Annotated in this window: 52 protein-coding genes, 2 tRNA genes, 6 pseudogenes and 1 riboswitch (1 of these 61 only partly in view); of the genes and pseudogenes, 39 read left to right on the top strand and 21 right to left on the bottom strand. The window is 50.1% G+C overall.

The window, feature by feature from the left end:
* Nucleotides 1-170: 170 nt before the first annotated feature.
* Together KP22_RS02025 and KP22_RS02030 are read left to right on the top strand one after the other, a co-directional pair.
* Entirely contained in the window at nt 171-944 is a 774-nt protein-coding gene (locus tag KP22_RS02025; protein WP_039307529.1) for a VOC family protein, read from the top strand.
* Between the two features lie 45 nt (nt 945-989).
* Nucleotides 990-1,790: a pyrroline-5-carboxylate reductase family protein gene (locus KP22_RS02030; protein WP_039307531.1), complete on the top strand. Its 801-nt coding sequence runs from the start codon at nt 990-992 to the stop codon at nt 1,788-1,790.
* A gap of 188 nt (nt 1,791-1,978) precedes the next feature.
* Here KP22_RS02030 and KP22_RS02035 read toward each other — a convergent pair whose 3' ends face one another.
* Nucleotides 1,979-2,716 (bottom strand): helix-turn-helix transcriptional regulator, encoded by a 738-nt coding sequence (locus KP22_RS02035; protein ID WP_039322116.1) that lies wholly within the window; start codon nt 2,714-2,716, stop codon nt 1,979-1,981.
* A 1,029-nt stretch (nt 2,717-3,745) separates the two neighbouring features.
* Between KP22_RS02035 and KP22_RS02040 the strand changes: the two genes are divergently transcribed.
* Nucleotides 3,746-4,711 carry a chemotaxis protein gene (locus KP22_RS02040; RefSeq protein ID WP_039307536.1) on the top strand — a complete coding sequence of 322 codons (966 nt, stop codon included), beginning with the start codon at nt 3,746-3,748 and terminating at the stop codon, nt 4,709-4,711.
* Nucleotides 4,712-4,820: 109 nt separating this feature from the next.
* Here the strand turns inward: KP22_RS02040 and yghU are convergent, their stop codons facing one another.
* Complete coding sequence (gene yghU, locus KP22_RS02045; RefSeq protein ID WP_039307540.1) at nt 4,821-5,660, bottom strand: glutathione-dependent disulfide-bond oxidoreductase; 840 nt, start codon at nt 5,658-5,660, stop codon at nt 4,821-4,823.
* A 396-nt stretch (nt 5,661-6,056) separates the two neighbouring features.
* Between yghU and KP22_RS02050 the strand changes: the two genes are divergently transcribed.
* Together KP22_RS02050 and KP22_RS02055 are read left to right on the top strand one after the other, a co-directional pair.
* Nucleotides 6,057-6,395: a type II toxin-antitoxin system RelE/ParE family toxin gene (locus KP22_RS02050; RefSeq protein ID WP_039307542.1), complete on the top strand. Its 339-nt coding sequence runs from the start codon at nt 6,057-6,059 to the stop codon at nt 6,393-6,395.
* A gap of 17 nt (nt 6,396-6,412) precedes the next feature.
* Entirely contained in the window at nt 6,413-6,715 is a 303-nt protein-coding gene (locus KP22_RS02055; RefSeq protein ID WP_039307544.1) for a helix-turn-helix domain-containing protein, read from the top strand.
* A 41-nt stretch (nt 6,716-6,756) separates the two neighbouring features.
* On the opposite strand, the pseudogene KP22_RS22660 reads toward KP22_RS02055, so the two are convergent.
* Nucleotides 6,757-6,975, bottom strand: a pseudogene (locus KP22_RS22660) (threonine ammonia-lyase); the annotation flags it as partial.
* A 28-nt stretch (nt 6,976-7,003) separates the two neighbouring features.
* Between KP22_RS22660 and KP22_RS02060 the strand changes: the two are divergent.
* Nucleotides 7,004-7,978 (top strand): annotated as a pseudogene (locus tag KP22_RS02060) (IS5 family transposase).
* Nucleotides 7,979-8,045: 67 nt separating this feature from the next.
* On the opposite strand, the gene KP22_RS02065 reads toward KP22_RS02060, so the two are convergent.
* On the bottom strand, nt 8,046-8,882 hold the full coding sequence (locus KP22_RS02065; protein WP_039311806.1) for a MipA/OmpV family protein: 837 nt from the start codon (nt 8,880-8,882) through the stop codon (nt 8,046-8,048).
* Between the two features lie 205 nt (nt 8,883-9,087).
* On the opposite strand from KP22_RS02065, the gene KP22_RS02070 reads away from it, so the two are divergent.
* From KP22_RS02070 to KP22_RS22920, 3 genes are read left to right on the top strand one after another with little or no spacing between them, the layout of a single operon-like run.
* The gene (locus KP22_RS02070; protein WP_039311804.1) at nt 9,088-9,765 is read left to right on the top strand and encodes a response regulator; all 678 of its coding nucleotides are present in this window, start codon (nt 9,088-9,090) and stop codon (nt 9,763-9,765) included.
* Nucleotides 9,765-11,153 (top strand): sensor histidine kinase, encoded by a 1,389-nt coding sequence (locus KP22_RS02075; protein WP_039311802.1) that lies wholly within the window; start codon nt 9,765-9,767, stop codon nt 11,151-11,153. Before KP22_RS02070 ends, KP22_RS02075 begins: the two co-directional genes overlap by 1 nt.
* A gap of 49 nt (nt 11,154-11,202) precedes the next feature.
* A complete protein-coding gene (locus KP22_RS22920; protein ID WP_048257195.1) occupies nt 11,203-11,640 on the top strand; it encodes a hypothetical protein in 438 nt (145 codons plus the stop codon).
* A 116-nt stretch (nt 11,641-11,756) separates the two neighbouring features.
* On the opposite strand, the pseudogene KP22_RS22665 reads toward KP22_RS22920, so the two are convergent.
* The 4 genes and pseudogenes from KP22_RS22665 to mtfA form a co-directional block, all read right to left on the bottom strand.
* Nucleotides 11,757-12,034: pseudogene (locus tag KP22_RS22665) on the bottom strand (IS66 family transposase); the annotation flags it as partial.
* 197 nt (nt 12,035-12,231) lie between these two features.
* Nucleotides 12,232-13,485, bottom strand: coding sequence for a tyrosine-type recombinase/integrase (locus KP22_RS02085; RefSeq protein WP_039322119.1), 1,254 nt, complete (start codon nt 13,483-13,485; stop codon nt 12,232-12,234).
* 161 nt (nt 13,486-13,646) lie between these two features.
* Nucleotides 13,647-13,722: transfer RNA gene (locus KP22_RS02090), tRNA-Asn, on the bottom strand.
* A gap of 110 nt (nt 13,723-13,832) precedes the next feature.
* Nucleotides 13,833-14,630 (bottom strand): DgsA anti-repressor MtfA, encoded by a 798-nt coding sequence (gene mtfA, locus KP22_RS02095; RefSeq protein ID WP_039322121.1) that lies wholly within the window; start codon nt 14,628-14,630, stop codon nt 13,833-13,835.
* Between the two features lie 93 nt (nt 14,631-14,723).
* On the opposite strand from mtfA, the gene KP22_RS02100 reads away from it, so the two are divergent.
* Together KP22_RS02100 and KP22_RS21420 are read left to right on the top strand one after the other, a co-directional pair.
* A tRNA-Ser gene (locus KP22_RS02100) sits at nt 14,724-14,812 on the top strand.
* 223 nt (nt 14,813-15,035) lie between these two features.
* Nucleotides 15,036-15,203, top strand: a complete 168-nt coding sequence (locus KP22_RS21420) for a YqaE/Pmp3 family membrane protein (protein ID WP_010280855.1) — start codon at nt 15,036-15,038, stop codon at nt 15,201-15,203.
* A gap of 80 nt (nt 15,204-15,283) precedes the next feature.
* Here KP22_RS21420 and KP22_RS22925 read toward each other — a convergent pair.
* Nucleotides 15,284-15,516 (bottom strand): annotated as a pseudogene (locus tag KP22_RS22925) (anion permease); the annotation flags it as partial.
* A complete protein-coding gene (locus tag KP22_RS02110) occupies nt 15,507-16,979 on the bottom strand; it encodes a sensor domain-containing diguanylate cyclase (protein WP_039302540.1) in 1,473 nt (490 codons plus the stop codon). The pseudogene KP22_RS22925 and the gene KP22_RS02110, both read right to left, overlap by 10 nt.
* A 275-nt stretch (nt 16,980-17,254) precedes the next feature.
* On the opposite strand from KP22_RS02110, the gene KP22_RS02115 reads away from it, so the two are divergent.
* Complete coding sequence (locus tag KP22_RS02115; RefSeq protein WP_039322124.1) at nt 17,255-18,169, top strand: lipid kinase; 915 nt, start codon at nt 17,255-17,257, stop codon at nt 18,167-18,169.
* Nucleotides 18,170-18,241: 72 nt separating this feature from the next.
* On the opposite strand, the gene KP22_RS02120 is transcribed toward KP22_RS02115, so the two are convergent.
* The 3 genes from KP22_RS02120 to moeA form a co-directional block, all read right to left on the bottom strand.
* Nucleotides 18,242-18,841 (bottom strand): nitroreductase family protein, encoded by a 600-nt coding sequence (locus tag KP22_RS02120; protein ID WP_039302546.1) that lies wholly within the window; start codon nt 18,839-18,841, stop codon nt 18,242-18,244.
* 106 nt (nt 18,842-18,947) lie between these two features.
* A complete protein-coding gene (moeB, locus tag KP22_RS02125) occupies nt 18,948-19,700 on the bottom strand; it encodes a molybdopterin-synthase adenylyltransferase MoeB (RefSeq protein ID WP_039302548.1) in 753 nt (250 codons plus the stop codon).
* A 2-nt stretch (nt 19,701-19,702) separates the two neighbouring features.
* Nucleotides 19,703-20,938, bottom strand: coding sequence for a molybdopterin molybdotransferase MoeA (moeA, locus tag KP22_RS02130; protein WP_039322127.1), 1,236 nt, complete (start codon nt 20,936-20,938; stop codon nt 19,703-19,705).
* 473 nt (nt 20,939-21,411) lie between these two features.
* On the opposite strand from moeA, the gene KP22_RS02135 reads away from it, so the two are divergent.
* The 4 genes from KP22_RS02135 to gsiD all read left to right on the top strand — a co-directional run bounded on the left by KP22_RS02135 (nt 21,412) and on the right by gsiD (nt 26,828).
* Nucleotides 21,412-23,313, top strand: coding sequence for a dipeptide ABC transporter ATP-binding protein (locus KP22_RS02135; RefSeq protein WP_039302554.1), 1,902 nt, complete (start codon nt 21,412-21,414; stop codon nt 23,311-23,313).
* Nucleotides 23,314-23,338: 25 nt separating this feature from the next.
* Nucleotides 23,339-24,883: a glutathione ABC transporter substrate-binding protein GsiB gene (gene gsiB / locus KP22_RS02140; protein ID WP_209428686.1), complete on the top strand. Its 1,545-nt coding sequence runs from the start codon at nt 23,339-23,341 to the stop codon at nt 24,881-24,883.
* Between the two features lie 109 nt (nt 24,884-24,992).
* Entirely contained in the window at nt 24,993-25,913 is a 921-nt protein-coding gene (gene gsiC / locus KP22_RS02145) for a glutathione ABC transporter permease GsiC (protein WP_039302557.1), read from the top strand.
* Between the two features lie 9 nt (nt 25,914-25,922).
* Nucleotides 25,923-26,828, top strand: a complete 906-nt coding sequence (gsiD, locus tag KP22_RS02150) for a glutathione ABC transporter permease GsiD (protein ID WP_039302560.1) — start codon at nt 25,923-25,925, stop codon at nt 26,826-26,828.
* A gap of 54 nt (nt 26,829-26,882) precedes the next feature.
* Here gsiD and KP22_RS02155 read toward each other — a convergent pair whose 3' ends face one another.
* From KP22_RS02155 to KP22_RS02175, 5 genes are all read right to left on the bottom strand, one after another.
* Complete coding sequence (locus KP22_RS02155) at nt 26,883-28,580, bottom strand: NAD-dependent malic enzyme (RefSeq protein ID WP_039302563.1); 1,698 nt, start codon at nt 28,578-28,580, stop codon at nt 26,883-26,885.
* 209 nt (nt 28,581-28,789) lie between these two features.
* Nucleotides 28,790-29,680: a cytidine deaminase gene (gene cdd / locus KP22_RS02160; protein WP_039322130.1), complete on the bottom strand. Its 891-nt coding sequence runs from the start codon at nt 29,678-29,680 to the stop codon at nt 28,790-28,792.
* Between the two features lie 171 nt (nt 29,681-29,851).
* Nucleotides 29,852-30,547, bottom strand: coding sequence for a CidB/LrgB family autolysis modulator (locus KP22_RS02165; RefSeq protein ID WP_039302570.1), 696 nt, complete (start codon nt 30,545-30,547; stop codon nt 29,852-29,854).
* Nucleotides 30,547-30,954 carry a CidA/LrgA family protein gene (locus tag KP22_RS02170; RefSeq protein ID WP_039302573.1) on the bottom strand — a complete coding sequence of 136 codons (408 nt, stop codon included), beginning with the start codon at nt 30,952-30,954 and terminating at the stop codon, nt 30,547-30,549. Before KP22_RS02170 ends, KP22_RS02165 begins: the two co-directional genes overlap by 1 nt.
* A 205-nt stretch (nt 30,955-31,159) precedes the next feature.
* Nucleotides 31,160-31,954 (bottom strand): GH12 family glycosyl hydrolase domain-containing protein, encoded by a 795-nt coding sequence (locus KP22_RS02175; RefSeq protein ID WP_039302576.1) that lies wholly within the window; start codon nt 31,952-31,954, stop codon nt 31,160-31,162.
* A gap of 159 nt (nt 31,955-32,113) precedes the next feature.
* Here KP22_RS02175 and KP22_RS22315 point away from each other — a divergent pair, with 159 nt between their 5' ends.
* From KP22_RS22315 to KP22_RS02195, 5 genes are all read left to right on the top strand, one after another.
* Nucleotides 32,114-32,431, top strand: a complete 318-nt coding sequence (locus tag KP22_RS22315) for a hypothetical protein (RefSeq protein WP_156103726.1) — start codon at nt 32,114-32,116, stop codon at nt 32,429-32,431.
* A gap of 439 nt (nt 32,432-32,870) precedes the next feature.
* The gene (speD, locus tag KP22_RS02180) at nt 32,871-33,269 is read left to right on the top strand and encodes an adenosylmethionine decarboxylase (RefSeq protein WP_039302579.1); all 399 of its coding nucleotides are present in this window, start codon (nt 32,871-32,873) and stop codon (nt 33,267-33,269) included.
* A gap of 9 nt (nt 33,270-33,278) precedes the next feature.
* Complete coding sequence (locus KP22_RS02185; protein ID WP_039302581.1) at nt 33,279-34,670, top strand: coproporphyrinogen-III oxidase family protein; 1,392 nt, start codon at nt 33,279-33,281, stop codon at nt 34,668-34,670.
* Nucleotides 34,663-35,763 carry a cytochrome P450 gene (locus KP22_RS22670; RefSeq protein ID WP_052012453.1) on the top strand — a complete coding sequence of 367 codons (1,101 nt, stop codon included), beginning with the start codon at nt 34,663-34,665 and terminating at the stop codon, nt 35,761-35,763. Before KP22_RS02185 ends, KP22_RS22670 begins: the two co-directional genes overlap by 8 nt.
* Nucleotides 35,744-36,946, top strand: coding sequence for an MFS transporter (locus KP22_RS02195; RefSeq protein ID WP_039302583.1), 1,203 nt, complete (start codon nt 35,744-35,746; stop codon nt 36,944-36,946). Before KP22_RS22670 ends, KP22_RS02195 begins: the two co-directional genes overlap by 20 nt.
* A gap of 142 nt (nt 36,947-37,088) precedes the next feature.
* Here KP22_RS02195 and KP22_RS21435 read toward each other — a convergent pair.
* Nucleotides 37,089-37,346 (bottom strand): annotated as a pseudogene (locus KP22_RS21435) (IS5/IS1182 family transposase); the annotation flags it as partial.
* Nucleotides 37,347-37,557: 211 nt separating this feature from the next.
* Nucleotides 37,558-38,862 (bottom strand): adenosylmethionine--8-amino-7-oxononanoate transaminase, encoded by a 1,305-nt coding sequence (gene bioA, locus KP22_RS02205; RefSeq protein ID WP_039322133.1) that lies wholly within the window; start codon nt 38,860-38,862, stop codon nt 37,558-37,560.
* Nucleotides 38,863-38,957: 95 nt separating this feature from the next.
* On the opposite strand from bioA, the gene bioB reads away from it, so the two are divergent.
* The 6 genes from bioB (at nt 38,958) to KP22_RS02235 (ending at nt 46,059) form a co-directional block, all read left to right on the top strand.
* Entirely contained in the window at nt 38,958-39,995 is a 1,038-nt protein-coding gene (gene bioB, locus KP22_RS02210) for a biotin synthase BioB (protein ID WP_039302589.1), read from the top strand.
* Nucleotides 39,996-40,034: 39 nt separating this feature from the next.
* Nucleotides 40,035-41,192, top strand: a complete 1,158-nt coding sequence (gene bioF, locus KP22_RS02215; protein ID WP_039322135.1) for an 8-amino-7-oxononanoate synthase — start codon at nt 40,035-40,037, stop codon at nt 41,190-41,192.
* Nucleotides 41,173-41,934: a malonyl-ACP O-methyltransferase BioC gene (bioC, locus tag KP22_RS02220; RefSeq protein ID WP_039322137.1), complete on the top strand. Its 762-nt coding sequence runs from the start codon at nt 41,173-41,175 to the stop codon at nt 41,932-41,934. The genes bioF and bioC overlap by 20 nt, the downstream gene beginning before the upstream one ends.
* Entirely contained in the window at nt 41,927-42,607 is a 681-nt protein-coding gene (gene bioD, locus KP22_RS02225) for a dethiobiotin synthase (RefSeq protein WP_039302598.1), read from the top strand. Before bioC ends, bioD begins: the two co-directional genes overlap by 8 nt.
* Before the next feature lie 979 nt (nt 42,608-43,586).
* Nucleotides 43,587-45,599, top strand: coding sequence for an excinuclease ABC subunit UvrB (uvrB, locus tag KP22_RS02230; protein ID WP_039302602.1), 2,013 nt, complete (start codon nt 43,587-43,589; stop codon nt 45,597-45,599).
* Nucleotides 45,600-45,627: 28 nt separating this feature from the next.
* On the top strand, nt 45,628-46,059 hold the full coding sequence (locus tag KP22_RS02235; protein WP_039302605.1) for a VOC family protein: 432 nt from the start codon (nt 45,628-45,630) through the stop codon (nt 46,057-46,059).
* Here KP22_RS02235 and yvcK read toward each other — a convergent pair.
* Entirely contained in the window at nt 46,035-46,967 is a 933-nt protein-coding gene (gene yvcK / locus KP22_RS02240; RefSeq protein ID WP_039322139.1) for a uridine diphosphate-N-acetylglucosamine-binding protein YvcK, read from the bottom strand. The genes KP22_RS02235 and yvcK overlap by 25 nt on opposite strands.
* A 473-nt stretch (nt 46,968-47,440) precedes the next feature.
* Nucleotides 47,441-47,589, top strand: a riboswitch (molybdenum cofactor riboswitch).
* On the opposite strand from yvcK, the gene moaA reads away from it, so the two are divergent.
* The 12 genes and pseudogenes from moaA to KP22_RS02300 form a co-directional block, all read left to right on the top strand.
* On the top strand, nt 47,577-48,566 hold the full coding sequence (moaA, locus tag KP22_RS02245) for a GTP 3',8-cyclase MoaA (RefSeq protein WP_039302611.1): 990 nt from the start codon (nt 47,577-47,579) through the stop codon (nt 48,564-48,566). It overlaps the preceding riboswitch by 13 nt.
* Nucleotides 48,567-48,600: 34 nt before the next feature.
* Nucleotides 48,601-49,119, top strand: coding sequence for a molybdenum cofactor biosynthesis protein B (gene moaB, locus KP22_RS02250; RefSeq protein ID WP_039302614.1), 519 nt, complete (start codon nt 48,601-48,603; stop codon nt 49,117-49,119).
* 18 nt (nt 49,120-49,137) lie between these two features.
* Nucleotides 49,138-49,632, top strand: a complete 495-nt coding sequence (gene moaC, locus KP22_RS02255; RefSeq protein ID WP_039302618.1) for a cyclic pyranopterin monophosphate synthase MoaC — start codon at nt 49,138-49,140, stop codon at nt 49,630-49,632.
* Nucleotides 49,629-49,874 (top strand): molybdopterin synthase sulfur carrier subunit, encoded by a 246-nt coding sequence (moaD, locus tag KP22_RS02260; RefSeq protein ID WP_039302621.1) that lies wholly within the window; start codon nt 49,629-49,631, stop codon nt 49,872-49,874. Before moaC ends, moaD begins: the two co-directional genes overlap by 4 nt.
* Nucleotides 49,875-49,876: 2 nt before the next feature.
* Nucleotides 49,877-50,329, top strand: a complete 453-nt coding sequence (gene moaE / locus KP22_RS02265; protein WP_039322142.1) for a molybdopterin synthase catalytic subunit MoaE — start codon at nt 49,877-49,879, stop codon at nt 50,327-50,329.
* 112 nt (nt 50,330-50,441) lie between these two features.
* A complete protein-coding gene (locus tag KP22_RS02270; RefSeq protein WP_010280929.1) occupies nt 50,442-51,149 on the top strand; it encodes a Bax inhibitor-1/YccA family protein in 708 nt (235 codons plus the stop codon).
* 421 nt (nt 51,150-51,570) lie between these two features.
* Nucleotides 51,571-53,676, top strand: a pseudogene (locus KP22_RS02275) (TonB-dependent receptor).
* Nucleotides 53,677-53,693: 17 nt separating this feature from the next.
* Nucleotides 53,694-54,701, top strand: a complete 1,008-nt coding sequence (locus KP22_RS02280) for an ABC transporter substrate-binding protein (RefSeq protein WP_039322145.1) — start codon at nt 53,694-53,696, stop codon at nt 54,699-54,701.
* The gene (locus KP22_RS02285) at nt 54,698-55,687 is read left to right on the top strand and encodes a FecCD family ABC transporter permease (RefSeq protein WP_039322148.1); all 990 of its coding nucleotides are present in this window, start codon (nt 54,698-54,700) and stop codon (nt 55,685-55,687) included. Before KP22_RS02280 ends, KP22_RS02285 begins: the two co-directional genes overlap by 4 nt.
* Nucleotides 55,680-56,711, top strand: coding sequence for a FecCD family ABC transporter permease (locus tag KP22_RS02290; protein WP_039322151.1), 1,032 nt, complete (start codon nt 55,680-55,682; stop codon nt 56,709-56,711). Before KP22_RS02285 ends, KP22_RS02290 begins: the two co-directional genes overlap by 8 nt.
* 12 nt (nt 56,712-56,723) lie before the next feature.
* A complete protein-coding gene (locus KP22_RS02295) occupies nt 56,724-57,572 on the top strand; it encodes an ABC transporter ATP-binding protein (RefSeq protein WP_156107255.1) in 849 nt (282 codons plus the stop codon).
* Nucleotides 57,562-57,671, top strand: partial view of an IucA/IucC family C-terminal-domain containing protein gene (locus KP22_RS02300; protein WP_039302639.1) — the 5' portion only. It continues 709 nt past the right edge of the window; 110 of the gene's 819 nt are visible here — the first part of the coding sequence; its start codon is at nt 57,562-57,564; its stop codon lies off the right edge, out of view. The genes KP22_RS02295 and KP22_RS02300 overlap by 11 nt, the downstream gene beginning before the upstream one ends.

Consider the following 57,671-nt stretch of genomic DNA (forward strand, 5'->3'; position numbering starts at 1 on the left):
TTTTCGGAAAACTAAATCCAAATAAGTTATTAGCAAATGGGGGTGATTGGTTTCTAATAGTTCTTCGTTTTTCTTCACGCATGGCCGTTTAGCGGTGCATCAAGTCGTCCTGCCTGTCAGTAACTGAGAGCAGGCTAACCCGACAGCGGTAGAGATTATTTGAGAATGTTATGGCCACACTATTATTGGATCACGTTGTTCACTATGTGAATAACCTACAAGACGCGGTTAAGGTACTGACTACTCATCGCCTGCACGCCTTTCCCGGTGGATCACATCCCGGCTGGGGAACCCATAATGCGTTGAGTTACTTTGGGCTGACCTATGTCGAGTTTTTAAGTATTCGCGACGCGGATGAACTGGAGGCGGCGCGGGACAGCTTTCTGCTTTCCAGAGAGATTCAAACGTTTCTTCCTGAACGACAGGTATTACATCGTGTTGCGTTGCGTAGTGATGATATTGAAGCCCACTATGCCGATCTCCAGTCGCAAGGGCTGACGCTATCACCGCTGATCGCGGGTCAACGTCATGATAAACAGGGAAACCTGATTGAATGGCGGATGTTTACCATCGATGGGGATTTTCAAGGGGTCGCTTACCCTTTCATTATCCAATGGGGGGAACCTGATAATGAACGGCTGCACCTGTTACGGGAGCGTGGTGTCGATCGGCCGCATCCCGCAGGTGATGTTACCCTCCAATCATTGATTTTCAAGGTACGGCAACCTGAGGAAGTCGCTGCACATTGGCAAAAAGTTTTTCATTTTTCTCTGGCCGATTTATCTGCAAATGAATTACGTGTAGGCGATAGACGTTTTATTTTTCAGCGGGGCGAAGAAAACGCATTAACTGCGGTGCGGCTGGAAACAAACAGTCCGGAATTAATCAATAAGAGCCTGTTTGTTGGAGACGGTGAATATCAATTTGTCGCGATAGATAACTAGTCGCAGAAAGAATGAATAGAGTGAGTAAAATTGAAGCGAGGATCTATGGCAAAGGTTCATTTTATTGGCGCAGGGCAGATGGCCGAGGCGATTATTCGTGCTTCTCTGGCGAGAAATACGTTTAACGCGGCACAAATCAGCGTGGAAGATATTGATGGCAGCCGTGTGAAGACGCTAACCGAGGCGTTTCATCTGGCGTCTTATCATGCAGACGATGCACTGGCACAGGCGGATCTGATCGTAATTGGCGTACGGCCCCAAGATGATATTGAGGGGGTCGCCAGACGAATCCACACCTTTGCATCAAGACAAAGCACGGTGGTGTCGATTGTGGCGGGAGTTACGTTGGCGCAACTGACCGCGCTGTTGGGTGAAAAGCAGGCGATTGCGCGGGTGATCCCCAATACCTTGACGGATACCGGCTATGGCTACAGCGGTGTTACGTTGAATACATTGGCGCAACCGGAACATATCGAGACGTTTCTGTCGGGTTTTGGTAAAACGCTGTATCTGGAAGAGCGCCTGATTGACATTTTCACCGGATTTGCCGTGGCGGGGCCAAACTATATCTACTATTTTGTTGAGTCACTGACCGATGCTGGGGTATTGGCTGGATTACCGCGTGCTCAGGCAACGCAGGTTGTATTGGAAAATCTGGTTGGTGCGGCGGAAATGTTGCGCCTTAGCCAGAAACATCCACGTCAATTGCTGGATATCAATAATTCTCCAGCCGGGGTCGGGATGCATGGACTCTATGAACTCAACAACAGTGATTTTGCCGCGGGGTTGCAGCGTAGCGTATTAGCGGCAGTAAAAAGAACCACAGAACTTGCCGATGCTCGTTAGTATTGCATTGTCGAAGTCGTGCGGCCTCATCACGTTGAAAGCCAGATGAGGCAGTAACGCGCCGAACGAGGTATCAATCAAGCCGTTCAGGCTGATGCCAGCACTGTAGCGCGGTACGAAGATAGCGTGTTTATCCTGATAACTCTCACTGTTGCCAACGTACATAGGCAAAATAGACGTGATGACAATTATAGGGGCTCAGGCTTGATGAGTTGTAATTCCACGCCCAGCCTAATGGCATGTTTGGCATTCAGCACGCCGAGTTTTTTTACCACATTACCAATATGGAATTTCACGGTGCTGATTTTGATATCCAGAATCAGCGCAATTTCCGGGTAGGTTTTTCCCATGCTGGCCCAGTAAAGAATTTCGTTTTCGCGCTGGGAGAAAATTTCTTTGTCGCCTTGCTTCCTGCTCTGCGGGCTTTGTGTCATCTCTTTGTAAAGCGTGGTGATTTTCTCATGAGTGGCAATGAGCAGCATTTGTAGTTTGTCTTTGTTTTCCTCAACAATACTTTCCATATCCGTTGGAGCATATTCTTCAAACATAATCGATAGCGCCGCCAGGTTATTATTGTTGTCATGCAAGACAAAGGTGTAGCCATTAACAATATCGTACTCTTTTGACAGATTAAAAATCTTGGAGAACTTCAGCTTAGAGTTAATAACGATGTTGTCTTCCCAGGAGAAAGGCGAAACTTTATTTATTGCCGTTAAAATAACGGGGTCAATATGCTGATAGTTATTTTCTTTATAGGTATTAACCCATTCCTGCGGGTAATTTGAGATGATCACAACCTGAGACGGGTTCTTCTTATTCATGATCATATAGGCGTATTTCAGGTCGCCATATTGTTTTAACTTTCGGCCGAGATAGCTTTTTATCGTGTTATTGATAATTTCATTATCAGAGCAAAATACAGACATGTAACGGCCTCAATAAAAAGCGAGAATGTACTTATGATATAGATCACGTCATAAAAGTATAGTACTGACCTATACCTAAGTCTAAGTACTGTTACCTCATGATATCACTTATAATTTTTTCATGAACAGGGCAATTTACAAAAAAATTTAAGAAAGTAAATTTTAAAAAAATTGTTACAAATTGATTTGCCAACCCAGGGAATTATCCATAATTTTGTTCCTGTTCTGTCGACTGAATTTAGGGTGTGTGGTGCTAAACCATGCGCCCTAAAAGCAGTTTTACCGTCACTTCACATTGCTTATATGCGGCCTTTCCCGCAACGAACGGCTAGAATTCCACGTCATTCGGAGCTGGATAGTAAATAATCCGTTTTCCCTCATCAACTCCCATCGCCTTTTGGCTTCATTGCTGTATTTTTCCCGTTTTTACAGCCTGTGAGGCAGCTTGGTGTAAAGAGGCGGCGGCGATAGTGCAGTTGACGCTTAAGTTGGGGGATTCACGGAGGTGAGCATTGCAGTTTCTGACGCTGCTGACGGCAGAGATTGATGCCCGCATATTCTACCGCCAACCGTTTATGTGCCATAACACCGTGACTATCGCTATGCGTAAACCTTGGCATGAGTACCTTTAGTTAAACTGAACCGAGCGTTATGTTTTTAACGTTCTGGTTGCGATGTCAGCAGAGGTGGCGGTTTTCTTCGCAGGCAACATTTCTGTCACGATTTAGGATAAGGAGTTGGCAAATCCTGCCGATAGTAATGATTCAGGGAATGTTATCGATACCTTAAAGGATGTGAGCCGACCGTTACACTGAGAGGGTTGATATCCGTCTACTGGTCCGATGATTGCCGTCGTTGGATGATGAAGTTGACACAACGAATAAATATTTTACGTTTGACGCTGGATAAGATTGAAGAACACGACTATCACGTACAGTGGAGCGGTCAGATGTTAGTTCATGTTACTCACATCTCGAATGTTGCCTGATTACGCTATACCTATAAATAATGACTCGCACTGAGGAAAGCATGGATAATTTTCAAAAAGAGATTGATGAGAGAACAAACCTCACCTCTGCTAATAAATTCGAACTCTTATTATTCCAACTGGGCAAATCACCTGAAGGTGGCAAATCTGAGCTGTTTGGCATTAACGTATTTAAACTGCGCGAAATTGTGCCAATGCCTACGTTGACTAAAGCGGCTGGCATGAAATCGCCGATGCTGGGCATGGTCAACATTCGTGGGCAAATCATTCCCGTTATCGATCTTCCTGCCGTGGTTGGCAGTGCACCGGATACGGGTCTAAACATTCTCCTGATCACTGAGTATGCGCGTAGTACGCAGGCATTCGCAGTGGAATCGGTAGACGATATCGTTCGTCTGGAATGGAGCCAGGTTCTGACTGCGGAAGCGGGCGTGAGTAGCTCCTATATCACCAGTATCGCGCGCCTTGATACCGACAAAGACAGCAATCGTCTGGCGCTGGTGCTGGATGTTGAACAGATTCTGTTTGATATTATTCCTGGCGATCGTGAAACCAGGCTCAAGAACGCAGAAGATAAGACCTATCCCTACACGCCTGGCGCGATTGCGATTGTGGCGGAAGATTCCAAAGTTGCCCGTTCGCTGCTTGAGCAGGGGCTAACTCAGATGGGTATTCCGTTTAGTATGCATATCACTGGACAGGATGCCTGGAACAAGATTCGGAAAATTGCGCAAGAAGCGCAGTCGGAAGGGCGACCCATCTCGGATAAAATCTCACTTGTCCTAACCGATTTGGAAATGCCGGAAATGGATGGCTTTACGCTGACCAGAAATATCAAGCGTGAAGAATTCCTGAAGAATATCCCCGTGGTGATTCACTCTTCACTGTCTGGTAGCGCCAACGAAGATCACGTCCGTAATGTTGGTGCAGATGCTTACGTCGCGAAATTCGAGATCAACGAACTGTCGACGGCGATTCAAACCGTACTGAATAAAGCGCGTCGTTAATTATTCTGGCAGTCAGAACATTCGGCCTTTGCCTCCTCCTTTACGGGAGAGGGCAGAGGCCGATTTTTTCGTCTCTGAATGCGGTCAGTATTGATCTGGCGGCAGAGGATTAATCCAGATCGGACGCCTGATGGCGTTCGGCGACTTGTTCAGACTCTTCGCCCCAGGTGCGATTGACTTTCCTACCGCGAATCACAGCTGGACGAGTGGCAATCTCGTCGGCCCAACGAATCACATGCGTGTACTCGTGTACGGACAGGAACTCCCCAGCGGAGTAGATCGCATTCTGTACCAGCCCGCCGTACCACGGCCAGACGGCAATATCAGCAACCGTGTAGCTATCACCAGCCAGATAACGGCTCTCTGCCAGTCGATGGTTGAGCACATCCAACTGGCGCTTGGTTTCCATAGCAAAGCGGTTGATTGGATATTCAAATTTTTCCGGCGCGTAGGCGTAGAAGTGCCCGAATCCACCACCAACGTAAGGGGCGGAACCCATCTGCCAGAAGAGCCAGTTTAGGGTTTCAGTGCGCGTGGCGAGGTCGCTTGGCAGTAGTGCACCAAATTTCTCGGCCAGATACACTAGAATGGAGCCGGACTCGAATACGCGAATCGGCTTGTCGCCGCTTTGGTCAAGCAACGCGGGGATCTTGGAGTTCGGGTTGATGTCGACAAACCCGCTGGAGAACTGATCCCCATCGCCTATCTTAATCAGCCAGGCATCGTACTCGGCACCCGAATGGCCCAGCGCCAGCAACTCTTCTAGCATGATGGTTACTTTCACGCCATTTGGCGTCGCCAGCGAGTAAAGCTGAAGCGGATGCTTGCCAACGGGCAGGGCTTTTTCGTGCGTCGGACCGGCTATCGGGCGGTTAATATTGGCGAAAGCGCCGCCGGAAGGTACGGGCTGCCAGACTTTTGGTGGCACATAGGTTGGAGACGTAGCCATTCAAAAACTCCTTATGCATGAAAAAAGAGCGAGCTAAGCCAACACCATAACAAACTCATACAGCTCGCTTATACCATTCTGTTCTATCTCTACCTCATATTGATATAGCGCGAGAGCCGCACATTACTGAAGGAAAGTGGTTAATGTGCGGATCGTCGTCAGGGCTTAATAACCGACGGTAAAGCGCTGGCAAGAGTGTGCCGGGTTTTCAACTTCATCAACCAGTGCGACCTTGCTCGCACGATGATCGTCATTTCATTTTATCTCCACAGAAGTATTGGAATACCGTTTCCGGTTTCGTTCACTGGCCTGTGCATATCGTCTGCTGTCACTTCATCATCCAAGTTATAGCTTTACTGCTATATAGATTTTGATCTATATTTGTAAGGGGGATTTGTGTGGAGAATTGAAACGACGGACGCGTTTGATCGCTGGTTAAGCGCATTAAACGACATGGATCGAGCTTGTGTGCTTGCAGCACTTATCGTGCTACGAGAAAAGGGGCCCATGTTACCTCGACCTTATGCTGATACGGTCAAAGGTTCCCGCTATAGCAACATGAAAGAGCTGCGTATTCAGAGCCGGGGGATGCCGATACGGGCATTTTTTGCCTTCGACCCACATCGTAGAGGGATCCTGCTCTGTGCGGGTAATAAGTCTGGCAATGAAAAGCGCTTTTACGATGAGATGATCCCGTTTGCCGATCGAGAATTCACCAATTATCTGAAAAAATAGAGAAAAGGAGTAATGCCATGGGCAGAACGCTGGAACAGCTTCTTGCGGATGAAAAACCAGAGGTTGTCATTGATGCTCACGTTATAGCAGCAGACATGTTGTTAAACATTCATCTCGCTGAACTGCGTGAGAGAGTGCAAAAAACGCAAGTAGAAATGGCGCAGATGCTTGGATTAAAGCAGCCGACCGTGGCGGTAATGGAGAGGCCTGGTCGCGATCTGAAACTTTCCACACTCAAACGCTATGTTGAGGCGACCGGCAGTAAGCTACGTCTTGACGTCGAGCTGCCTGACGGCTCTCATTACGAATTTATGCTGTAATGCCCAACGCATTTTGACCGTGAAGAGGGCACTTGAACATCCTACTTATCCACACTGGGTGCAGCCTCATTGAGTAGCGTGAGATAACGTGAGCTCGAAATGTTCCTACCGGTGACAACGCAGACGGTTTTACGTCCCCCAATCTCCTTCGCGTAGCGAATGGCTCCTGCAACGGCTGGTACTCCTGAAGGCTCGACAACATGACGGTGAAGTTCGAGCATTGACAGCATCGCAGCTTTGATTTCAGCTTCTGATAGGCTTTGTTGAATAAATCGAACGTTTGCTGAGTTGAAGGATCAGATCACGCATTCCCTGACAACGCAGGCAGTCCCGTGGCAAAGCAGAAGTTCAGAATCACCAACTGGCACACCTATAACAAAGCGCTTATCAACCGTGGCTCCATGACTTTCTGGCTGGACGACGAAACAATTAAGGCGTGGTATGACACCGCCCCGCCTTCAGCACGCGGAAGACCTCAGCGCTATTCTGACATTGCCATCACTACCGTTCTGGTTATTAAACGCGTATTCCGGCTGACCCTGCGGGCTGCACAGGGCTTCATTGATTCCATTTTTACCCTGATGGGCGTTCCGCTGCGCTGTCCGGATTACACCTGTGTCAGCAAGCGGGCAAAGTCGGTCAATGTCAGTTTTAAAACGGTCACCCGGGGTAAAATCGCGCATCTGGTGATTGATTCCACCGGGCTGAAGGTCTTCGGTGAAGGCGAATGGAAAGTCAAAAAACACGGCAAAGAACGCCGCCGTATCTGGCGAAAGCTGCATCTGGCCGTTGACAGCAAAACACATGAAATCATCTGTGCTGACCTGTCGCTTAACAACGTTACAGACTCAGAGGCCTTCCCCAGGTTAATCCGGCAGACCCACCGGAAAATCAGGTCAGTCGCCGCCGATGGCGCTTACGACACCCGGTTATGTCACGATGAACTGCGCCGTAAGAAAATCAGCGCCCTCATTCCACCCCGAAAGGGAGCGGTTACTGGCCAGATGAGTATGCGGACCGCAACCGTGCCGTTGCTAATCAGCGGCTGAGCGGCTGAGCGGAAGCAATGCACGGTGGAAATGGACAACGGAATATCACCGTCGCACTATAGCGGAAACGGCCATGTATCGGTTAAAACAGCTGTTCGGAGGTTCACTGACACTACGTGACTACGATGGTCAGGTTGCAGAGGCTCTGGCCATGGTACGTGCACTGAACAAAATGACGAAGGCAGGTATGCCAGAAAGCGTGCGTGTTGCCTGATAATCCGACCCGCTACAGGGACGTTCGCACGGAATCTTATTTATTCAACAAAGCCGTCGGACACCGATCAGAAGCTATATGTCACCTTCAGGCTGCCCGTTGGCGATGTTTTTCGTTGAACAATTGGACTATTTCGTGCATCACCAGCCAACTGCGTAAAACCTGCTGCGGCAACTACGCTCCAGTCTTGATTAAGCTTGTGCGTCCAGTCCATATTCAGTGAGTAGGCATAAATACCAGACTTGGCATCATATCGAGTAAACCCCGATGCGGCCGACTGTGATGCACTTACTCCGTAGTAAGTCTGCATGTACTTACTGGTTCCCCAACTACTGGTCAGCGCCAGCGTCACAGAGTTTTTCGATGACATATAAAGCGGGCTGACAATGCTGAAATGCAGAGCCTCACCATTGCTTCGCTGAGAAACCGGTACCTCAGCCTGCAATTGAAAATTAAGCCAGTCGGTCACCTCGTATCCTAGGCCAAGCATACCGATAGCTGAGCCCTTAACGTCACCCATACCGCGCAGGTAGTCGCTACCGTAGCTGAGTGAGTCGCTGTCCACGTCACGATCCTTTCGGCCTGCGCGATAACTTAGCGCAGCGCTGTAATCAAATTTGCCGATGTTGTTACCATAACCGATACCACGCGTGGAGCTGATGAAGAAACCATTTACCATCGAGTAATCAATCACTAGGGCCGTCGTGACTCGGTTTTCATCCGAACCAGAATAACGTGGCGCAACCTCCACTCCTCCTCCTAGGGTCAACTCGTTGCCCTGTTTCTGTTCTGCTGCCAGTATTGGGGTTGCCAGTAATGCTAGGACAAATCCTGACAACAATTTTCCCAGGGTACGCCCCGAGAGTGAATGGAGGAACTTATGACTCAGTTCGATCGTTCTCATTAAGGAAATCCTTGTGGGTTCAACTGACTACGATACAAGCGGTTTTAAACGCCAGAACGCTCAGTTTGAATGCTTACCCTGAAGTTCTCATGAGCCCAAAATGAAGAAAGACTGAAGTAAGTTCCAGTTCTGCAAACCTGATAGATTTACTGATACCGCTTTTTTCTTCAGACGTTCTTCATTCACTGTTGATAAAGTAACTATTGTGAAAATTCTCCTAATCGAAGACGACATCGATCTCGGCAATGGTGTACGTATTGCCCTCACAGACCAGGGATTAGATGTCATATGGGTTCGCCGTAAAGTGGATGCTCTGCATCAACTCGATGTATGCGTGCCAGAACTTGTATTGCTCGACCTCGGCCTGCCCGATGGTGATGGCATGAGCCTGATGGCGCGTCTGCGTCAGCAGTTCAAGGGGATCCCCGTCATCATCCTGACTGCTCGAGGCACGCTGCAAGATCGCTTGACTGGGCTGGATGCTGGTGCAGACGACTATCTCGTCAAACCTTTTGTTCTCGCCGAGTTATTGGCTAGGGTGAGAGCACTTGTGCGGCGCAGTTATGGGTTTCAGAATGAGGTGATAGAGATTCGAGGGCTATCTCTCCATGTGCCGACTCGTCGCGTGACCGTGAGCGAAAGGCATGTTGATTTGACGGCAAGTGAATACGCGCTGCTTGAAACGTTAATGTTGCGTGCTGACCGTGTTATGACACGTAGTTTTCTGGAAGAAAGAATCTTCGGTGCAAAAGAAAATATGAGTAATGCGCTCGATGTACATATGGGAAATTTGCGTCGCAAAATCGGTGACGGCTATGTGCGAACGGTGAGAGGTGTTGGGTTTGTCATTGATACCGTACCCATTCAGAGGGGGGGAGGTTGATGCGTAATTTTTGGCACTATCTGAGAATCCCAACGCTAGTACGGCGAATTATGATCGCCCAGATGCTATTACTCACGCTGATTTGGTGTATTTTTCTGACCTACATTTTATGGGATAACTTACGTAGCCCTCCAATGCTATCAGGAAGCAAAACCTATGAAACCATTCTGACAGTGGTGGATCGTATGGGGGATCGCCCGCACGATCTAACCGATGTGCTGGAAAAATTCAGCAAGGCATTGCGGGAAGGCTATGGCGGAGGCGAAGACCCAAAAATGTCAATCAGCCTAATCGTTCGGAAGAATAAAGAGATAATTTATTCATCTGATGGCGCTCCGGTAGGAGTGGCAAACACCGGTTATGGGATGATTCAAAATATTAAGAGTAACGGTCGCACTTGGACTAGCCGTACTCTGAAGTCTAGGAGCTCCGACACAGAGGTGACACTGCTCACTCCTGCTGGAGGCTGGAACTTCTTCATATACCTGAACTCGCGCGGATATTACATATTACCGCTGCTGGTATGCATTCCCTTTCTTTTGTTTCCTGCGTGGCTGTCAATCCGCATAGCAATGCGTCCTTGGAACAAGGTGGCAAATGAAGTTTCCTTACGAACACCAGAAGATATTTCTCCCTTAAAAGCAGTGCCAAAGCATAAGGAGCTTCGCCAAATAGTGGATGCGATTAATATATTCCTTGCTAGGGTGCGAGAAAGCACTGAAAGGGAACGGACTTTCATTGCAGATGCCGCTCACGAGTTGCGTACTCCGTTGGCTGCAATGCGAGTCAATGTTGAGGCTTTGCAGTCAGATGTAAGCAACTATAGTCAACAGGAATTGCTTGCAGGGATTATCCGTAGCAATAGCCGTGCGGCTCGTCTCGTCAATCAGTTGCTGCTGCTGATGCACAGTGAAGCGCGCATTGACACTGTTATGGAGCCTGTGCCGCTGACGACGCTCATACAAGAGCGAATGGCTGAGTTGGCACCGCTAGCTGCTGAGAGCAGAATTGAGCTTGAGTTCTACTCTCATGATGAAGTCTGGATTACAGGTGTCAGGGAACGCCTGATGTCGCTGATCGACAACTTAATTGAAAATGCTGTGAAGTACAGTCCTGACGGCGGGCGGGTTGAGGTAGAGGTACGATCATTAGATAAATCCACTCAATTGCGTATCTCAGATGCAGGGCCTGGAATCAGGGTTGAATTGAGGAAGAGGGTGTTCGACAGATTTTTTCGTGATCCCAGTCAGATACAAAGCGGGAGCGGATTGGGGCTTGCAATAGTCAAAGCGGTTGCGCAGCAACACAACAGCAGTGTTTTCCTAAGTACGTCTGCAGAAGGTGGGCTCATGGTTACTGTTGACTTCCCAAATCAAAAATCCGTCTGAAAGAAAACGCAATTTTGATCCTAACCTGAGAAGGACATTTACCAGAATAATGGAGCATAAATTGAAATATTTGGCCCTAGCTACAATATTATTTTCTATATCACTCAGCGGATGCGCCATAACCGTAAGTGATTTAAAAAACAGCAAATCATCTTTAGACGGCAGTTTCATTAGCAAGACGGGATCTTCCGATACTTATCGAACCCTAAGGCACATGGCAAGGCAATGTCTGGAATATCAGTCATATTCAGGAAATCCGGTCGTCGTATTAAGCGAGTTCGACAGTGAGCGAAAAATAGGTGAGATAAATCAAAAGCTTCTTTCAGAGGGGTTGTTTATCAACAACACGCTAATTGAGATAGAAAACCACGGTGGTGACAAAGCTAAAATTAGTCTATACACAACTAAGAATATCTTGAGTACCGGCATCAGGTCGCCAAATATAAGTGATATCAAGCGATGGACTGACGGCGATAGAGCCTGCTAGCATGATACTTGGTGATACGATCAGGCATCCCAGCCTGAAAATTAGCAATTACCCTGAAATTGAATTTTTTCTAGGCTTAACTTGGTTACTTTAAGTGTACAGCAGCGTTGAAAAGGTTATTCCGTAGACAGCTTTACCTGCCATGGCCACTGTTCGTTGACACAGATCACCAGCCAGTCGGCGATGTCATTCAGCATGTGGCGCAGGTATTGCTCCGAATCTATACCCGCCCAGTCGACAACTACCTATCAGTCTGTACAACATCGATCTTCTCTCACCTCCGAGATCGGAGCCGTAGAACAGCTAGTTTTTTGCCCCAGACTCACCAGCCGCAGAGCATTTCCCGCGACGTTGTTATCCAATTCCGCCAGCCATTTTCTGAATAGTACGTAAGGACCAGTCACTGGTTTAGTTCTGCCAATTATGAGTGCGCGACAGCGTTTTAACTTTCCCGCAACTAACCTTCCTACGCCTTCAGGAGCGGTTTCGCCATCTATTGGCGTTGTTAGCTGAACAGGTAAAAGTACACAATCCTCAATGAGGCCGGATGGAATGATACGGCCTCATATCCAAGATTATGCCGTCTTAATGTTATCCCCTTGATCCCCAGATATACGGTGGCACATAGGCTTCCCTGCACGTATCCAGATAATCCGACCACCATTGCATCATCGCTTTACGTGCATCGAGATATTCTGCTTTGTGGATGTAAGCTGCTCGAACGCTGTTGCGTTCCTGATGGCTCATTTGACGCTCAACGGCATCCTGTGACCATAGACCCGATTCCATCAGGGCACTACAGGCCATTGCGCGGAATCCGTGGCCGCAGATTTCATCTTTCGTGTCATAACCCATCAAGCGCAGCGCTTTGTTGACCGTGTTTTCGCACATGGGTTTATACGGATTATGGTCACCGGGGAATATCAGTCCCTGATGCCCGGATATATCCCGTATCTGTTTCAGAATAGCGATGGACTGACTGGAGAGGGGTACGATATGTGGAGTGCGCATTTTCGCGCCACGTCCTGAATAGCGGACATCGGGTATGGCTTCACGGGTAGCCGGAATCGTCCAGATTTTGTTTCTGAAATCGACCTCAGACCAACGGGCAAAGCGCAACTCGCTGGAACGGATGAACAGGTGCAGGGTGAGTGAGACTGCCAAGCGGGTTAATTCACGTCCTTGCTTGTAGTCCTCAATGCTAGCCAACAACTCCGGCAGTCGCTCCAGCGGAAGAGCAGGGTAGTGACGTTTAACGGGAGGGGCGATGATACCGTCCAGATTGGCCGCCGGGTTGTGCTCTATCAATTCCTGATGTACGGCATGGCGCATGATGTTGCACATATGCTGTCGGGTTCGTGCCGCCACTTCCAGCAAACCTTTTTTCTCGATACCTTTCAGCAGGTCAATGAAGTGACGGGTTTTCAGTTCTGTAACAGGCAGGTGTCCAATTATCGGGAAGATATGGTTGTTCATGCTGGCAAGCAGACGGGCGGCATGGTTCTCTGACCATGATCGGTTGCTTTTATGCCACTCCAATGCCACATGCTTGAAGGTTTTTTCTGGTGAGGAAGTGGTTCTTTCAGCAGAGCGCTGTTGTGCTGGATTGATATTCTTCGCCAGCAATTTACGGATACCGTCACGTTGCTGACGAGCATCGGCCAAAGATACACCAGGATAGGCACCCAATCCGAGGCGAGATTCTTTTCTATTGATACGATATTTGAGATACCAGAGACGTGAACCGCCCGGATTGACCAAAAGGTATAGACCGTGGGAGTCGGAGACTTTGAAGGGTTTTTCGGATGGTTTTAAGTTTCGGATTTTTGAGTCGTTAAGAGACATTTGGGGGTCACTCCGTCATCGAACCAACTTGACCCCAAATCTGACCACCAAATTCTCCCGATGCAGAGGGAAAACTGAAAATGCATCGGGAAGACTTTTCACGCTAACTCATTGAATCGAAATCATATAAGGATTCACAGAGCGGCATGAAAACAAGAATTTGGCTCCTCTGACTGGACTCGAACCAGTGACATACGGATTAACAGTCCGCCGTTCTACCGACTGAACTACAGAGGAATCGTGTGAACGGGGCGCATGATATCCGGCACCCGCAGTACTGTCAACGGCAAAATCAGCTTTCTCGTCTGACTGTTTAGGCTATGTACAATTTGCTGTTTTTTTATGAGTTAATCAATGGATGGCGCACGGTAGTTGATGCTGGTTTGCCAATTTTTTAGTCGGGCGAGTGGATCTTGCCGATAGAATTTTTGGAAGCAGCGGTACAAGTCTGGGAAGCGCTCTTCGAGCAGTTCGGGTGCGCTGAAGAAGTATTCCGATAACACCGCAAAACACTCTGCCGGATCGTGAACGGCGTAGGGATCCATACTGGCGGTATATTCTCCCACCAGATCGATCTCTTCCTGTAAGGCATCCATTGCACCGTGCAGGTGTTGTTCCCAGGCAGCAATATCGCGGAGTGGGATCAGGGGGACGCCTGTTGCTTCACCGCTACTGCGGATATCCAGCTTGTGTGCGACTTCATGGATGATGAGGTTAAAACCGGAGAGATCGAACGAATCCTGAACTTCCTGCCAATTGAGGACAATTGGCCCCTGATCCCAGCTTTGCCCTGATTGCACCATTTTGCCCGTGTGAACGAGTCCGATGTCGTCCTGCCATTCATCCTCAACAATAAACGGACCGGGATAAACCAGAACTTCATGAAAGCCATCCAGTGCATCGATACCCAACGACAGTACCGGTAAGGAAAATAGCAGGGCGATGCGCTGCTGCATGATGTCCGTTAACAACAGCCCCTGAAGCGGAACCAGGCACTTTTGTTTCAGAAATTGATCGGCAAGGGCGGCCAACCGCTGTTGTTCTTCATCGCTTAAAGGAGCAAGAAGCGGGATCGAAATTGCAGCTTGCCAGTGTTCAAGCGTCTGCACCTGAGGTTGAGTGTTTTTCCACGGCCATTTAATCATTGTTATTGCTCGTTAAGTCGTCACTTGAATTTAAAGGCGAGGACGGGTGCTGTTAAAATGCCGTAAAAGTGGGCATCATGGCAACTGCTAAACGGAGAGATGCCGGAGCGGCTGAACGGACCAGTTTCGAAAACTGGAGTAGGGCAACTCTACCGGGGGTTCAAATCCCCCTCTCTCCGCCACTATTCAAACACTTACCATCCACTTAGTCTGTGACGCTTTCCACACTTGGCATCGGCTTAAAGCGGGCAGTACACTTCCTTTTATTCACAACGTAGTACATGCTCTGTGGGATAGGTACTTTCATTTTATCTGCGAAGATTAATCTCAATTATTTCAACGAATGCTGACAAATCCCGAGTGCTGAACTATTTTCATAAGTAATTATCACATACGGAGGTTGATATGGGATTTTGGCGCATTGTACTGACTATTCTTCTGCCACCGTTGGGCGTGTTATTGGGGAAAGGGATTGGCGGGGCGTTCATTCTGAATATTATTCTGACGCTGTTAGGCTATTTTCCCGGCTTGGTGCATGCGTTTTGGGTGCAGACAAAAGACGATGGAATTTAATGGCTGAAAAAGCTGAATGACGAATTACGGGGAGGCATGATGCCTTCCCGTTGTATTTTGCGGACATGCATGACAGGCGATTAATAGTAGCCAATCAGTTTCCACCATACTAATCCGATGATAAAAATCAGGGCGACGTTAAACGTGACGATGCAGAAATTGATTTTATAGAAGCGGTGCCGTTCAAGTAACCTTGAGCAAAGTAGATTAGGCTGGGGTCTCCACCGTATTCGGTATTTCCCCACATCAGGTTGCTAAAAATCCCAAAACAGATGGCGGCCATCATGGGCGGTGCGCCTGTTGCTATTGCGCTCTCACCACTCGATTGCGTCCTTGCTGTTTGGCTTGATAAAGCGCGATATCGGCGCGGTTTATCAGTGTACTCAATGTTTCGTTTGGCTGCCGTTCGGCTATACCACAGCTTATTGTGACCTGGATCATCTCTTCCCGATAAGGAATTCTTGTTGTTTCAACGCTATGGCGTAACGCTTCCGCACGCTGTTGTGCGGCGTTGATATCACAGTCATCTAGCAAAATCACAAACTCTTCGCCTCCCCAGCGGCACGACTGATCGCTGTCGCGCGTGTTGGTGGATAATACGGAGGAGATTTCCTGTAACACGAGATCGCCCACGCTGTGTCCATAGCGATCGTTAATTTGTTTAAAGTGGTCGATATCAATCAGCAGGATGGAAACAAATTTGGACTGTGTGGCGCTTTTCGTATTCCATTTACGGAACAAATAATCAAACGCCTGACGGTTCATCAACCCTGTGAGTTTATCCGTGGTGGCCATTTGTTCAAGACGACGCTGGTAGCCTCCAATGGTTATCCATAACAGGAATAAAACCAGCACGCTGACGACAATACTGACGCCTAAATTCTTCATCAGAGTGGTAAATAGACGCTTCTCGGCGGGATGGTTGCTCTGCTCTACCATTAAGTACCAGCCGAACTCTGGAATCAGACGCGTATTGAGGAACACTTTTTTACTGTCTGATTGATATTCATAAGCCCCGCCGGGAACGGTCAGGATCGCGGTGGCAATGTTGTCCAACCCTTGCTGCTGCTGGATCTTGAGCGGTCGCTTATAGTTTTCACTGTGTAAGGTGATATTGCCTTCTTTATCAATGAAATAGATTGTTCTGTTATAACGCTGCTCATATTTCTCAATGAGATGCTTAACGCGTTCAACCGGAATGCCTACGCCAGTGATGCCGATGAAATTACCTTCGTAATCCACCACTTTGTGATTGATGAAAATATCAAGGCGTGTGTGGTTCTCAGGATCGAACAGGATGTCGATAGCATAGGGCATCTCATCGGACAGCGTTCGATGTTGAAAGTACCACTGGTCGTCTGGGGAGTCTTCAGAGACGGTTTTCAGAATGCGCAGAGGATCGTAGTAGTGTTTGGTTTTATCTGAAATGAAAAACGAAAATACGGTATCGAAGCGGCGATCGATTTCCCTCAGGTAGCGGAACATGGCCTGCGGATCGCTTTCGCCTTTCAGTACCCAATCGCGTAAAAACGTATCGTGTGCCATTAGCGACGAAATAAAAATTGGCTTTAACAAATCCTGCTGGATTTCAGAGTAGACGTTGTCACTGGTTAGTGGCAGGGTATTTTCTTCGATTTCCTCTTCCAATGATTCTTTCGCCACTTCATAGCTGGTCCAGCTAATCACCAGAAATGCAGCGAGCAGCATGGAACCAAATATCACAATTGCACGTGTCTTGCCCAGCCAGTGTGAGGTGCTTATGAATCCAGTTTGCAAAATAATCTCCCCAAAGAATCATTGATGAGATAGGTGAATAAGCCTCTGTTTTCACCTAAAAATGGTGGTGCAACATTTTACTGGACTGACTGTGTAGCGCTGTTGGGTGAATGAATCGCAGATTCGTAGGATTCAGTATAGTAGTTACACTGTGGAAGTATTAGAGCAGCTTGTCGGAACGTAATGTTTTGTATTGTATTGTGGGCTTGTTAAAGCTCTCTTGTCGGTTTGATTATCCCTATGGTTAGATTCAATCAAACAATAATGTTGGGTGGATGACGATGAGCCATTATTCAGCAGCGAAAGAATCAGGCCCAACAGCGCTTTTATTGATTAATAAGCATGCGCGGAATGGTGATTCCTCTGCTCGCGATGTGAAACAGCTATTACAGCAAAACCAGATTACCCTCGTCGAGCCAGATGAAAAAGACGCGGGCTCATACAGCGATATTATACGTGCCTATGCGGGGCGGGTTGATTTCGTCATTATCGGCGGTGGCGACGGCACGTTAAATTCAGCGGCTCCCGGCCTGGTCGATACCGGATTGCCGTTGGGCGTGCTGCCATTAGGAACGGCAAATGACTTTGCGCGTACGGTGGGCATCCCTCGGGAGATTCGTCAGGCCATCCAGATTATTGCCAACGGCCAACGGCGTGCCGTCGATTTGGGGGAGGTTAACGGGCACTTGTTCTTTAACGTCTCCAGCATTGGGTTTTCTGCGGCACTGGCACGTGGGCTGTCAGCCAAGTCCAAAAAGCGCTGGGGAACGCTGGGTTATGCACTGGCGGCCTTTAAACTGCTGAAACAAAGTCGTCCTTTCCGCGTTGAGATTGAGCATGATGGCATCAAAGAGCGGGTTAGAACCGTGCAAGTGTCGGTGGGGAACGGGCGTTTCTACGGTGGTGGTATGGCGGTAGCACAGAGTGCGGCGCCCGATGATGGTCGACTGGATGTATATAGCCTGGAGGTTTCCCACTGGTGGGAAATGGTGGCACTTATCCCTTTTATTCGGCGGGGGACGCACGGACGCTGGCGCAAAGTTCGCGCCTTTTCTGCCAGACAGCTGACGTTGAGTACCTCAAGGCCGCACGATATTAATGCGGATGGCGAGCTGATTGGCAAAACGCCTGCGGTATTCGGAATCAGAGAAAAAGCGATTCAGGTTTTTGCCCCTCCGGTGTCCGGTTAACATGGATAGACCGTAAACAAACAGGGACACCATGCGGCGTCCCTGTTTGTTTAAAAAGGATGAGTCAGCGGATTATTTAAATACGCGGAAACGTTCTTCAAAGGGAATATAGGTTTTCTCACCGGCGGGTTGCTCAACGGAACCGAATGGCATTTGAGCACGCAGTTTCCAACTGGCAGGCAGACTCCACTGTGCTTTGACATCATTATCGATAAGCGGGTTGTAGTGCTGGAGTGAGGCACCAATTTTTTCCTGCGCCAGCGTCGACCACACGGCGAACTGCGCGATACCGGTTGAGTGTTCTGACCAAACTGGGAAGTTATCGGCATAAAGCGCGAATTTTTCCTGTAGCGCTTCAATTACGCTGGTGTCTTCAAAGAACAGGACGGTTCCGGCACCGGCGGCAAAAGAAGCGAGCTTGCCTTCTGTCGAGGCAAAGGCGTCCGCAGGCACAATTTTCTTCAGTTGCTGTTTAACAATATCCCACAGCTTGTGGTGCTGCTCGCCGAACAGAATGACAACGCGGGAACTTTGTGAATTAAAAGAGGAGGGGCTTTCATTAACGGCTTCGGTAATGAGCGCGGTAACCTGATCTTCTGATATCGGTAGTTTATTACCGATGGCATAGATTGAACGACGGGCCTTGATTGACTGCAAAAAAGCATTACTCATGGTGTGTTCCTCAGTTTACATGATGACTTACCTTGATACTGTGTCACCGATTTTTGCCGTATTCAATGGCTTATCGTGCCGGATGCCAATCTTCCTGCTTTTTGTTTTACCCGCCGCAGACGTCGCATCGTGGGTTTTTCGGCAGCGTGATTTCGCGAAATTGCAGCGTCATTGCATCGAACATCAGCAACCGACCCGTAGCGAGTTTGCCATAGCCCGTTAGCAGCTTAATGGCTTCCATTGCCTGTAAACTCCCGATCGTTCCCACCAGCGGCGACATCACGCCCGCTTCTACGCAGGTCAGTACATTGGCTCCGAACAGGCGGCTGAGGCAATGGTAGCAAGGTTCATCGGGCTGATAGGTAAAGACGCTGATTTGACCTTCCATCCGAATTGCCGCACCGGAGATCAGCGGCTTTTTGAACTGGAAGCCAATACGGTTCAGGCGATTACGGATGGTGACGTTGTCGGTACAATCCAATACTGCATCGTGCTGGCTGACCAGCTCGCTCAACGCATCGTCATCGAGATCGCCATTAACGGTATCAAGCGAAAGATGCGGGTTCATGTCGGCCAGCGTCAGACGCGCCGACTCGACTTTTGCCATCCCGATGCGGGCATCGCGGTGCAGAACCTGACGTTGCAGGTTAGATAGAGAAACGGTATCAAAATCCAGCAGCGTCAAGTGTCCTACGCCCGCTGCGGCCAGATATTGCGCGGCAGCACAGCCGAGTCCGCCGAGCCCGACAATCAGCAGGCGTGATGCTTTGAGCTTTTCCTGCCCGTCAAAATCAAAGCCGCGCAGTACAATCTGTCGATTGTAGCGCAGCATTTCTTCATCGCTCAGTTCCGGTAACATACTTAGTGTCCCAGCAGGGCGTTGAAAGGCTCGATTTCTACCCATTCACCGGCGGCGACGTGTCCGCGATCCTGTTCAAGCACGATAAAACAGTTACCGAGGCTGAACGAGCTGAAAACGTGTGAGCCCTGATGCCCAGTGGTTCTCACCTCCAGTTCACCCTGCGCGTTGCGGCTGAAAATGCCGCGCTGAAAATCGGTGCGCCCCGGCGTCTTTTTCAGTGCGCTGGTGGTTTTGACGCGAACACGCGGCGGCTGGTGCCATTGTGTATAGCCAGACAGGCGAGCCAGCAGCGGCTGAACCAGTTGATAGAACGTCAGTGCAGCGGAAACCGGATTCCCCGGCAGACCGCAGAACCAGGCGTGGTGTAATTTGCCGAAAGCGAAGGGTTTACCGGGTTTGATCGCCAGTTTCCAGAAATGGATGTCACCCAGTTCATCCAGCATTTGCTTGGTGTAATCGGCTTCGCCAACGGAAACGCCACCGCTACTGATCACCAGATCGGCAAGCTGGTCAGCTTCATGGAATGCCGCACGTAGCGCGGCGGGATCGTCGCGGATGATGCCCAGATCGTGCACCTCGCAACCCAACTGTTCCAGCATCAAACGCACGGCGAAACGGTTGGTGTCATAAATCTGGCCCACTTCCAGCGGTTTACCGACGGGTTGCAGCTCATCACCAGTTGAAAACACCGCGACTTTCAGACGGCGTATCACGTCAATCTGCGCAATCCCCAGCGAAGCCAGCAGCGGCAGTTCCGCCACGCCCAGTTTGCAACCCGCGGGCAGCACGCTGGCACCTGCCTGAATATCTTCTCCCGCCAGACGAATATTCTGGCCGGGTTTTACTTCATGTGGGAAACGGATGCCGTCCTCGCTGACGTCAGCCTGTTCCTGCATGATCACCGCATCGGCGCCTGCGGGAATCGGTGCACCGGTCATGATACGAATGCAGGTTCCGGCAGGCCATTCGCCCGTGAAGGGCGCGCCAGCGAAGGCTTTACCCGCCAGCGGTAGCGGTGCGGCCGCGGATAAATCAGCGTAGCGTACGGCATAGCCATCCATCGCGGAATTGGCAAAAGGCGGGACGTGAATCGGAGAGGCGATAGCATGGGCGGCGATCCGTCCTGCGGCGTCGAACAGGGATACGCGCTCTGTCTCGGTAAGGGAAGGAACCTGAGAAAACATATTTTCCAGAGCTTGTTCCAGAGTCAGTAAACCTGAGTTAACGCTTTCCATCTTCACTCCACCGTTTTTCATCAATACAGTTTTTTATCAATACGACTGATTACATCAATAAGAATCGTGTTTCGCCGACGTGTTGTTTACGGGCGAAAATCGGTTTCCTATGCCAGTATTAATTATGTCAGAGTTCGTAACGTGGGTGAATGTATGCAGGTCAAGGAATGCGGCTTTTGACGTGTGGCCCTCGGTTAGGTGTTAAGCAATAGGCGAATGGTTAAAAACAGTCGCCTTTGCCCACAACGTGAACTATTTCGTATAAAAGTGTGTGCATCGACGTGAGAGTCCACGCCTCATGGTGCGGCTGTCTTGTGGTTAACTATATGTTATGAAAAGAATTTTTTACTGCATTGATTTCAGTTTCTGCTTTACATCATACCTTGCGCTAAATATAGTCGGAAATCGCTGATAATTTGTCCCCAATCGCGCTGTGCTGATTCCAGCCGCATTTATATGGAGATTCGCCGTTCATGTTGCCCACACAGGATCATTATGCCTCATTGTCTTCCCCTGTTCCGGGGCTGATTTTGCCTGAAAAACGGGTGGTAGAGGTGCGCAACCTGAGTGTCTATTTCGAGCAGCAGGGACAACGAACGGATGCGGTACGTAATCTGACGTTCTCTGTCGATCGGGGCGAGACGCTGGCTATCGTCGGGGAGTCGGGATCGGGCAAGTCGGTCACGTCGCTGGCGCTGATGCGTCTGGTCGAGCATGCAGGCGGGGTGATTCATCAGGGTGACATGCTATTCCGTCGCCGTGATGGGCAGGTGCTGGATCTCCGTGGGACACGCCAGCGCGTGATGCGAACGTTACGAGGGGCGGATCTGGCGATGATCTTCCAGGAGCCGATGACGTCGCTGAACCCAGTTTTCCCCGTCGGTGAACAGATAGCAGAGTCGATTCGTTTACATCAGGGGATGGATAGACGCACTGCGCGTTTGGAGACGTTGCGTATGTTGGATCTGGTCAGAATACCGGAGGCGCGCAACGTGCTGGATCGTTATCCCCACCAGCTTTCTGGCGGAATGCGCCAGCGGGTTATGATTGCGATGGCGCTTTCCTGCAAGCCGTCACTGCTGATTGCCGATGAACCGACAACCGCGTTGGATGTCACCATTCAAGCGCAAATTCTGCAACTTATCCGTGTGTTACAGCGTGAAATGAACATGGCCGTGATTTTCATCACTCATGATATGGGCGTAGTGGCAGAAGTGGCTGAGCATGTATTGGTGATGCGCGGTGGGGAAAGTGTCGAAGCGGCAAGTGTGGGGCAGATCTTTACTGCGCCGCAGCACTCGTATACCCAAGCGCTTTTGGCGGCGGTACCGGCATTAGGATCGATGCGTGGACAACCGTTTCCGGCAAAATTTCCGCTGCTGGATCAAAACACGGCATGCATTGCGGACAACGTGCCGCAGGATACCGTTCCCGTGGATGCCACGCCGATCTTACAAGTGAATAATCTGGTGACGCGCTTTCCGATTCGCAGTGGATTACTGAACCGCGTGACCCGGCAGGTGCATGCGGTAGAAAAAGTCAGCTTCGACCTCTGGCCGGGCGAAACGCTCTCGCTGGTGGGGGAATCTGGGTGTGGTAAGTCAACTACGGGTCGTGCGTTGCTCCAACTGGTTGAAAGTCAGCAGGGTGAAATTACCTTTAATGGTCAGCGTATCCATCAGTTGAAAGGTGCGGCGTTACAGCATCTGCGGCGTGATATTCAGCTAATCTTCCAGGATCCGTATGCATCATTGGATCCCCGTTTGACGGTTGGATTTTCAATTATGGAACCACTGTTGGTTCACAATATTTGTCGCCGACAGGAAGCGGAGAAACGTGTGGAATGGCTGTTGTCACGCGTAGGGTTGGAGCCTGAACATGCCCGACGCTATCCGCATGAGTTCTCCGGCGGACAGCGACAGCGCGTTTGCATCGCCAGAGCGCTGGCGCTGAACCCCAAGGTCGTGATTGCGGATGAAGCGGTATCCGCGCTGGACGTGTCGATTCAGGCGCAAATCATCAATCTGATGCTAGAACTACAACGTGAGTTCGGCATCGCATTTTTGTTTATTTCACATGATATGGCGGTGGTCGAACGCATCAGTCATCGCGTGGCAGTGATGTATATGGGGCAGATTGTCGAGATCGGCCCGCGTCAAGACGTATTCGAGCGACCCCGGCACCCCTATACCCGCAAGCTAATATCGGCCGTGCCGGTTGCTGACCCCTCACGCCGCCAGCGTGAGCAGGTATTGCTGGTTGATGAAATACCTAGCCCGATCCGGGCGATTGGCGATGAGCCGACCACGGCGCCTCTGATTCAGGTTGGCGAGCGACACTTTGTGGCGCACCACCCGATTGCAGGTGCTTATTGACAGGGATTCATAAGGAGAACGTAGCATGAGCGTAATGACGATACAGCGGCGCTGGTTAGTGGCCGCAGGGGTAACCGCAGCAATGGTGGCATCACCCGTTTGGGCTGCTAAAGATGCGGTTATTGCCGTGGGTTCCACGTTTACCAGCCTGGATCCCTATGATGCCAACGACTCGCTATCGCAAACGGTGGCGAAATCATTCTATCAGGGGCTATTTGGCTTCGATAAAGACATGAAGCTGGTGAACGTCTTGGCGGACAGCTATGACGTCAGCCCCGATGGCCTGGCGTACACCGTCAAATTGCATCCCAGCGTTAAATTTCACGATGGATCGGCGTTTAACGCTGCTGCCGTCAAAGTGAATCTGGATCGCGCCAGTAATCCAGACAATCGTCTGAAGCGGTATAACCTGTTCAAGATGATCGACAAAACCGAGGCGGTGGACGATCTGACGGTGAAAATTACGCTAAAGACGCCGTTCTCGGCTTTTATTAACAATCTGGCGCATCCGGCAGCGGTGATGATCTCTCCGGCTGCATTGACGCAGTACGGCAAAGAGATCGGTTTCCATCCGGTAGGCACCGGCCCGTATCGCTTTGTGGCCTGGAATCAGACCGATTTTGTCAAAGTTGAGAAATTCAGCGGCTACTGGAAGACGGGGCTGCCTAAACTGGACAGCATTACCTGGCGTCCGGTGGTGGATAACAATACGCGTGCGGCACTGCTGCAAACGGGGGAGGCGCAGTTTGCTTATCCGATACCGTTCGAGCAGGCCAAGGTGTTAGAGAAGAATGACAAGCTGGCGCTGGTGGCGTCACCGTCGATTTTGCATCGCTACATCAGTATGAATGTCACTCAGAAACCGTTTGATAACCCGAAAGTTCGACAGGCGCTGAACTACGCGATTAACAAAGACGCGCTGATCAAAGTGGCGTTCTCCGGCTATGCGACGCCAGCCGCAGGGCCACTGCCGGGCAGTATCGATTATTCGGTAAAATATCATCCATGGCCTTACGATCCGGCCAAAGCGCGCGAGTTGCTGAAAGAAGCGGGCTATCCGGACGGTTTTACCACTACGCTCTGGTCGTCACATAACCACAGCACGGCGCAAAAAGTCTTGCAGTTCACGCAGCAACAGCTGGCACAGGTTGGGGTGAAAGTGCAGGTGACGGCGATGGATGCGGGGCAACGCGCTGCTGAAGTGGAAGGTAAAGGCGTTAAAGAAACGGGTGTCCGCCTGTTCTACACCGGCTGGTCGGCATCGACGGGTGAGGCAGATTGGGCGCTGTCGCCGCTGTTTGCCACGGCCTCCTGGCCACCGGCACAGTTCAACACGGCGTTTTACAGCAACCCGCAGGTTGATGCGGACTTGGCTAATGCGCTGAAAACGACGGATCGAGCGGAAAAGCAGAAACTGTACAAGGATGCGCAGGATAAAATTTGGGCCGATGCGCCGTGGATTTTCCTGGCGACAGAGCGGTTGGTCTCGGCTAACAGTAAGAAACTGACCGGGTTCTACGTCATGCCAGATACCTTGTTCAGTTTTGAGGATGCCGATCTGACGGAATAACTCACTGCAAAAGAATGATCAGGAAGTCGGGTGGCCGTTAGGCTACCCGCTGTGGTTAACACGCGTCTGCTTATAGGAGAGCCTGACACATGTATGTGGAAAACCGTTCATGCTGAATTATTTTATTAAACGGTTACTGGGGCTGATACCCACGCTCCTGATTGTTATGGTGCTGGTGTTCCTGTTCGTTCATCTGCTACCCGGCGACCCGGCGCGTCTGGCGGCCGGACGGGAAGCGGATGCTGCGGTGATCGAAATGGTACGGCAGGATTTGGGCTTGGATAAACCGCTGCCGCACCAGTTCTGGCATTTCTTGACCAATATTCTGCAAGGGGATTTGGGAACGTCGATGGTGTCGAAGCGACCCGTCACGCAAGAGATCGCGATGCGCTTTATGCCAACGTTTTGGCTGACAGTTTGCAGCATGGCGTGGGCGGTGATTTTTGGCATGGCGATCGGCATCGTGTCAGCCGTGTGGCGTAACGGCTGGCCGGACAGAATCGGGATGACGCTGGCGGTATCCGGCCTCTCTTTCCCTGCGTTTGCACTCGGCATGCTGTTAATGCAGATTTTTTCCGTCGAGTTAGGCTGGCTGCCGACGGTAGGCGCGGATACCTGGCTGCACTATATTTTGCCTTCGCTAACGCTGGGGGCCGCGGTAGCCGCGGTGATGGCGCGTTTCACCCGTGCGTCGTTTGTTGATGTCTTGCAGGAAGATTATATGCGTACGGCGCGGGCAAAAGGCGTGCGCGAATCGCTGGTTGTGCTGAAGCACGGGCTGCGTAATGCGCTGATTCCGGTGGTCACCATGATGGGTTTGCAATTTGGCTTTTTACTCGGTGGTTCCATTGTCGTTGAGAAGGTTTTCAACTGGCCGGGGTTGGGGCGGTTACTGGTTGATGCGGTAGAGATGCGTGACTATCCGGTGATTCAGGCGGAAGTGTTGCTGTTTTCGCTGGAGTTTATTCTGATTAATTTGCTGGTCGACATGCTGTACGCCGCGATTAATCCAGCCATTCGTTATAAATAAGGAAAGGGAATGAGACACTGGCGACGTAAAGCTATGCTGGCGACGCTCCCTGTCATTAGGGATAAATCCGTTCGTACGCCGTGGCGTGAATTCTGGCGGCGCTTTCTTCGGCAGCACGTCGCGGTGGCTGCTGGCATATTTGTGCTGCTGTTGATTGCCATTGCTTTTTGGGCTCCGTATCTGATGCCCTATGATGCCGAAAATTATTTTGATTATGATCGACTTAATGAAGGCCCCTCTTCGACACACTGGCTGGGCGTGGATTCATTGGGGCGTGATATTTTCAGCCGGATCCTGATGGGGACGCGTATTTCGCTGGCGGCGGGCATTTTCTCGGTACTGGTCGGGATGATGATAGGCACGACATTGGGTTTGTTGGCGGGCTACTACGAAGGGTGGGCAGACCGAATCATCATGCGTATATGCGATGTGCTGTTTGCCTTCCCCGGTATTTTGCTAGCGATTGCCGTTGTAGCGATTATGGGCAGCGGTATGGCAAATGTGATTGTCGCCGTCGCGATTTTTAGCATCCCTGCGTTTGCCCGTCTTGTACGGGGAAATACGCTGGTGCTGAAGCAGCTTACTTACATAGAATCTGCCCGCAGCATCGGTGCCAACGACTGGACGATTCTCTTTCGACATATTCTGCCTGGCTCGGTGTCTTCCATCGTGGTGTTTTTCTCGATGCGGATCGGAATGTCGATTATCACCGCAGCCAGCCTGTCATTTTTAGGGCTGGGCGCACAGCCACCAATGCCGGAGTGGGGAGCAATGCTAAATGAAGCGCGATCGGACATGGTGATTGCACCGCATGTTGCGATCTTCCCTAGTCTGGCGATCTTTCTGACGGTATTGGCGTTTAATTTATTGGGGGACGGCCTGCGTGATGCGCTCGATCCGAAATTGAAAAGCTGAATAAAAAAAGCGCGACAACGAATGCCGCGCTTTTCAGCAGTAAACCGTCAGCAATTAGAACGAGGTACGTTTATAGCTGCGGTACTGTGGTTGCCAGAAGTTATGGTCAATCGCTTTCTGCAATGCATCGGCAGAGGTGACGACGGCCACACCTTGCAGCTGTGCGGCTTTACCCACTTCCAGTGCGATACGCTTGGACACCTGCTGGATATCGGACAGATCCGGCAGCAGAGCGCCTTCGCCATTGTTCGCCAACGGCGAGCAGTCAGCCAGCGCGCGGCTGGCAGCCATCAACATACCGTCAGTGATACGCTTGGCACCTGACGCCAGTACACCTAACCCGATACCTGGGAAAATGTAGGAGTTGTTGCACTGCGCGATAGGGAAGACTTTATCCTGATAGTGAACCGGAGAGAACGGGCTACCGGTCGCGACCAGCGCTGAGCCTTCTGTCCAGCGGATGATATCTTCTGGACGCGCTTCCACACGAGATGTCGGGTTAGACAGTGGCATCACGATAGGACGAGCACAGTGTTTGTGCATTTCACGGATGATTTCCTCCGTGAACAGACCTGGCTGGCCGGATACACCGATCATGATGGTCGGCTTGGCATTGCGTACCACTTCCAGCAGTGAAATCGCGTCGCTGTTACAATCCCAATCGACCAGTAGTTCACTTTTCTGAACCAGCTTACTCTGGAAATCGAGCAGGTTCGGCAGTTTGTCTGTTAGCAGACCGAAACGGTCAACCATGAAGACGCGTGCGCGTGCTTCTTCATCGCTCAGTCCTTCTGACTTCATCTGCGCGATGATTTGCTCAGCGATACCACAGCCTGCGGAACCAGCGCCCAGGAAGGCAACGGTCTGATCGCGTAACTGTGTACCTGCTGCGCGGCTGGCGGCAATCAGGCTACCGATAGCAACAGCGGCGGTGCCCTGAATATCATCGTTAAAGCTGCAGATTTCATCACGATAGCGATTCAGCAGCGGTGTGGCGTTTTTCTGCGCGAAGTCTTCAAACTGCAACAGCACGTTTGGCCAGCGGCGCTTCACGGCCTGAATGAACTCGTCAACGAATGCATAGTATTCGTCGTCGGTGATACGCGGGTGGCGCCAGCCCATATACAACGGATCGTTCAGACGCTGCGGGTTGTTGGTACCCACATCCAGAACGACTGGCAGGGTGTAGGCTGGGCTGATGCCGCCACAGGCGGTGTATAGCGCCAGTTTACCAATCGGAATCCCCATACCGCCGATACCCTGGTCACCCAGACCCAAGATACGCTCACCGTCGGTCACCACGATGACTTTCACGTTTTGCTTGGTGGCGTTTTGCAGCATATCGTCGATATTTGCGCGGTTAGGGTAGGAGATAAACAGGCCACGGGCGCGACGATAAATATCGGAGAAGTGTTCACAGGCTTCGCCAACGGTCGGAGTGTAAATGATTGGCATCATCTCACTAAGGTGACCATCCAGCAGACGGTAGAACAGCGTCTCGTTGGTATCCTGTATGTTGCGCAGGTATACGTGTTTTTCAATATCGTGTTTGAATTCCTGATACTGGCGCCAGGCGCGTTCAGCCTGTTCTTCGATAGTTTCAACGGCTTCTGGCAGCAGGCCTGCAAGGTTAAAATCAGCGCGTTCTTCTTCAGTAAATGCGCTGCCTTTATTCAGCAGGGGAAATTCGAGCAAGATCGGACCAGCATAAGGGATGTAGAGAGGACGTTTGCTTTCGTATTCTAATTCCATGACTTTTTACTCTTCGGGTAACAGAAAAGACACTCAGGTGTTGTCGATGAAAAACTGCTGAGGATCTTAAATTACCCAGAGAATATGTACAGAAAATGTTAATTTAAATAGTTACAGATGGCTTGCATCTTGGCCGAAATACAGGCTTTATCGATTCACCTCTCTTTTTTTACCCTCACGCCGCTTAAATTTTGCACCTATCTTTGCTGTTATTCCTCAATAAAGTGGTGTTCAACGTCGGTGCAACCCAGCTCGGCCAACATAATTTGCGAAATGGCCCATTGGCTGACAACTGCATTGCGACGTTCAACGACAGCACCGCGTTTAATCGTGAACAGGTCTTCGCCAGCAAGATTCATCAGATTTAACGCGGTCTGCAAAGGCGGCAGGCTGGGGTTGAACGCGGCATTCTCTGCGTAGCGTCCGGTATAGATGTTGCCACTTGATGTCTCCAGCGCAATGCCGCTGATCGCTTTGCTGTAGGGTGCATGGCTACGGTTGGCGGCATCCAGAGCCAGACGTGCAAGCACCCCCACATTGTGCAATGTGGTGTTGTGGTCGATGTCATCCATCAACAACGTATCGATTTGCAAATCGACGGGGCCAAAGGCATCCGGCAGATAGTGGCTGAGTACGGCTGGCTGGCGACCGGGCAACTGAATACGTAGCGACGCCGCATTGCGCAATTCATTCATAAACTGACGACAGTGACCGCATGGTGTGTAGTTCACGGTTACCGCCCGCAGTCCACGCTCATTGCGTAGCCAGGCATGGCTGATGGCGCTTTGTTCCGCATGCACCGTTTGCTGAAGCTGAACGGCGGTAAACTCCATATTGGCACCAAAGTAGAAATTGCCGCTGAGCCCTTGCGCAATGGCACCAACCTGAAAATTCGAGATAGAGGCTTGTGCGCAGGCGGCAGCCAGAGGCAATAGCGCAAAGGCCAACGCATCGGCGTCTAGCTGGCTGGCTTTGCAGACCGCATTCACATCGTCAGCGGTTAACATGGCGGCGAAATCCGGTTTATCGATCAATGGGCCGAGCGCGTCTTGCAAACTGGCAGATAATTGCTGAAAGGTGTTTTCAAATCGTGGATGCATGTCGGCTTACTCTCTTTACCCGTCAATGACGTCATATTAGAAAGCAGAGTAGCAATAAATTGTGATTTAAGTCTCTTTATTGAATGAAATGACTGCAAATTAACCGCTAAATGCGAGATGTATCTCAATTTTATAGCAGGAACGATGTGGTTACACCGTTCCCATCAGGCTTCAGCCAGCAAAGTGCAAGAGTACGGGGAACACTAATGGAGCAATCAGCGACGTGATGATCCCGCATATAACCAGCGCCAGTGAACTGAACGCGCCTTCCTGATAATCCACCTCTGCGCTGCGCGCCGTGCCGAGCGCATGCGAAGCAGTGCCCATGGATAGCCCGCGTGCGGCTTTGGTTTTGATACCTACGCGATTGAACAGGCTGTGGCCTAATACGGCACCGAGAATACCGACAAAAATCACGCAGACCGCGCTGATCGCCGGAATGCCACCGATAGCGCCAGCGACGGCCATTGCAATCGGGGTGGTGACGGATTTTGGCAGTACCGAGGCGGCGATTTCTGGCGATGCGCCCATCCATAGCGCCACCAGCGTGCCGGAGATAATCGCCGTCAGGCTACCGATGAAGCACACGCTGATGATCGACTTCCAGCGTGCGCGAATTTGGTGCAGTTGTTCATAAAGCGGGAACGCCAGAGCGACCACTGCCGGTTGCAGCAGGTCATTAAGCACTTTACTGCCTTGAAAATAGTGTTCGTAAGGAATTTTCAGCACCAGCAACAGCGGGATAATAATCGCCATCGACACCAGTAGTGGATTTAACAGGGAGAGCTTGGTCAATATGGCCAGCTTACGTGCAGCGAAAAAAACTATCAAAGTAAGAGGCAGCGACCACCACAAATAGCTGAACATTATTCATTATCCTTCGGCGGCGTGCGATCGCCAGCCATGGCTCGTTCACGCTGCATTATCTGGGTACTAAAACCTACAATCAACATCACAACAAAGGTACTGATCAGACAGGAAACGACGATAGGGCCAAACTGCTGGCTGACCAGATCGTAATAATTCATCACGCCGACGCCGATGGGGACGAACAGAAGTGCCATGTGACGAATAAGGAGGTGGCAGCCCGGTTTTACCCACTTCGCGGGCAGGATTTGCGAGGCGAGGAGGGTGAACAAGACCAGCATGCCGATGATACTGCCGGGTATGGTGAATGGAAGTATTGCGGATACCGCATTGCCTGCCAGTAGACAGAGGTAAATCAATGCGAAAGCGCGTAAATACTGCCAGCAAACGATGAACGTATTACGCATGGGAAATTCCTGATTAGCAGAGGCGATTATCATAACGCTAATGGAATTTACGTGCCACAGATCACGAATTTTGTTAGGGAAGGTGAGTCGGCCTGAAGGATGAGCGATACCCATCCAGGCTGAAAATGAAACGAGAAGCGGGTGAGATAAATTCGGTTCAACCCCGCAGAGTGGATTGGGGTTGAACCGGAAGAGTGTCGACGCGTTATTTTACGTCTACGCTCCACTTGGTGATGTCAATCTGTCCATCACCGCCAAAGATCTCAGTACCAAACTCAACGCTGCTGATATATTTTGTATTACTCATCCATTTCTTGGTTCCCACCAGATAGTTGGTGAAATGGCGAATATTGAGTGATGCGCTGTTAGCATTGGAGGTACGGACAAAGGAAAATACGTTCCACCCTTTGCCATTACCTGCATTGATCCAACCTTTGAATACATTCCAGCTACTGCCGCCAAGGAAAACTGTTTCAATATAATCACCGGCAGGGCCTGCATTGGTATTATTTAGCCAGATCATTAATTCGTCGGTAGGCGTGGAGTCCCAATTGGCTTTACCGGTGGTGTGGAACCATATGTCATAAGCTGCATTATACGTGCCGGTAGATTTGATGGAATAAGTGACCTTACTGGTAATGCTTTTATTACTGGATAATTTTATCGGCAATCCACTATTTTCAGTATAACCCGCAGTCCAATGCCAGCCGCTCACCAGTGATGGATAGGCTTTAACGCTGGAACTGCTGCTTGGCCAGTGCCAGCTCCACCCCATACTGGTTGGGCTATTATAGAAAACAGTTTGCTGCCATCCTTTTACTTCATCTTTTCCCCAGACGTTATTGAATACATAATATTTATTATTCTCAAAATACAGTTTGTCTGCATCTTTGGATGAACTGACCGCAGAAACGGTTAAGGGAGAGAGTAACAAAGCAGAAAACAATACGGGGAGTAATGTACGGAAAATACGCTGTGGCTTATTATTCGCTATAAGCATAATAAATCTCCTTTTAAATATATGCTTGGGGATACGTTAAAATCTAACACGTATTCATCAGTTGTCTACGATTGGTTGAATATAAATTGCCGTGCGCTTAGCATTTTGTGGTTATTTCATCCGATGGCAGAGTAGTTTAATACATTAATTATGAGTAAAATGAAAATCTTATTTATGTTAATAATAAGAACGGTAATAAATAGTGATATATCCGTCATACTCCAAGCTGCATGTGCGTTGGCTACGCGACTCAGCACACTGGCCGTGTGCCTCGCCCCGTTGGGGCCGCTGCAACAGCCTTCAAATCTACCTACGGCAGATTTGTCTCTCACCGAAGGCCAGCCTTTGGCTGGTCAAATTCGTTCCCGACGAATTTGTCCTTCTCTTGCCGCCTTCCTGCAACTCGAATTATTTGGGGTATATGTGTTTGATGATAAATCGAAAAAATCACCAACTCCAAAGGTTCATCAAGCTTAAGTATAAAATTGTTCGATCATCACCAAAGAAAAAAACGTTCTGACAAAAGATGAAAGCAAAAGGTAAAGTTAATTGGATATTAATTTCAGTTTTTTATATTTTAGCCTATTTTATTTAATATGGAATTATAAGTTATAAAATTGTTTTCAAGCTACTTAATGCTTTAGTTTTATGTAATATTTGTCATGCATCAGAAAATCATATGATCACTTAATGTTTATCATGATTTATATAATTACTTGTGCAGTTGTTAATGATATTGATTGCTGCATAACACTTAAATTTTACCCAATATGAGAGGTTTATTATGGAAAGTGCAATCGAACTGTTCGTAACTGAATCTTCAACTGAAAGCTATGACTTTAACAGCGTAGCTTGGTAAAAACAGGCAAGGGCAGATCTCTGCCCTTGCCTCTTGGAATATAAAAAAGGTGATTGTATGGATGATACAGGTCATCACTACCTACTTGATATAGTCCTTAAAAACTCAGAAATACTTAAAAGTGAAAGTTCCTTACGATCAATTTTCACAAGTATTTTGAATAGAACAGAATTTACAATTCTCGGGTCTATATTTCACAAGTTTGATTCTGGAGGAGAAGGTGTCACCGGTGTTTATCTCTTAAGCGAATCGCATCTTTCCTTCCACACTTACCCTGAAAATAGCTATATAAGTATTGATCTGTACACATGCGGTAGAGACTGTTTGTTAGCAGTCAAGGAAATAGAGAAAGAATTAGGTAAAACCACTCGACTGCTAGTTCGCTATGTTGAAAGAGGTAGCTGCGTTTCAAAATATAGTATAGAAAAAGGTGTAAATATAGAAACTTTTAACTAAGGAGTTCTTATGAACATCAAAGATAATGGCCTATTTAAGTTTGATTATCAATTCCCTGTCTATAATTTCTTCTTCCCAAACCAAGGGAAAAGTATAACTAACTTAAGTATAAAAGATGTTCTCACTAATAGTAACAAGAACATAAAGTCTAGAGCTCTATATTTCCACATACCGTTTTGCGAAACCATATGTACATTTTGTCCATTCACTAGAGGAGCTTATAAAGATGCTGAGTTGGTGGATAAATATACCGAAATGCTGATCAAAGAATTGGAAATAAAGTCAAACTTCAACGATTACAAAGCCATTCCTGTCAGGTCAATATTTTTCGGGGGAGGCACCCCGTCACTACTATCTCCAGATAACATTTACCGTCTGGGTGAAGCTATAAAAAAACATTTTATCCTATCAGAAGATTGCGAATTTTCTTTTGAAATAGAAATAAAAAGTCTAACAGAAGAAAAAGTATCTGCATTGAAAGAAATGGGGGTTACTCATCCACGTTTTGGTCTTCAGACATTTAATCCAGAATGGCGGAAATTATTCAATCTCACATCAACACTTGAGCAGATCGAATTCGCCTCTGAGATTTTAAATAAAAACTTCAAAAATGTCCTTTTTGATATTTTGTATGGTATGAATGGTCAGGATGAAGAAGATATAATTAGAGACCTTGAAAAGGCTGTTGCGTTAGGAACAACTAACATTGATATATATCCAATCGACAATGTGATGACTCAAGCAAAGTTGCATAAAGCCATTAAAAATAGGGATTTTCCGTTAACTACGGCCACTAGAAAATTCACCATGAATATGTTGGTGGATGCATATATGAGAAGTAAGGGATTTATGCCACATAATGGGCATGGCTATTTTAGATGTAAAAATGTCACAAATGAAGTTGTAACTGATGAATATAGCTTCATTTATCATGAACACGTATATGGATATTCTGATCATGACCTGCATGGCTTTGGTGTTAATGCCGTTAGTTCAATCAGAGAGCATGTTATAACCAATACCTCTAGCAGGAATAAATATTTAGCTTCACTTGAAAGGGGGGAGATTCTCGCGACTATAAGTAAGCACCCATCCGTTTTGGATGAGATGAAACCAATAATTTTACGCCTTCCGTATCATGGGGTTATTAGCAAAGATAAAGTTAAAATTAATCAGATACCGTTTGCGCTACAAGAAAAAATCGAGGTGCTCATCAAAAATAAATTAATCGTTGACTGTGGTGAATGTTTTCAGCTCACCAAGTTAGGATGGTATTGGTATACAAATATTATGTATTGGCTTATGCCAGAAGCCGATCAAGTGGCAATGAAGCGTTTTATCACTGAACAATTGAATACACCTGGTAAATTTATTGCTAAAAAAGAGCTCGTGTATGTCTAATATTTCTATAAACTTAATCGAGGAGTTCAAGAAAAGATATCTTGAACTTTCTTCAAAAGATACTCTTTCTAATGGATTTATATTTAATGATGAGAAACATAGTTGGATTTTCTATGATTACACATGTTGTGTAGAGTTATTGAATAGCAGAGTCCTGACTAAAAATAGAATGCAGGTACCCTTGGAATTATTTGATGAAAATCAGAAAAATATTGTTGAAGAAGCACAGTTTTTACTTACTAAGTCTTTAATTTTTAGAGACCATAGTAAAAGTAAAGTTATTAATACAATACACGAAAACTATAAGAATATTAACTTTAACGAGTTGACGTATTTTCTTCAAGATGATGTTATTACTGAGAAGCATTTAGGAGCATTGAATAATAAGTTGGCAGAATTGCTAACTGGGATTAGTTTCTCAGAGGATATCTCTTATCATGCTGGCAATGTGGGAAAACTTTTTGATGGTAAAGTTGAAGGGCGTGACCACTTTGTGGATATAATGAAATCTTTTCTAGTTATTTACAATGAGATTCGTCATGATATTAACGCTAATTTTAGCGTTGAATATTATGATATCGATGCTATTGATTTATCAATAGCTTTTGTTGCCGCTCATCAAACTACAATGCAATTAATTGTGGCAGCTTTATTCGATATAAAAAAATTTGATTTGCTTCCATTTACCTGTTCAATTAATACGGTTTTAACAGAGGTCTCCCGTCTTCATCCGCCTGTGTTATCTGTAGGGCGGGTCTTTAATGAGGACTATGAATACCAAGGGGTATCTTTCAAAAAGGGCGATAAAGCGTTGTTTATGACTGGACTCGCAAATTTTGATCCTAATGTTTTTGAGTCTCCATTTGCTTTTATTCCTGGAAGGAATAAAAAACCATTGTCCTTTGGGGCTGGAGTGCATTTATGTATTGGGATGGGGGTTGCTATGTCTGTATCTTCTAAAATTGTACAGTTAATAGTTGACAGAAGCAAAAATTTTAACTTATCAATATCTCAACTATCTGAAGGCTTTTCAGCTTTAGGTGCTGAAGCATTTATAATTGAGGCAGGAAAGAATGTCACTGTTGAAAAATAAAAATTTTAATGTGTTGGCATCATCGTTATTTATATCTAAAACTGGCGATTATGCCTATGAAGTTGCATTTGTTTTTATTCTTTTAGAAATTACTCATAACAATTTCTGGCTGATTGGGGTAGTCTATTTTTTCAGATTTATCCCCTTCCTTTTCTTTGGGCCGCTAGGTGGTTGGCTTGCTGATAATAGAGAAATAAAAGCGAATGTTATTTATAGTGAAACCGTAAGGTTGCTATCAGCTTCAATGATCTTCATCTTTTATTACTACGATAACTTGACTGTTGGATTATTAATATTAGCCTCCATACTAACCACAATCGGCAGGAGCATATTTCAGCCGAGTTTCCAGACGGCAATTCCACGTCTATTCTATAAAAAAGAATTGACTCGTGTAAATGGAATAATGCAAGTGGTAGAGGAATCAGCATCGGTAATTGGTCCTTTGATTTGCACATTGATCATATATGTATCAGATAAAAGTTATGTTATGCTTTTTAATACTATAACCTATTTCATTTCGATAATTTTATTAAAACAATTATCATATGATAACTCAACGGCTAATGATAAGTTTTATTTTCCAAAGGTTTACAGAGATAATATCCAATACCTAAAAGAACTCTATCGCTCTAAATCAGATTTGTTCATTGCAATTTTCGGTTCAGCGGTTTGCATACTTTTTACAGGTTCTATTTTGAGGTTCATAATTCCAGCATATACTCTTGAAAACGGAGGTAATGAACTGATTACTAGTTACATTTTCTCTGCTAGCGCTTGTGGTACGATTTTAGGAGGTATTTGTTATACGAAAATTGTTTACCATCCTACCACTTATAAATTAATGTTATTCTGGTTTAGTTACGGCGTAGTAATGTTGTCTCTCCCTGCTGTCTCTTTAATCAATATTTTATTGGTCATACCACTTGCATTAATGCTTGGGTTTGTGGGGGCACTTGTTGATATAACATTGGTTTCAACTATTCAATCCAATTCCGCTCAAGATAATATAGGTAAGAGTTTTGGTACTTTTTCAACTTTGGCGAATACTGCGGAGGCAAGCTCTGGGCTTATTGCAGGTTGCTTTGCTGCATTAGGTTTGTTTTCTTCTTTTATAGCGATGGCATTGCTGATAATTATATCAAGTTTAGTCGGCCTTAAAAAAACCGTTAACCCTGAAAAGTAACATGATTTTTTTAAATCATAACAAGCAGTAAAAATCCAAGAAAATTTAACAGATTTTCGCCTATGCGTTTTTTGCTGATTAGTATGGGCTTTGTTGAATAAATCAGAGTTAGCCGACAGGATGGCTCCCTCTGCTACATCTGTTATGCGATCCTGACGCTGTCCGGCATACCCAACAACGTCATCCGGTTTAGCGCTTTGACCATCGCCATCGCTTCACCCACCTGCGCGTCACAATCCCGCAGGCTCAGATGGTCTCCCAGCAAGGTTTTGATGTGGAGCATCGCTGTTTCCGCTACCGAACGCCGGTGGTAGCCCACTTTCTTTTTCCAGACGTCATTGCTCCCACTCAGATGCTGATTCGCCACTGCGTGGTTACGCTCATGGTATTTGGCCGGCCACGCCCCTCAGGCGGCGACTGTCAGTCCATGCAGCCATGGCAGATTCATCAAGCCAGAACCGCGCTGCCTGAGAGCTTTGTTGTAGGCTGACCAGTTGGTGATTTTAAACTTTTGCTTTGCCATGGGAACCGATGCTGAAACGATTGTAACGATCAGATCCGCCAATCACCTAAAAATTCGATTTATTCAACAAAGCCCGTAAATAGAGCAGCTATTCAAATAGCCGTGTGTTATGGATAGCCGCGTTGACGGCATCGGTTAGCTTATACAGTTCGTCTGGCTCAATGATAAACGGCGGCATCAGATAAATGAGCCGACCAAACGGTCGAATCCAGACGCCGCGCTCGACAAAGAAACGCTGTAGCCGCGCCATATTGACCGGACGCAGTGTTTCCACTACGCCGATAGCGCCCAGCACACGAACGTTCGCCACCAGTGGGGAATCCGCACAGGGTTGCAGCGCTGCTCGCAACTGCCGCTCAATATGTTGTATCTGACTTTGCCAGCGATTATCCGCCAGTAAGGACAGGCTGGCATTGGCTGCTGCGCAGGCCAGCGGGTTGCCCATAAACGTAGGGCCGTGCATAAAACAGCCTGCTGCACCGTTGCTGATGGTTTCAGCCACCGTTCGGGTGGTTAGCGTAGCTGAAAGAGTCATATAGCCGCCGGTAAGCGCTTTTCCCAGACACAGAATATCCGGCGAAATTCCCGCATGCTCGCACGCAAACAGCTTGCCTGTGCGGCCAAATCCGGTAGCTATCTCATCGGCAATCAGCAAAACTCCGCATTGGTCGCACAGTTCCCGAACTCGGCGTAGGTAGGACGGATGATAAAAACGCATCCCGCCCGCACCCTGTACGATAGGTTCCAGAATCACGGCTGCGACCTCGTGAGCGTGCGCCGATAGCATCGCCTGTAATGGCGCGATATCGTCTTCTTGCCACTCGTCGGCAAAACCGCTTTCGTTGATAGCCGCACAGGGTGGCGCATCGACAAACAGGTGAGTGGGCAGATAGCCCTGATACAGGCTGTGCATCGAATTCTGCGGATCGCATACGGACATTGCCCCAAAGGTGTCACCGTGATAGCCGTGACGCAGGGTGAGAAAGCGCTGACGAGTTTCACCGCGCGCCTGCCAATATTGCAGCGCCATTTTCATCGCCACTTCGACTGCCACCGAGCCGGAGTCCGCCAGAAAAACACATTCCAGACTATCCGGCGTCATGTCCACCAGTTGGCGACACAGCGCAACCGCCGCTGGATGGGTGATCCCGCCGAACATTACATGCGACATCTGGCTGAGCTGGGTCTGTACCGCCTGATTTATCACCGGATGGTTGTAACCGTGAATCGCCGCCCACCACGACGACATCCCATCAATCAGACGACGTCCGTCATCCAGATGCAGCTCGACGCCGCTAGCTGCTATGACTGGATAGCAGGGCAGCGGTGTAGTCATCGACGTGTAGGGGTGCCAAATATGGCGCTGGTCAAAAGTAAGGTCTTCCGGGCTCATGATGATCTGTCGTAAACCAAAGTGGGTTCTATTTGGTTGACAGTATATCGGGTTAATTTACACTGGCGAAACGTTTTTAGTTTGGAGATGCCGAGATGGCTGACCGCATGTACTGGACGCTTGAGCAAGCGCAAGACTTATTTAATAAACCTTTTCTGGAACTGATGTTTGAAGCGCAGCAGATCCACCGTCAGCATTTTGATCCCCGTCAGGTGCAGGTGAGCACGTTACTGTCGATAAAAACCGGCGCCTGTCCTGAAGACTGTAAATATTGTCCGCAGAGCTCCCGCTACCGCACCGGAATTGATACCGAACGCTTGATGCAGGTCGAACAAGTGCTGGAATCGGCTCGTCAGGCGAAAGCCGCTGGGTCGACGCGCTTTTGTATGGGCGCAGCGTGGAAAAACCCGCACGAGCGTGACATGCCGTATCTGGAACAGATGGTGCAAGGCGTCAAAGCGATGGGGATGGAAACCTGTATGACGCTTGGAACGCTGCACCACGATCAGGCTGAGCGTCTGGCCTCAGCCGGGCTGGATTTCTATAACCACAACCTCGACACCTCACCGGAGTTTTACGGCAGCATCATTACCACCCGCACCTATCAGGAGCGTTTGGATACGCTGGATAAAGTACGCGGCGCGGGCATTAAAGTCTGTTCTGGCGGCATCGTTGGATTGGGGGAAACCGTGCGTGACCGCGCGGGGCTGCTGGTGCAACTGGCTAACTTGCCAACGCCGCCGGAAAGCGTACCGATCAACATGCTGGTAAAAGTGAAAGGGACACCATTGGCAGATAATGAGGACGTCGATCCGTTTGACTTTATTCGTACTATTGCCGTGGCGCGAATCATGATGCCTGCCTCTTATGTACGCCTGTCCGCCGGACGCGAGCAGATGAGTGAGCAAACGCAGGCGATGTGCTTTATGGCTGGTGCGAACTCCATTTTCTACGGTTGCAAACTCTTAACGACGCCAAACCCGAAAGAAGATAAAGATCTGGCGTTGTTCCTCAAGTTGGGCCTGAATCCACAGCAAACAGGGACCGAATTTGGGGACAACCAACAGCAGCAGCGGTTGGCAGAACAACTGATTAATGCTGATAGCGAGCAATTTTATAATGCTGCGGTATAGCACCCTGTACGCAAACCGCTGGATGAGGCGTGCGCAATCATGAGCTGGCAGCAACGTATTGAGGCCGCGTTGGTACAGCGTCAGCGTGATGATGCTTACCGTGTGAGGCTGGCTAACCAGGGGGGGAGCGGACGCTGGCTGATGCAGGGCGATCGTTGCTACTTGAATTTTTCCAGCAACGATTATTTGGGGCTGAGCCATCACCCAGAGATTGTGCGTGCCTGGCAGCATGGCGCAGAGCAATACGGTATAGGCAGCGGGGGGTCTGGGCATGTGACGGGATATACCCATGCTCATGCCTCGCTGGAAAGCCAGCTTGCCGATTGGCTGGGTTACCCGCGTGCGTTGCTGTTTATTTCCGGCTATGCCGCAAATCAGGCCGCAGTGGCTGCGCTGGCACAGGCGGAAGATCGGATCTTTGCCGATAAACTCAGCCATGCTTCGCTACTGGAAGCTGCCGCACAGTCACCGGCGGCGCTGCGGCGCTTTAAACACAATCAGGCGGATAGTCTGCAAGCACTGCTGGAGAAACCGACGGATGGCCAGACGCTAGTGGTGACCGAAGGCATTTTCAGCATGGATGGAGATACTGCACCGTTGTCTGCGTTGCAGGCACAGTGCAGGGCGCACGATGCCTGGTTGATGGTGGACGATGCGCATGGGATTGGCGTGCTGGGCGATAAAGGGCGTGGGAGTTGCTGGCAGCAGGGCATCAAGCCGGAATTGCTGATTGTCACGTTCGGCAAGGCGTTTGGCGTCAGTGGCGCGGCAGTGCTATGCGCCGAACCGCTGGCCGAATACTTCCTGCAATTCGCCCGTCATTTAATTTACAGCACCTCAATGCCTGCGGCACAGGCCTGTGCGTTGAGCACCGCAGTTAACTGTGTTCGGCAGGGCGACGCGCGGCGTGATGCGCTACGACGTAACATCGCGCTGTTTCGCGCGGGCATTGCGAATTCGACTTATCAACTGATGAGTTCGCAGAGCGCGATTCAGCCGTTGATTGTTGGTGAGAACGTGCGAGCGCTGGCGTTGATGAACCATCTGCGTGAGCAGGGCGTATGGGTTAGTGCGATGCGGCCACCGACGGTGCCGCCTGGCAGCGCGCGTCTACGGATCACGCTGACGGCGGAACACCAACCGGAAGATATCAATCGCTTGCTCACGGTATTGCACCATGCTGACAGAAAACTATAACAAGCAGGCGATTGCGCTGGCGTTTGGGCGTGCAGCAGGGTGCTACGATCGCTTTGCTGAATTGCAACGTACTAGCGGAGAACGTCTGTTGACGCTGATGCCTGCGCATAGTGGTTTACAGGTGTTGGATGCGGGCTGTGGAACCGGACACTTTAGTCGTTACTGGCGTCAGACCGGAAAAAACGTAACGGCGCTGGATTTGTCGGCAGAAATGCTGGCATATGCCCGTGAGCAGCACGTCGCAGCTCGTTATCTGGAAGGGGATATTGAAAATCTGCCGCTGACTGATCGCAGTGTTGACATCAGCTACAGCAATCTGGCGGTGCAGTGGTGTGATTCACTGCCACGCGCGCTGGCAGAACTGTATCGGGTCACCCGGCCGGGGGGCGTTATTGCGTTTGCGACGCTGGCAGATGGGTCCTTAAGCGAACTGTCGCAAGCGTGGCAACGACTGGACGGTACGCAGCGGACGAATCGCTTTCTTCCGCTTTCTACTATCGACGCTGCCTGCCAGCCTTATCGTCATCATCTGGTACAGGAACGTGAAGTCTGCCTTTTTCCCGATGTATTGACGCTGATGAAATCGTTGAAGGGGATTGGCGCGACGTGGCTACATGAAGGGCGTACGCCGGGGCTATTGAGTCGGGCGCGTCTGGTGGCACTGTCTGACTGTTATCCGCAAGAGCAGGGCGGCTACCCGCTCAGCTACCAACTGGTTTATGGAGTGATTTATCGTGATTGAACGCTGGTTTGTGACGGGCACGGATACCGACGTTGGGAAAACGGTTGCGAGTACGGCGCTACTTCAGGCTGCGAATCAGGTGGGACACCGCACCGCAGGTTATAAGCCCGTAGCGTCCGGCTGTGAGATGACGACAGATGGGATTCGCAACAGCGATGCCCTGGCGCTTCAGGCTAATAGCAGCGTCCATCTGGATTATCAGATGGTCAACCCAGTGGCATTTATGGAACCGACCTCACCGCATATTATCAGCGCGGTGGAGCAGCGGCCTATCTATCTTTCTACCCTGTCCGCAGGGCTGCGTGCAGTAGAAACCCAGGCAGATTGGCTGCTGGTCGAAGGCGCAGGCGGGTGGTTTACGCCGCTGTCGGAGCAGGATACGTTTGCCGACTGGGTGGTACAGGAACAGCTCCCCGTGATTTTGGTGGTTGGCGTCAAGCTTGGGTGCATCAACCACGCGATGCTCACCGCTCATGCGATCCAGCACGCTGGCCTGCGTCTTGGCGGCTGGATCGCTAATGATGTCATTCCGCCCGGAAAATGGCATCAGCCGTATCTACAAACGCTGCAACAGCGCTTGCTCGCGCCGATGCTGGGTGAAATTCCTTATTTATCGGATCTTCAGCAGCATAATCTGGGGCAGTATATTGATATTGGGTTATTAGCGGAGTAATTGACGTCATTAAGGCTTTTCAAGTTAGTGGCTAAGTAACTAAAAACCAAGATAGTCGTACTGTCTATTGACCCTCATAAAATGGTAATTGGTCTACAAGAGTACGGCTGTCAGCATTATTGGCGATGAGGCTTTTTGGTAAGCCATCGCTTGCGTTTATTCATCGCACGATTTTGTTGTTTTTTACCTGCATCTCTTTCATGAGAATAAAGCTTACATTTTTATCAAAATTAATAGATAAAACCTTCTTGAATTTTCCTCTGAATCCCCGTCGTGGCTGCATTATGGCATTTTGGTTCTCTGATGTTTTTAGTTTTTTTCCGTCTAATACTTATGCGATAAATCACAGAAAGAGTGTGAAGAAAATCCATATCAGGGGGAATCACGAATGAAGTGGGTATTTCTCTAACTCAGTGCTGATGCGGGGTTGTGGGAGTTATCCACCATTTCTGTGGATAACTATGTGTATTATGGATAGACAACGTGTTCTAACCGAGAGCTGGCGCGGGTTGTCGCTGGGTTGGCGCTATTCTCCACGGTTTTTCTAATCTATTTGTTATCATATGCTTAAGTAAAATCAAGCGCCTTGAAGATCAATGCTGCGTCGTTGCATAAATTAACGTCACTGGCCATCCTTGTATGTTATATTTTTATCAAAGTTGGGGATAATTCATGATGATTTTATCTGGTAGATTGAATATGAATGTGCTAGCAAATTCATTTGTCGATTAATCATCCAATCCAGCGATAATTTTCTTGATGCTGTTTTTATATCCAGTATTATGATGGTGGCAAATTTCGCTATTGGCACCCAGAATAAAGCATCGTGTATCACACGCAGCTAGTGTTGCTGTTGTGCTTCTGACGACATCAGCCGTGCCTGATATCGCCAGTCTATGTCTTTGTACCTGCCTCTGTGCGTCCACCCACGAACATCGTATTTAGCGATGAGCAATAACGATAAGTAGCGTGCTTAACGATGAGTAAAGTATTTACACTGAATTCCGACTTTAAACCGGCAGGCGACCAGCCTGAGGCCATTCGTCGCCTGAAGGAAGGTCTGGAAGACGGGTTGGCGCACCAAACGCTGCTCGGGGTAACAGGCTCAGGTAAGACGTTCACGATAGCTAACGTGATTGCCGATCTCAATCGGCCGACGATGATGCTGGCGCCGAATAAAACGTTGGCAGCCCAGTTGTACGGCGAAATGAAAGAATTCTTCCCCGATAATGCCGTCGAATACTTCGTCTCGTACTACGACTATTATCAGCCGGAGGCCTACGTCCCGAGCTCGGACACCTTTATCGAGAAAGATGCGTCGGTTAACGAACATATCGAACAAATGCGACTTTCCGCGACAAAAGCGCTGCTGGAGCGACGTGATGTGATCGTCGTGGCTTCGGTCTCCGCGATCTACGGTCTGGGCGATCCCGACCTCTATCTGAAAATGATGCTGCATCTGACGCAGGGGATGCTGATCGACCAGCGCGCCATTTTGCGGCGTCTGGCTGAATTGCAATATGCTCGTAACGATCAGGCATTTCAGCGCGGCACATTCCGCGTACGCGGTGAGGTGATCGATATCTTCCCTGCGGAATCTGACGAAATCGCGCTGCGTGTTGAATTGTTCGATGAAGAAGTGGAGCGGCTGTCGCTGTTTGACCCGCTCACGGGTCATGTTCTCCAAACGGTGCCGCGCTATACCATCTACCCGAAAACGCACTACGTCACGCCGCGTGAGCGTATTTTGCAGGCAATGGAAGATATCAAGGTTGAACTGGCCGATCGCAAGAAAGTTCTACTGGCGAACGATAAATTGGTGGAAGAACAGCGCCTAAGCCAGCGCACGCAGTTTGATTTGGAGATGATGAACGAACTGGGTTACTGCTCCGGCATCGAAAACTACTCACGCTATCTTTCTGGTCGTGGCCCCGGTGAGCCGCCCCCAACGCTGTTTGACTACCTACCGGCCGACGGGCTGTTGGTTATTGATGAATCTCACGTCACTGTGCCCCAGATTGGCGGTATGTATCGCGGTGACCGTGCGCGCAAAGAAACGCTGGTCGAATACGGTTTCCGGCTGCCTTCAGCGCTGGATAACCGGCCGATGAAGTTTGAAGAATTTGAAGCGCTGGCTCCTCAGACGATCTATGTGTCTGCGACGCCGGGTAACTATGAACTGGAAAAATCGGGTGGTGACGTTATCGATCAGGTGGTTCGCCCCACCGGTTTGCTCGATCCAATCATTGAAGTACGGCCCGTTGCTACACAGGTGGACGACCTGCTCTCCGAGATTCGCCTGCGTGCGGCAATTAACGAACGAGTTCTGGTGACGACGCTGACCAAGCGGATGGCGGAGGATCTAACGGAATATCTGGAAGAGCACGGCGAGCGGGTACGTTATCTACACTCGGACATTGATACCGTCGAGCGTGTGGAAATCATTCGTGATTTGCGCCTTGGTGAATTCGACGTGCTGGTGGGCATCAACCTGTTACGTGAAGGGCTTGATATGCCAGAAGTGTCGCTGGTGGCGATTCTGGATGCCGATAAAGAGGGCTTCTTGCGCTCCGAACGTTCCCTAATCCAGACGATTGGTCGCGCTGCCCGTAACCTGCGTGGTAAAGCCATTCTTTACGGCGACAGAATTACGGCGTCGATGGCGAAAGCGATTGGCGAAACGGAGCGTCGCCGTGAGAAGCAGGAAGCCTACAACACCGAGCACGGCATTGTGCCGCAGGGGATCAATAAGAAGATTTCCGATATTCTGCAACTGGGGCAGTCTACGAATAAAGGCAAAGGGCGAGGCAGCCGTAAAGCAGCCGAACCGGTAGCACGTTATGAACTGATGACGCCTAAAGCGCTGGAACTGAAAATTCGCGAGTTGGAAAGCAAGATGTTGACGCATGCGCAGAATCTTGAATTTGAAGAGGCTGCTGCCCTGCGCGATGAAGTTCAGGCATTGCGCGCACAATTTATTGCTGCATCCTAGCGATGCACGCGCTCACTGAGGATTAATGATGGATCATACTTTACCTGGTGTAGAAGTGCTGTTTGTGGCGGGTTTTGGACCGATCGTGAAATCACGTTCTCCCAGCCATGCGCTGTATGTCGATACGCTGAAGCTGCCGCTGAAACCTGTTGCGGAAGGGAATGACTATCTGGTGACCGATGTGATGGATGGCGTGAAGCATTTCGCCCTGTGGCCGCTGTCACAGGCTAGCGAATCCTGTTTCGGACAGGGGAGTTGGCCGGCGGATCTTCCTGAGCCGCAAAGCTGGCTGGAGTTCGAAGTAACTGATATGACGGAAGCGACCATAACGCTAAAAGAGCAAGGTTATGCACTGCTGGTAGAAAACCGTCTTGAGCCTTGGGGGCAGCAGGTAACGCGTTTCCTGAGCCCCGAAGGTATTCTTATTGGAGTGACTTATACGCCGTGGCTACGGGATTGAGAGCCGAGCAACTGTAGCGCTTGTTCGATGGCCTGGCACAGTAACTCACGGTCGTGATGATGGGTCACATCCTCCGCTGCCAGTGCCTGCTGAACTATCAGGCGGTTATCGATCTGGCTGACATCGACTTTCGGACCGACGATCGCCGCATCAATAACCGCTTTCCCCACTTTGCGCTCAATCCAGGCCAGTTTCTCCGCCAGCGTCAGACGGGCGGCGGGATTGCTTTGTTCATTACCCAAATTGCCGATATAAACCATAGGTGCTGGGGTGCGGCGGAGCGCCTGTGTCAGATCATCCAGCAGTAGCAGCGGCATCAGGCTGGTCAGAAAACTGCCGGGACCAATCAAAATTAGATCGGCTTGAGCGATGGCATCGATGGCCTCACGCGTTGCCGGTACGCTTGGATACAGCATCAAATCTTGTGGCAAGGCCGCTAATTGATCGATCTCGACTTCACCATAAACGGGATTACCCTGCTCATCAATTGCCATCAAATCGACGGGATGCTCGGACATCGGAATTAAAAAGGCGTCCACCTTGAGCAGATTACGAATCAGGTTGATGGCTTCCAGCGGACGTACGCTCAGGTGATCGAGCGCTTTTAGCATCAGGTTACCTAAATTGTGCCCAGCAAGTTCGCCGTTACCGTTAAAACGGTACTCAAACATCGCGGACGCCACGCTGGGTGTCGTGATCAGTTGGTTCAGACAGTTGCGGGTATCGCCCCAGGCAATACCGCCTTCAGAACGACGGATGCGGCCAGTAGACCCGCCGTTATCCGTGGTCGTGACAATGCCGGTTAGCCGTGACCCCAGGGAAGAGAGCGAAGACATGACACGACCTAAACCGTGCCCGCCTCCTAACGCGACAACCCTGTCGAGGTCGGCCAACGTGCGATTACGCATAGAGAACCTTATGAATGAGCCAGAGAATAGGAATAGCGTGTATACCCGTCATACTTCACGTTGGCTGCGTTCAAATACTCGGCCCGTCGTGAGACTCGCCCTGAAGAGCCGCTGCAAGCAGCGTTCAAATCTGCTCCCGGAAAATTTCTCATCCGAATCAATTGCTTGAGTAATTTCATCGGGGTTCTTTCCCTTGCCGCCTGCCTGAAACTCGAATTATTTAGGGTATAACAATCGCCGCTAAGGTAGCTGATTTCACCTTAAAAGGCGAAAAATCCTCACACTGGCATGACCTGAGACAATTTCTGGCGCGCATTTTCCCGTATGCTGTGCAACAGTAAGATATTGAAAATACGCTATATATTATCTTATATATCGATTTTGAGAGTGGTTAGCCGGGCTTTTTCGCAGTAAACTGCTCCATGAAATCACGGTTCTTTATTGGCTACCTGCCGCTGTCTGCCGGATAACCGATGGGAATCAAACTCCTAGCCTTGGTGCCTAAGTGATGCGCGTAGTGCGCGTGATACGGTGCCCTGGCCGTGGCCTTCGCGGTCACCAGGGTGCGAGGTAGAAATGCCTGCATCTCCCGTATTTGGAAAGGTGTTTATGGTGAGTCAACTGACTGATGCGTTTGCGCGCAAGTTCTACTATTTGCGTCTGTCTATCACAGACGTCTGCAATTTTCGCTGTACCTATTGTTTGCCGGATGGTTATCAAGCCAATGGCACCAATCCACATCGCTTTTTATCACTCGATGAGATTCGTCGCGTCAGCCGCGCCTTTGCTGAGTTGGGAACGGAAAAAGTCCGCCTCACCGGTGGCGAACCGTCTCTGCGCCGCGACTTCGTCGATATCATAGCTGCCATTCGAGAAAACCCAGCCATTCGTACGCTAGCGGTTACCACCAACGGTTACCGTCTGGTTCGTGACGTGGCTCAATGGCGTGATGCCGGACTAACGGCACTCAATGTTAGCGTCGACAGCCTTGATGCCCGCCAGTTTCATGCGATTACCGGGCAGGATAAATTCCGCCAGGTGATGGATGGCATCGATGCGGCATTTGACTGTGGTTTTGCCAAGGTTAAGGTCAACACTGTGCTGATGCGTGATGTGAATGCGGGCAGCCTGCAAACCTTTCTCGACTGGATTCAACACCGCCCGATTCAACTGCGCTTTATTGAACTGATGGAAACGGGAGAGGGGGGCGATCTGTTCCGCCGTCACCATGTTTCCGGCGAGGTAATTCGCCAGCAGTTATTGCAGCAAGGGTGGCAACAGCAGCAACGTGCACGCAGCGACGGTCCCGCTCAGGTGTTCTCCCATCCAGACTATAAGGGCGAAATCGGGCTGATCATGCCGTATGAGAAAGATTTTTGCCTGAGCTGTAACCGCCTTCGTGTGTCTGCTATTGGTAACCTGCATCTGTGTCTCTTTGGCGAGCAGGGCATTCCGCTACGTGATTTGCTGGCCGACGATCGTCATCTCAATGATTTGAAAATGCGTATCTCGGGTGGATTGTCGACGAAGAAGCAAACCCACTTCCTGCATGAAGGCAACAGCGGCATAACGCAAAATCTGTCATTTATCGGCGGTTAATCCGCGATATCACTGATTCTTAAAGGAGCCTGACATGAGCAAAGTCAGCAGCGAATTCGTTTCTCTCAATCTGGCAGTACTGACCGTTTCCGAACGCCGAACGCCGGAAGACGATACCTCCGGCGACTATCTGCGCGAAGCGGCGCAGTCCGCAGGGCACCGTATTGTCGACAGCGCTATCGTGAAAGAAAATTTGTATCAGATTCGCGCACAGATCTCGGCGTGGATTGCCAGCGATGAAGTACAGGGTATTTTGATTAACGGTGGCACGGGCTTTACGGCAGGAGATGTGGTGCCGGAAGCTATTGGCGTTTTGTTCGATCGAGAAATTGAAGGTTTCGGTGAGCTGTTTCGCATGGTGTCGTATGAAGATATTGGCACCGCGACGCTGCAATCCCGCGCGCTTGCCGGCCTGGCTAATCAGACGGTGATTTTCGCCATGCCGGGGTCGACTCGCGCCTGTCGAACGGCGTGGGAACGTATCATTCAGGAACAACTGGATGCGCGTCAGAAACCGTGCAATTTTTACCCGCACTTAAAAAAATCCTCTTAACGATAAGCCTTACACACTATGCCATCATCTAAGCCACAATTGACCCATATAAACGCCGCTGGCGAAGCCGCAATGGTGGATGTTTCCGCCAAAGTGGAAACCGTGCGTGAAGCTCGTGCGGAAGCCTTCGTTGAAATGGCACCGCAGACACTGGCGATGATTATTGCCGGTAGCCACCACAAAGGCGATGTGTTCGCCACCGCGCGTATCGCAGGGATCCAAGCTGCAAAGCGCACTTGGGATCTGATCCCGCTCTGCCATCCGCTGCTGCTAAGCAAAGTCGCTGTCGAGCTGGAAGCACAGCCGGAGCACAATCGGGTTCGTATCGAGTCCGTGTGTCGCCTGACGGGGAAAACCGGCGTCGAGATGGAAGCGCTGACCGCTGCCTCTGTTGCCGCGCTGACCATCTATGACATGTGCAAGGCCGTGCAGAAAGATATGGTGATTGGGCCGGTACGCCTGTTGGCGAAGAGTGGCGGAAAATCAGGTGATTTTACGGCGGAGAAGTCATGATTAAGATTCTGTTTTTTGCACAGGTGCGTGAACTGATCGAAACAGACAGCCTGTCGTTGCCTGCTGATTATGCGACCGTGGAGGATGTTCGACAGGCGCTGTGCCTGCGCGGCGCACGCTGGGAATTAGCGTTGGAGCCCGGCAAGCTGTTGGCGGCGGTAAATCAGTCGCTGGTTGAGCTGTCGCATCCGTTACAGGACGGCGATGAAGTCGCCTTTTTCCCACCGGTAACAGGAGGTTGATCGTGGCAGAAACGCGTATTCAGGTCGGCGAAGAGAACTTCAACGTAGGTGATGAGTATCAGTGGCTGGCGCAGTGTGATGAAGATGGCGCAGTCGTGACGTTCACAGGAAAGGTACGTAATAACAATTTGGCGAAAGACGTCAGCGCACTCACGTTGGAACATTATCCCGGCATGACGGAAAAAGCACTGGCAGAGATTGTCGAACTGGCACGTGAACGCTGGGAACTGCCGCGTGTGAGCGTGATTCATCGGGTAGGCGCGCTCTATCCGGGCGATGAAATTGTGTTTGTCGGCGTCAGTGCCGCTCATCGCAGCGCCGCGTTTGATGCAGCCCAATTCATCATGGATTACCTGAAAACCCGCGCGCCATTCTGGAAGCGGGAAGCTACGCCGGAAGGTGAGCATTGGGTGGAGTCACGCGACAGCGATAAACAGGCTGCGCAGCGCTGGTAGTAGATTTCTGTGTTAGGATAAAAGGATGGCGGGGAGAGAATATTCAGTCTCGATCCCCCAATCAGGCGGTTCGCGCCGCGTTAATCAGATAACTTTATCCAAAGGTAAGATCATGGACAGATATCCACGCTCGGGTTCAATCGTTGAGCGCTCGCAGTCTGGTCTCCAGGCCTATATGGCACAAGTTTATGGCTGGATGACCTGCGGCCTGCTTCTGACGGCATTCGTCTCCTGGTACGCGGCGAATACGCCTGCCGTACTGAATTTTGTTTTCTCCAGCCAGATCACTTTCTTCGGACTGATCATTGCCCAACTGGGGCTGGTATTTGTCATTTCCGGCATGGTTCAGCGCCTGAGCGGAGCGGTCGCTACGTCGCTGTTTATGCTCTATTCGGCGCTGACGGGGCTGACGCTCTCCAGCATTTTCATCATGTATTCCGGTGAGTCCATCGCTAGCACCTTTGTCATTACGGCGGGGATGTTTGGCGCGATGAGCCTATATGGCTACACCACGAAGCGTGATTTAAGCGGCTTTGGCAGCATGTTGTTTATGGCGTTGATCGGAATTGTTCTGGCTTCGCTGGTGAACCTGTGGCTGAAAAGCGAAGCGCTGATGTGGGCCGTAACCTATATCGGTGTGGTGGTGTTTGTCGGTCTCACCGCGTATGACACCCAGAAGCTGAAAAACATCGGCGAGCAGTTGTCTGTTGATGACAAAGATAGCTTCCGCAAATACTCCATCGTTGGCGCGTTGACGCTGTACCTCGACTTTATCAACCTGTTCCTGATGCTGCTGCGTATTTTCGGTAATCGTCGTTAAGGACAAGGCTGGTGTTCATGGTGATTTATAGTTGATCGACTTCACAAAAACACATGTCTCCAGCCGATGTTCCCCCGCTTTACCTCCCTGTATCCGCTATAACGCCTTAAGTTTGTTAAGGAAGCGAAAATAAATCATTGCTATTGTAATTAATTTCATTGAATGATAATAATTGTTATTACTAATTACATTTTAATTGGTACTGACATTGCGATCCGGCAGCATTGACGTCGTTCATTAAGGGAAACCCCGTCGTTCAATACCTGACTGGTGACAACCGCCAAGGTGTTTCGCGTGAGGCGAAGCATTTTGGCATTTTTTTGTCCGTGTTGTCGCGTCTGTTTCCGATAAGACCCACACAACGTGTGATGATTTTATTTACAATTGAATACATAACCAAAGGGGAAGGACAGTGAACCAGATGCGCACTGTATTCGCATTGATGCCATGCGTGCTAATTGCTCCGGCGTATGCACAGGATGACACGACCAAAAAGGGTGATTCGAGCGGTGATGAGATGGTGATTACCGCCTCTCGCTCGAATATCCAGTAGCAGAAAGCGCCGCAGGTGGTCACGGTAATTACCAAAGAGCAAATCGAGCAGCAGATGCAGGTCACCTCCGACTCATCGCAAATTCTGAGCAATCTGCTTCCTTCATTCTCCCCCAGCCGCCAGAAAATGAGCGGCAGTGGTGAAACCTTCCGTGGTCGCGCAGCGCTGGTGATGATCGACGGCATTCCTCAATCCAACCCACTGCGCCCCACCGGACGTGAGATGCATACGGTCGACTACTCGATGGTCGAGCGTATTGAAGTGATTCACGGTGCCAACGCCACCAATGGCATGGGCGCGACAGGTGGGGTGATTAACATCATTACCCGTCGCCCGGAAAATGGTTCGTTTAATCAGCATGTCAGTGTGCAGACCACGATCCCGACTGAAAAGATTCGCGGTGAAACCGCCAGCTATAAAACCACCTATCGGGTGGACGGACGTGAAGACTATCTCGATTATCTGTTCGCGATTGGCTATGAGAATCAGGGATTGTATCTGGATGGCAACAATCGTCCCGTCGGCGTGGATAACACGCAGGGCGATACGATGGACTCCCGCGCCTATGACATCATGGCGAAAGTCGGCTACTGGCTGGACGATTATCAGCGAATCCAACTGAGCGTAAATCGCTACCACATTAAAAACGAAAATAACTACCTGAGCGTGGACGGTATTCGCGATCAGGGTATCCCGACTACCTCAGTACGCGGTACGCCGCCGGGCGAAGCGCCGAATAACAGCATATGGACGACGGGCTTAACCTACGAACACCACGATCTGGCGGGGATGAAGCTGTCTGCGCTGGTGTTTAATCAACGCTATGAGGCGCTGTTTGGCGCAACGATTTCAAGCACTTTCCAGGATCCGGCGATTGCTCCGATTGATACGCTCTACGATCAGTCCCGATCCGTCGCCAATAAGTACGGCACCAAGCTGGCGCTGACCAAAGATGATTTGCTGGATGATACGCTGAAAGTTACGGTGGGTTTCGATACCTTATACGATAAGGGGAAACAGGATCTCTACCTGACCAAGCGTACCTATGTGCCGGAGATGGAATACACCAACTATTCGCCGTTTATGCAGCTTGAGTATCAACTGCTGGATAACGTTACGCTGCACGCGGGTGTACGCCATGAAATCGCTAAGCTCCAGGTCGGTGACTATCAAACGCTGGCATCCAATGGGGGTTATACGGTACAAGGCGGTAGCCCAAAATTTAATGAGACGCTGTATAACGCCGGTATTGTTTATGCGGCGACGGATTCCCTGAGCCTGTTTGCTAACTACTCGGAAGGGTTTGGTATGCCGGATGTGGGGCGTGCGCTACGTTCCATCAAACGTTCGGGTGTTAGCCTGAAAAATTTCGACGGCTTTAAGCCGATTGTGACGGATAACGTAGAGACGGGATTCAGATTTAAACGTGATAAGTTTGACTTTGAAGCCAGCTACTATGAGTCCAGGTCAAAGCTGGGTGAGCGTGTTAGAGAGAGCGGTGGCGTATTTTTGTCCGATCGTCAACGTACCCAGATCCGAGGGGTAGAGGTGACTACAGGCTACCAGATTAATGACCAGCATAAAATCAGTGCCTCTTACGCCCACAGTGAAGGTAAATATGACAGCGACGGCGACGGTAAGGTGGATAAAAAATTCAACGGCCTGACTATCGCACCAGATCGTCTCATCACCAGTTGGTCGGCAAACTGGAACGACCAATGGAGCTCATTTGTACAGGCGAATTACGCTTTCAGCCGCAGCTTTGACGATGCAGGTATGGCATTTGACGGCTACCTGCTGATGGATGCCGCTGTGGGTTACAAGCTGCCATATGGTCGCCTCAATGTCGCGGTGGCTAACCTGCTGAATAAGCAGTACATCACCTACTATTCGCAGGCTGCCCTTGTTAACGACACGCGCTATTTCTCCGGGCGTGGCCGCACGGTGACGCTGGGTTATTCGATTGATTTCTAAGTTTACTTTGTTTAACCATGTCTACGTTTAGCGATGTCCAAAAATCAGCAACACGGCCGCGTTTTTCGCTTGCCGTGTTGTTGTCTTTTCTGCTGGTAACGTTGGCGCAGGCGGCAGAACCGTCGCGTCAGGTTCGGCATGCGTTGGGTGTGACCACCGTGACAGGGACGCCGCTACGTGTCGTAACGCTGTTTCAGGGCGCGACCGACTCTGCCGTGGCGCTGGGAATCAAACCGATTGGCGTGGTGGAGTCGTGGACGGAGAAGCCGATTTACCGCTATCTTCGCCCCGCCTTGCAGGGCGTGACGCTGGTCGGGCTGGAAACGCAGCCCAGCCTGGAAACTATTGCGCTACTCAAGCCCGATCTCATCGTGGCCTCCACTTTTCGGCATGAGAAAATCTACGGTCTGCTGTCGCAGATCGCGCCAACCATCGCATTGGACAGGGTGTCTGAATTCAAGGAAACGGTACAGATGATGGGCGTAGCGCTGAACAAGGAAGATAAGGCGCACGAGATTTTATCCCACTGGGATCGACGCGTGAATTCGCTGCGTGACAGGCTAAAGGCGCAATTTGGCGATCGCTGGCCGCTCAGCGTTTCCATTCTCGAATTCCGTGAGGATCACATGCGTACTTATCTGCCCGCCAGCTTTGCCGGGTCGGTGCTGTCGGAAATCGGCTTTGTCTGGTCGCGGCCGGAAAGCGACACGGCAGGTGTAATGCAAAAGCTTACGAGCAAAGAGAGTATTCCCGTGGTGGATGCCGATCTGTTCTTTGTGCTGCTGCGTTCAGACAAACCTGCGGTGGCGCAGAATTATCGAGATTGGCAAGCTCACCCGCTCTGGCAGCGGCTGCACGCGCCCCAGCAGAAACAGGTTTATCCGGTGGATAACGTGGCCTGGAGCCTGTCTGGCGGTATTTTGGGCGCGAATAACATGCTGGACGATATCGAACGGCAGTTCGCTGGCAAGGCTGAGCCTGCGAGCAAAAAAGGCGATGTCCTAGAGGAGAGTCAGACGCGATGAGACAGTGCATCGTGATGGCAGCGGGTATCACACTGCTGCTGTTGAGTATCGTCGCCAGTCTGATGCTGGGGCAAACCACGATTTCATTTGGTGCCGTGTTCAGGGCGCTATTCTATTACGATCCGCAGCAGATCGATCACATTCTGGTGTTGACGACCCGCCTGTCGCGGACGGTGATTGCCCTCGTTGTTGGTGCCAGCCTCGCCGTTGCCGGGGCGCTAATGCAGGCGTTGACGCGTAACCCACTAGCCTCGCCGGGAATATTTGGGATTAATGCCGGAGCCATGTTTGCCGTCGTGCTGCTGTCTTCGCTGTTGACCTTTTCCTCGCAGGTTGCGTTGGCGTGGACGGCCTATCTGGGTGCCGCCGTTTCGGGCGTCATGGTGTACGTGCTGGGAACGCTGGGCAACGCTCGTTCCAGCCACTTACGTATCGTGCTGGCCGGTGCCGCGATCAGCGCGCTGTTTATTTCGTTTACGCAGGCGCTGCTGGTGATCAATCAGGATGGGCTGGACAGCATGCTGTTCTGGCTGGCCGGTTCGGTATCCGGGCGCAACCTGTCGATGCTGTTACCGCTGCTGCCGTACTTTGTTATTGCGCTCTTCCTCGCACTGCTGCTGGCGCGTCACTTGAATATTCTGGTGGCGGGTGACGAGATCGCCAAAGGGCTGGGGCAGCGAACCGCACTGGTGCGTGCGCTGTCCGGGCTGTGCGTGATCGGGCTGGCGGGGGGAGCGGTGGCGATAGCTGGAAATATCGGTTTCGTCGGGCTGATTGTGCCGCATATTGTGCGACGCGTGTTGTCTGCCGATCACCGCTGGCTGTTGCCCGGCTGTGCAATTTTCGGCGCCACGCTGCTGCTGCTGGCCGATGTTACCGCCCGTTTGCTGATTGTGCCGCAGGAAGTGCCGGTCGGGGCAATGACCGCGCTATTAGGAGCGCCATTCTTCATTTATCTGGCGAGAAGGGGACTGCGACATGGGTAAGGTGTGTACCGTGCGCGTAGGGAGCGTTTCGCGCCAGATTGATTTACGTACGTCTGTGGTGGCGCTCTTGCTCCTGCTGGCGCTATCGGCTGTCGTATTCCTTTCGCTGTCGCTGGGGCAGGTTGTGCTGTCGCCCGCGCAGGTGATGTCGGCGCTGCTGGGAAAGGCAGACAGCGGCGTGCACTTTATCGTCAACGACCTGCGTTTACCGCGCGCGCTGCTGGCGCTGTTGGTTGGCGGCGCGCTGGCGATATCCGGCCTGATTCTGCAAAGCATTGTACGCAATCCGCTGGCCTCGCCGGATATTCTGGGGATTACCAGCGGTGCATCGGCGGCGGCGGTATTCTTTCTCTCGTTTCTGGCGACCACGATAAGCCAGCGTTGGCTGCCATTGGCGGCAATGGGTGGGGCGTGGGTTACGGCGGTCGCCATTTATCTGTTGGCCTGGAAACAAGGCGCATCGCCGCTGCGCTTGGTGCTGGTCGGCGTGGGTCTGTCTGCCATTATGGGCGCGGCGGTTACGATGATGCTGGTGTTTAGCCCGATCGGCACGACATTGACGGCCTATGTGTGGCTGACGGGCAGCATTTACGGCGCGCAGTGGCAGCACGTGTCGGCGCTAGCGGGTTGGTTGTTGCTCGGTGCACCGTTTTTGGTGGGGCTGGCGCGGCATGTCAACGTACATGAGCTGGATGACGCGCTGGCCTGTGGTGTCGGTCAATCTGTTGGACGTATCCGACTTGCACTGTTGACGCTGAGCGTCGCACTGGCAGGCGCGGCAATTGCCTACGCCGGTGCGATGGCGTTTGTCGGCCTGCTTGCACCGCATATTGCGAAAAAGCTGGCGAGTCGTTCATTTCCCGGACTGGCGCTGGTGTCGGCGTTGACGGGCGGTTTACTGGTGATGGTAGCCGATTTAATGGGTCGTACGGCGTTCCTGCCGCTGGATTTACCTGCTGGCATTTTTATCTCTGTGCTCGGAACGCCCTTTTTTATCTATTTATTGCTTCGGCAACGCTATTGAGATCGCAAGGTTATGCTGTCAAAAAATGTGCCTCCAACAAGTAGCGATTCCCGCGAGGCGATTGCCAGCCGGTCGCTGACGCTAAGTTATGATAAGCAGATCGTCATTGACGCGCTGGATATCTCGCTGCCAGCCCGGAAAATTTCGGTGCTGGTAGGCAGTAACGGCTGCGGCAAGAGCACGTTATTGAAGTCGTTTGCCCGCCTGCTGAAACCCACGAGCGGAACGATTATTGTCAACGGGGCGGATATCCATCGGCAATCCACCGTTGAGGTGGCGAAATCCCTGGCGATTTTGCCGCAAACGCCGACCGCGCCGGAAGGCCTGACGGTCTATCAACTGGTGAAAATGGGGCGTTACCCGCACCAGTCGTGGCTAAAGCAGTGGTCGACAACGGATGAGGAAAAAGTGCTTCAGGCGTTGCGCAGTACTGGCGTGCTGGCATTAAAGGATCGCGCAGTAGATTCGCTGTCCGGCGGCCAGCGCCAGCGCGTATGGATCGCGATGACGTTGGCGCAGGATACCGATATCGTCCTGCTGGATGAGCCGACGACCTACCTCGATCTGGCGCATCAGATGGAGGTGCTGGATTTGCTACGGGAGTTGAATCTCCAGCAGCAGAAAACCATCGTCATGGTGTTGCACGATTTGAATCTGGCCTGCCGTTACGCACATCACATGGTGGCGGTACATAACCGGACGGTATTTGCACAAGGCAATCCACGCGATATTCTTACTGAAGCCACGGTAAAAACGGTATTTAATCTGAATTGCCGCATCATTGACGACCCGTTTTTCGGCACGCCGCTGTGTATTCCGTTTGGACGTGAAGTCGCGGAAACGGTAGCTAATGTCGGCTAATCGCCTGACGGCAACGCAGTGGACGATGCTCTCCGGCAGGTTGCAATTGTCGGATGCCTCGCAGCGGATAGGCCATGACAGTTGTCCAAGTGGAAGAGT

Origin of the sequence: Pectobacterium betavasculorum (genome assembly GCF_000749845.1) — a bacterium.
GTDB lineage: Bacteria > Pseudomonadota > Gammaproteobacteria > Enterobacterales > Enterobacteriaceae > Pectobacterium > Pectobacterium betavasculorum.

Excerpts from the sequence above, each read along its gene's own strand:
- moaB (WP_039302614.1), top strand. The coding sequence starts at position 48,601 with ATGAGCAAAGTCAGCAGCGAATTCGTTTCTCTCAATCTGGCAGTACTG.
- KP22_RS02170 (WP_039302573.1), bottom strand. The coding sequence starts at position 30,954 with ATGCGTAATACGTTCATCGTTTGCTGGCAGTATTTACGCGCTTTCGCA.
- KP22_RS02185 (WP_039302581.1), top strand. The coding sequence starts at position 33,279 with ATGAACATCAAAGATAATGGCCTATTTAAGTTTGATTATCAATTCCCT.
- KP22_RS02115 (WP_039322124.1), top strand. The coding sequence starts at position 17,255 with ATGACGATGAGCCATTATTCAGCAGCGAAAGAATCAGGCCCAACAGCG.
- KP22_RS02120 (WP_039302546.1), bottom strand. The coding sequence starts at position 18,841 with ATGAGTAATGCTTTTTTGCAGTCAATCAAGGCCCGTCGTTCAATCTAT.
- KP22_RS02165 (WP_039302570.1), bottom strand. The coding sequence starts at position 30,547 with ATGTTCAGCTATTTGTGGTGGTCGCTGCCTCTTACTTTGATAGTTTTT.
- gsiD (WP_039302560.1), top strand. The coding sequence starts at position 25,923 with ATGAGACACTGGCGACGTAAAGCTATGCTGGCGACGCTCCCTGTCATT.
- bioC (WP_039322137.1), top strand. The coding sequence starts at position 41,173 with ATGCTGACAGAAAACTATAACAAGCAGGCGATTGCGCTGGCGTTTGGG.
- KP22_RS02290 (WP_039322151.1), top strand. The coding sequence starts at position 55,680 with ATGGGTAAGGTGTGTACCGTGCGCGTAGGGAGCGTTTCGCGCCAGATT.
- KP22_RS02035 (WP_039322116.1), bottom strand. The coding sequence starts at position 2,716 with ATGTCTGTATTTTGCTCTGATAATGAAATTATCAATAACACGATAAAA.
- KP22_RS02030 (WP_039307531.1), top strand. The coding sequence starts at position 990 with ATGGCAAAGGTTCATTTTATTGGCGCAGGGCAGATGGCCGAGGCGATT.
- KP22_RS02280 (WP_039322145.1), top strand. The coding sequence starts at position 53,694 with ATGTCTACGTTTAGCGATGTCCAAAAATCAGCAACACGGCCGCGTTTT.
- yghU (WP_039307540.1), bottom strand. The coding sequence starts at position 5,660 with ATGGCTACGTCTCCAACCTATGTGCCACCAAAAGTCTGGCAGCCCGTA.
- KP22_RS02235 (WP_039302605.1), top strand. The coding sequence starts at position 45,628 with ATGGATCATACTTTACCTGGTGTAGAAGTGCTGTTTGTGGCGGGTTTT.
- bioA (WP_039322133.1), bottom strand. The coding sequence starts at position 38,862 with ATGAGCCCGGAAGACCTTACTTTTGACCAGCGCCATATTTGGCACCCC.
- gsiC (WP_039302557.1), top strand. The coding sequence starts at position 24,993 with ATGCTGAATTATTTTATTAAACGGTTACTGGGGCTGATACCCACGCTC.
- moaA (WP_039302611.1), top strand. The coding sequence starts at position 47,577 with ATGGTGAGTCAACTGACTGATGCGTTTGCGCGCAAGTTCTACTATTTG.
- bioF (WP_039322135.1), top strand. The coding sequence starts at position 40,035 with ATGAGCTGGCAGCAACGTATTGAGGCCGCGTTGGTACAGCGTCAGCGT.
- gsiB (WP_209428686.1), top strand. The coding sequence starts at position 23,339 with ATGAGCGTAATGACGATACAGCGGCGCTGGTTAGTGGCCGCAGGGGTA.
- cdd (WP_039322130.1), bottom strand. The coding sequence starts at position 29,680 with ATGCATCCACGATTTGAAAACACCTTTCAGCAATTATCTGCCAGTTTG.
- KP22_RS22670 (WP_052012453.1), top strand. The coding sequence starts at position 34,663 with ATGTCTAATATTTCTATAAACTTAATCGAGGAGTTCAAGAAAAGATAT.
- moeA (WP_039322127.1), bottom strand. The coding sequence starts at position 20,938 with ATGGAAAGCGTTAACTCAGGTTTACTGACTCTGGAACAAGCTCTGGAA.
- yvcK (WP_039322139.1), bottom strand. The coding sequence starts at position 46,967 with ATGCGTAATCGCACGTTGGCCGACCTCGACAGGGTTGTCGCGTTAGGA.
- speD (WP_039302579.1), top strand. The coding sequence starts at position 32,871 with ATGGATGATACAGGTCATCACTACCTACTTGATATAGTCCTTAAAAAC.
- KP22_RS02175 (WP_039302576.1), bottom strand. The coding sequence starts at position 31,954 with ATGCTTATAGCGAATAATAAGCCACAGCGTATTTTCCGTACATTACTC.
- KP22_RS02195 (WP_039302583.1), top strand. The coding sequence starts at position 35,744 with ATGTCACTGTTGAAAAATAAAAATTTTAATGTGTTGGCATCATCGTTA.
- KP22_RS02135 (WP_039302554.1), top strand. The coding sequence starts at position 21,412 with ATGTTGCCCACACAGGATCATTATGCCTCATTGTCTTCCCCTGTTCCG.
- KP22_RS22315 (WP_156103726.1), top strand. The coding sequence starts at position 32,114 with ATGAAAATCTTATTTATGTTAATAATAAGAACGGTAATAAATAGTGAT.
- KP22_RS02065 (WP_039311806.1), bottom strand. The coding sequence starts at position 8,882 with ATGAGAACGATCGAACTGAGTCATAAGTTCCTCCATTCACTCTCGGGG.
- moeB (WP_039302548.1), bottom strand. The coding sequence starts at position 19,700 with ATGTTACCGGAACTGAGCGATGAAGAAATGCTGCGCTACAATCGACAG.
- KP22_RS02155 (WP_039302563.1), bottom strand. The coding sequence starts at position 28,580 with ATGGAATTAGAATACGAAAGCAAACGTCCTCTCTACATCCCTTATGCT.
- KP22_RS02295 (WP_156107255.1), top strand. The coding sequence starts at position 56,724 with ATGCTGTCAAAAAATGTGCCTCCAACAAGTAGCGATTCCCGCGAGGCG.
- mtfA (WP_039322121.1), bottom strand. The coding sequence starts at position 14,630 with ATGATTAAATGGCCGTGGAAAAACACTCAACCTCAGGTGCAGACGCTT.
- KP22_RS02055 (WP_039307544.1), top strand. The coding sequence starts at position 6,413 with ATGGGCAGAACGCTGGAACAGCTTCTTGCGGATGAAAAACCAGAGGTT.
- uvrB (WP_039302602.1), top strand. The coding sequence starts at position 43,587 with ATGAGTAAAGTATTTACACTGAATTCCGACTTTAAACCGGCAGGCGAC.
- moaC (WP_039302618.1), top strand. The coding sequence starts at position 49,138 with ATGCCATCATCTAAGCCACAATTGACCCATATAAACGCCGCTGGCGAA.
- KP22_RS02075 (WP_039311802.1), top strand. The coding sequence starts at position 9,765 with ATGCGTAATTTTTGGCACTATCTGAGAATCCCAACGCTAGTACGGCGA.
- moaD (WP_039302621.1), top strand. The coding sequence starts at position 49,629 with ATGATTAAGATTCTGTTTTTTGCACAGGTGCGTGAACTGATCGAAACA.
- KP22_RS02270 (WP_010280929.1), top strand. The coding sequence starts at position 50,442 with ATGGACAGATATCCACGCTCGGGTTCAATCGTTGAGCGCTCGCAGTCT.
- KP22_RS02285 (WP_039322148.1), top strand. The coding sequence starts at position 54,698 with ATGAGACAGTGCATCGTGATGGCAGCGGGTATCACACTGCTGCTGTTG.
- KP22_RS02040 (WP_039307536.1), top strand. The coding sequence starts at position 3,746 with ATGGATAATTTTCAAAAAGAGATTGATGAGAGAACAAACCTCACCTCT.
- KP22_RS21420 (WP_010280855.1), top strand. The coding sequence starts at position 15,036 with ATGGGATTTTGGCGCATTGTACTGACTATTCTTCTGCCACCGTTGGGC.
- KP22_RS22920 (WP_048257195.1), top strand. The coding sequence starts at position 11,203 with ATGGAGCATAAATTGAAATATTTGGCCCTAGCTACAATATTATTTTCT.
- KP22_RS02085 (WP_039322119.1), bottom strand. The coding sequence starts at position 13,485 with ATGTCTCTTAACGACTCAAAAATCCGAAACTTAAAACCATCCGAAAAA.
- KP22_RS02025 (WP_039307529.1), top strand. The coding sequence starts at position 171 with ATGGCCACACTATTATTGGATCACGTTGTTCACTATGTGAATAACCTA.
- bioB (WP_039302589.1), top strand. The coding sequence starts at position 38,958 with ATGGCTGACCGCATGTACTGGACGCTTGAGCAAGCGCAAGACTTATTT.